General features: G+C 61.0%; 58 protein-coding genes (2 of these 58 cut by a window edge). 22 read left to right on the top strand and 36 right to left on the bottom strand.

The window, feature by feature from the left end; genetic code table 11:
• The 3 genes from BJ917_RS11450 to BJ917_RS11440 form a co-directional block, all read right to left on the bottom strand.
• On the bottom strand, positions 1–440 hold the 5' end (the start) of the coding sequence (locus BJ917_RS11450; RefSeq protein WP_121103394.1) for an ABC transporter substrate-binding protein. 577 nt of this gene lie to the left of the window's left edge; the window shows 440 of its 1,017 coding nt (coding positions 1–440); the start codon lies at positions 438–440; its stop codon lies beyond the left edge, outside the window.
• 118 nt (positions 441–558) lie between these two features.
• A complete protein-coding gene (locus BJ917_RS11445; RefSeq protein ID WP_121103393.1) occupies positions 559–762 on the bottom strand; it encodes a hypothetical protein in 204 nt (67 codons plus the stop codon).
• Positions 762–1,211, bottom strand: a complete 450-nt coding sequence (locus tag BJ917_RS11440; protein ID WP_172901582.1) for a hypothetical protein — start codon at positions 1,209–1,211, stop codon at positions 762–764. Before BJ917_RS11440 ends, BJ917_RS11445 begins: the two co-directional genes overlap by 1 nt.
• Before the next feature lie 431 nt (positions 1,212–1,642).
• Here BJ917_RS11440 and BJ917_RS11435 point away from each other — a divergent pair, with 431 nt between their 5' ends.
• The 3 genes from BJ917_RS11435 to BJ917_RS11425 all read left to right on the top strand — a co-directional run bounded on the left by BJ917_RS11435 (position 1,643) and on the right by BJ917_RS11425 (position 2,644).
• Positions 1,643–1,879, top strand: a complete 237-nt coding sequence (locus tag BJ917_RS11435; protein ID WP_096515305.1) for a hypothetical protein — start codon at positions 1,643–1,645, stop codon at positions 1,877–1,879.
• 160 nt (positions 1,880–2,039) lie between these two features.
• Positions 2,040–2,270: a hypothetical protein gene (locus BJ917_RS11430; RefSeq protein ID WP_096510260.1), complete on the top strand. Its 231-nt coding sequence runs from the start codon at positions 2,040–2,042 to the stop codon at positions 2,268–2,270.
• A gap of 134 nt (positions 2,271–2,404) precedes the next feature.
• A complete protein-coding gene (locus BJ917_RS11425; protein ID WP_096510259.1) occupies positions 2,405–2,644 on the top strand; it encodes a DUF2789 domain-containing protein in 240 nt (79 codons plus the stop codon).
• Positions 2,645–2,652: 8 nt separating this feature from the next.
• On the opposite strand, the gene BJ917_RS11420 is transcribed toward BJ917_RS11425, so the two are convergent.
• The 3 genes from BJ917_RS11420 to BJ917_RS11400 form a co-directional block, all read right to left on the bottom strand.
• The gene (locus BJ917_RS11420) at positions 2,653–2,856 is read right to left on the bottom strand and encodes a hypothetical protein (RefSeq protein ID WP_096510258.1); all 204 of its coding nucleotides are present in this window, start codon (positions 2,854–2,856) and stop codon (positions 2,653–2,655) included.
• A gap of 808 nt (positions 2,857–3,664) precedes the next feature.
• Entirely contained in the window at positions 3,665–4,888 is a 1,224-nt protein-coding gene (locus tag BJ917_RS11405) for a methyl-accepting chemotaxis protein (RefSeq protein ID WP_372237717.1), read from the bottom strand.
• Between the two features lie 588 nt (positions 4,889–5,476).
• Positions 5,477–5,881 carry a TraR/DksA C4-type zinc finger protein gene (locus BJ917_RS11400; RefSeq protein WP_007935965.1) on the bottom strand — a complete coding sequence of 135 codons (405 nt, stop codon included), beginning with the start codon at positions 5,879–5,881 and terminating at the stop codon, positions 5,477–5,479.
• A 364-nt stretch (positions 5,882–6,245) separates the two neighbouring features.
• Between BJ917_RS11400 and BJ917_RS11395 the strand changes: the two genes are divergently transcribed.
• Complete coding sequence (locus BJ917_RS11395; RefSeq protein WP_121103390.1) at positions 6,246–6,857, top strand: glutathione S-transferase; 612 nt, start codon at positions 6,246–6,248, stop codon at positions 6,855–6,857.
• A 257-nt stretch (positions 6,858–7,114) separates the two neighbouring features.
• On the opposite strand, the gene BJ917_RS11390 is transcribed toward BJ917_RS11395, so the two are convergent.
• On the bottom strand, positions 7,115–8,047 hold the full coding sequence (locus tag BJ917_RS11390) for a hypothetical protein (RefSeq protein ID WP_121103389.1): 933 nt from the start codon (positions 8,045–8,047) through the stop codon (positions 7,115–7,117).
• A gap of 350 nt (positions 8,048–8,397) precedes the next feature.
• On the opposite strand from BJ917_RS11390, the gene BJ917_RS11385 reads away from it, so the two are divergent.
• The gene (locus BJ917_RS11385) at positions 8,398–9,081 is read left to right on the top strand and encodes a response regulator transcription factor (RefSeq protein ID WP_096510255.1); all 684 of its coding nucleotides are present in this window, start codon (positions 8,398–8,400) and stop codon (positions 9,079–9,081) included.
• Positions 9,059–10,453, top strand: coding sequence for a HAMP domain-containing sensor histidine kinase (locus BJ917_RS11380; protein ID WP_096510254.1), 1,395 nt, complete (start codon positions 9,059–9,061; stop codon positions 10,451–10,453). Before BJ917_RS11385 ends, BJ917_RS11380 begins: the two co-directional genes overlap by 23 nt.
• Before the next feature lie 117 nt (positions 10,454–10,570).
• On the opposite strand, the gene BJ917_RS11375 is transcribed toward BJ917_RS11380, so the two are convergent.
• Genes BJ917_RS11375 through BJ917_RS11365 form a run of 3 tightly spaced genes read right to left on the bottom strand, consistent with a single transcriptional unit; the run spans position 10,571 to position 12,825 of the window.
• Positions 10,571–10,981: an SRPBCC family protein gene (locus tag BJ917_RS11375; protein WP_121103388.1), complete on the bottom strand. Its 411-nt coding sequence runs from the start codon at positions 10,979–10,981 to the stop codon at positions 10,571–10,573.
• Between the two features lie 27 nt (positions 10,982–11,008).
• Positions 11,009–11,806: an SDR family NAD(P)-dependent oxidoreductase gene (locus BJ917_RS11370; RefSeq protein WP_096510252.1), complete on the bottom strand. Its 798-nt coding sequence runs from the start codon at positions 11,804–11,806 to the stop codon at positions 11,009–11,011.
• Positions 11,807–11,808: 2 nt separating this feature from the next.
• On the bottom strand, positions 11,809–12,825 hold the full coding sequence (locus BJ917_RS11365; protein ID WP_096510251.1) for an aldo/keto reductase: 1,017 nt from the start codon (positions 12,823–12,825) through the stop codon (positions 11,809–11,811).
• A gap of 157 nt (positions 12,826–12,982) precedes the next feature.
• On the opposite strand from BJ917_RS11365, the gene BJ917_RS11360 reads away from it, so the two are divergent.
• Positions 12,983–13,888: a LysR substrate-binding domain-containing protein gene (locus BJ917_RS11360; protein WP_121103387.1), complete on the top strand. Its 906-nt coding sequence runs from the start codon at positions 12,983–12,985 to the stop codon at positions 13,886–13,888.
• A 249-nt stretch (positions 13,889–14,137) separates the two neighbouring features.
• Complete coding sequence (locus BJ917_RS11355; RefSeq protein ID WP_096510249.1) at positions 14,138–15,067, top strand: LysR substrate-binding domain-containing protein; 930 nt, start codon at positions 14,138–14,140, stop codon at positions 15,065–15,067.
• Here BJ917_RS11355 and BJ917_RS11350 read toward each other — a convergent pair.
• The 3 genes from BJ917_RS11350 to BJ917_RS11335 form a co-directional block, all read right to left on the bottom strand.
• Complete coding sequence (locus BJ917_RS11350; protein WP_096510248.1) at positions 14,979–15,572, bottom strand: DinB family protein; 594 nt, start codon at positions 15,570–15,572, stop codon at positions 14,979–14,981. The two genes, BJ917_RS11355 and BJ917_RS11350, sit on opposite strands and share 89 nt — an antisense overlap.
• Positions 15,573–15,769: 197 nt before the next feature.
• Positions 15,770–16,873 carry an NAD(P)/FAD-dependent oxidoreductase gene (locus tag BJ917_RS11340; RefSeq protein WP_121103386.1) on the bottom strand — a complete coding sequence of 368 codons (1,104 nt, stop codon included), beginning with the start codon at positions 16,871–16,873 and terminating at the stop codon, positions 15,770–15,772.
• A gap of 90 nt (positions 16,874–16,963) precedes the next feature.
• Positions 16,964–17,752: an SDR family oxidoreductase gene (locus tag BJ917_RS11335; protein ID WP_121103385.1), complete on the bottom strand. Its 789-nt coding sequence runs from the start codon at positions 17,750–17,752 to the stop codon at positions 16,964–16,966.
• Positions 17,753–17,961: 209 nt separating this feature from the next.
• On the opposite strand from BJ917_RS11335, the gene BJ917_RS11330 reads away from it, so the two are divergent.
• A complete protein-coding gene (locus tag BJ917_RS11330; protein ID WP_096510245.1) occupies positions 17,962–18,276 on the top strand; it encodes an NIPSNAP family protein in 315 nt (104 codons plus the stop codon).
• Positions 18,277–18,409: 133 nt separating this feature from the next.
• Here the strand turns inward: BJ917_RS11330 and BJ917_RS11325 are convergent, their stop codons facing one another.
• Positions 18,410–19,339 (bottom strand): LysR family transcriptional regulator, encoded by a 930-nt coding sequence (locus tag BJ917_RS11325; protein WP_121103384.1) that lies wholly within the window; start codon positions 19,337–19,339, stop codon positions 18,410–18,412.
• A gap of 172 nt (positions 19,340–19,511) precedes the next feature.
• A complete protein-coding gene (locus BJ917_RS11320; protein ID WP_096510243.1) occupies positions 19,512–20,714 on the bottom strand; it encodes an NAD(P)/FAD-dependent oxidoreductase in 1,203 nt (400 codons plus the stop codon).
• Between the two features lie 189 nt (positions 20,715–20,903).
• Between BJ917_RS11320 and BJ917_RS11315 the strand changes: the two genes are divergently transcribed.
• The gene (locus BJ917_RS11315) at positions 20,904–21,935 is read left to right on the top strand and encodes a GlxA family transcriptional regulator (protein ID WP_121103383.1); all 1,032 of its coding nucleotides are present in this window, start codon (positions 20,904–20,906) and stop codon (positions 21,933–21,935) included.
• 132 nt (positions 21,936–22,067) lie between these two features.
• On the opposite strand, the gene BJ917_RS11310 is transcribed toward BJ917_RS11315, so the two are convergent.
• The 5 genes from BJ917_RS11310 to BJ917_RS11290 all read right to left on the bottom strand — a co-directional run bounded on the left by BJ917_RS11310 (position 22,068) and on the right by BJ917_RS11290 (position 26,707).
• Positions 22,068–22,715 (bottom strand): amino acid ABC transporter permease, encoded by a 648-nt coding sequence (locus tag BJ917_RS11310; RefSeq protein WP_121103382.1) that lies wholly within the window; start codon positions 22,713–22,715, stop codon positions 22,068–22,070.
• 1 nt (position 22,716) lies between these two features.
• A complete protein-coding gene (locus BJ917_RS11305) occupies positions 22,717–23,397 on the bottom strand; it encodes an amino acid ABC transporter permease (RefSeq protein WP_096510240.1) in 681 nt (226 codons plus the stop codon).
• 3 nt (positions 23,398–23,400) lie between these two features.
• Entirely contained in the window at positions 23,401–24,177 is a 777-nt protein-coding gene (locus tag BJ917_RS11300; RefSeq protein WP_121103381.1) for an amino acid ABC transporter ATP-binding protein, read from the bottom strand.
• A gap of 16 nt (positions 24,178–24,193) precedes the next feature.
• Positions 24,194–25,159, bottom strand: a complete 966-nt coding sequence (locus BJ917_RS11295; protein WP_096510238.1) for a transporter substrate-binding domain-containing protein — start codon at positions 25,157–25,159, stop codon at positions 24,194–24,196.
• A 102-nt stretch (positions 25,160–25,261) separates the two neighbouring features.
• Positions 25,262–26,707: an amino acid permease gene (locus tag BJ917_RS11290; protein WP_121103380.1), complete on the bottom strand. Its 1,446-nt coding sequence runs from the start codon at positions 26,705–26,707 to the stop codon at positions 25,262–25,264.
• A 348-nt stretch (positions 26,708–27,055) separates the two neighbouring features.
• Between BJ917_RS11290 and BJ917_RS11285 the strand changes: the two genes are divergently transcribed.
• From BJ917_RS11285 to BJ917_RS11270, 4 genes are all read left to right on the top strand, one after another.
• Positions 27,056–28,474 (top strand): PLP-dependent aminotransferase family protein, encoded by a 1,419-nt coding sequence (locus BJ917_RS11285; RefSeq protein ID WP_121103379.1) that lies wholly within the window; start codon positions 27,056–27,058, stop codon positions 28,472–28,474.
• Between the two features lie 5 nt (positions 28,475–28,479).
• Positions 28,480–29,724 carry an FAD-binding oxidoreductase gene (locus BJ917_RS11280; RefSeq protein WP_121103378.1) on the top strand — a complete coding sequence of 415 codons (1,245 nt, stop codon included), beginning with the start codon at positions 28,480–28,482 and terminating at the stop codon, positions 29,722–29,724.
• A gap of 28 nt (positions 29,725–29,752) precedes the next feature.
• On the top strand, positions 29,753–30,103 hold the full coding sequence (locus BJ917_RS11275; RefSeq protein ID WP_096510234.1) for a RidA family protein: 351 nt from the start codon (positions 29,753–29,755) through the stop codon (positions 30,101–30,103).
• Positions 30,104–30,207: 104 nt separating this feature from the next.
• Positions 30,208–30,528 carry a DUF2388 domain-containing protein gene (locus BJ917_RS11270; RefSeq protein ID WP_096515301.1) on the top strand — a complete coding sequence of 107 codons (321 nt, stop codon included), beginning with the start codon at positions 30,208–30,210 and terminating at the stop codon, positions 30,526–30,528.
• Between the two features lie 83 nt (positions 30,529–30,611).
• On the opposite strand, the gene BJ917_RS11265 is transcribed toward BJ917_RS11270, so the two are convergent.
• Complete coding sequence (locus BJ917_RS11265) at positions 30,612–31,520, bottom strand: pyridoxal-phosphate dependent enzyme (protein ID WP_096510233.1); 909 nt, start codon at positions 31,518–31,520, stop codon at positions 30,612–30,614.
• 191 nt (positions 31,521–31,711) lie between these two features.
• Positions 31,712–32,503, bottom strand: a complete 792-nt coding sequence (locus BJ917_RS11260) for an SDR family oxidoreductase (protein ID WP_121103377.1) — start codon at positions 32,501–32,503, stop codon at positions 31,712–31,714.
• 124 nt (positions 32,504–32,627) lie between these two features.
• Between BJ917_RS11260 and BJ917_RS11255 the strand changes: the two genes are divergently transcribed.
• Both BJ917_RS11255 and BJ917_RS11250 read left to right on the top strand, forming a co-directional pair.
• Entirely contained in the window at positions 32,628–33,578 is a 951-nt protein-coding gene (locus tag BJ917_RS11255) for a GlxA family transcriptional regulator (RefSeq protein WP_096510231.1), read from the top strand.
• A 137-nt stretch (positions 33,579–33,715) separates the two neighbouring features.
• On the top strand, positions 33,716–34,375 hold the full coding sequence (locus BJ917_RS11250; protein ID WP_096510230.1) for an isoprenylcysteine carboxylmethyltransferase family protein: 660 nt from the start codon (positions 33,716–33,718) through the stop codon (positions 34,373–34,375).
• Between the two features lie 109 nt (positions 34,376–34,484).
• On the opposite strand, the gene BJ917_RS11245 is transcribed toward BJ917_RS11250, so the two are convergent.
• Both BJ917_RS11245 and BJ917_RS11240 read right to left on the bottom strand, forming a co-directional pair.
• Entirely contained in the window at positions 34,485–35,153 is a 669-nt protein-coding gene (locus BJ917_RS11245; protein ID WP_096510229.1) for an HAD-IA family hydrolase, read from the bottom strand.
• Positions 35,154–35,303: 150 nt separating this feature from the next.
• Complete coding sequence (locus BJ917_RS11240) at positions 35,304–35,711, bottom strand: response regulator (protein WP_096510228.1); 408 nt, start codon at positions 35,709–35,711, stop codon at positions 35,304–35,306.
• A 329-nt stretch (positions 35,712–36,040) separates the two neighbouring features.
• Here BJ917_RS11240 and BJ917_RS11235 point away from each other — a divergent pair, with 329 nt between their 5' ends.
• The gene (locus BJ917_RS11235) at positions 36,041–36,916 is read left to right on the top strand and encodes a LysR substrate-binding domain-containing protein (protein ID WP_096510227.1); all 876 of its coding nucleotides are present in this window, start codon (positions 36,041–36,043) and stop codon (positions 36,914–36,916) included.
• 123 nt (positions 36,917–37,039) lie between these two features.
• Here the strand turns inward: BJ917_RS11235 and BJ917_RS11230 are convergent, their stop codons facing one another.
• From BJ917_RS11230 to BJ917_RS11200, 7 genes are all read right to left on the bottom strand, one after another.
• The gene (locus BJ917_RS11230; protein ID WP_096510226.1) at positions 37,040–38,404 is read right to left on the bottom strand and encodes an MFS transporter; all 1,365 of its coding nucleotides are present in this window, start codon (positions 38,402–38,404) and stop codon (positions 37,040–37,042) included.
• Between the two features lie 169 nt (positions 38,405–38,573).
• Positions 38,574–40,022: an NAD-dependent succinate-semialdehyde dehydrogenase gene (locus BJ917_RS11225; protein ID WP_121103376.1), complete on the bottom strand. Its 1,449-nt coding sequence runs from the start codon at positions 40,020–40,022 to the stop codon at positions 38,574–38,576.
• Positions 40,019–41,053: an aldo/keto reductase gene (locus BJ917_RS11220; protein WP_121103375.1), complete on the bottom strand. Its 1,035-nt coding sequence runs from the start codon at positions 41,051–41,053 to the stop codon at positions 40,019–40,021. Before BJ917_RS11220 ends, BJ917_RS11225 begins: the two co-directional genes overlap by 4 nt.
• A gap of 10 nt (positions 41,054–41,063) precedes the next feature.
• On the bottom strand, positions 41,064–41,576 hold the full coding sequence (fae, locus tag BJ917_RS11215; RefSeq protein ID WP_075948975.1) for a formaldehyde-activating enzyme: 513 nt from the start codon (positions 41,574–41,576) through the stop codon (positions 41,064–41,066).
• Positions 41,577–41,949: 373 nt separating this feature from the next.
• Positions 41,950–42,219 (bottom strand): pentapeptide MXKDX repeat protein, encoded by a 270-nt coding sequence (locus tag BJ917_RS11210; protein WP_121103374.1) that lies wholly within the window; start codon positions 42,217–42,219, stop codon positions 41,950–41,952.
• A 46-nt stretch (positions 42,220–42,265) separates the two neighbouring features.
• Complete coding sequence (locus tag BJ917_RS11205) at positions 42,266–43,039, bottom strand: molybdopterin-dependent oxidoreductase (protein WP_096510222.1); 774 nt, start codon at positions 43,037–43,039, stop codon at positions 42,266–42,268.
• The gene (locus BJ917_RS11200; RefSeq protein WP_121103373.1) at positions 43,036–43,653 is read right to left on the bottom strand and encodes a cytochrome b/b6 domain-containing protein; all 618 of its coding nucleotides are present in this window, start codon (positions 43,651–43,653) and stop codon (positions 43,036–43,038) included. The genes BJ917_RS11205 and BJ917_RS11200 overlap by 4 nt, the downstream gene beginning before the upstream one ends.
• A 285-nt stretch (positions 43,654–43,938) precedes the next feature.
• Between BJ917_RS11200 and BJ917_RS11195 the strand changes: the two genes are divergently transcribed.
• Positions 43,939–44,874 (top strand): class I SAM-dependent methyltransferase, encoded by a 936-nt coding sequence (locus BJ917_RS11195; RefSeq protein ID WP_121103372.1) that lies wholly within the window; start codon positions 43,939–43,941, stop codon positions 44,872–44,874.
• A 111-nt stretch (positions 44,875–44,985) separates the two neighbouring features.
• On the opposite strand, the gene BJ917_RS11190 is transcribed toward BJ917_RS11195, so the two are convergent.
• Positions 44,986–45,756: a LuxR C-terminal-related transcriptional regulator gene (locus tag BJ917_RS11190; protein WP_096510219.1), complete on the bottom strand. Its 771-nt coding sequence runs from the start codon at positions 45,754–45,756 to the stop codon at positions 44,986–44,988.
• Positions 45,757–45,866: 110 nt separating this feature from the next.
• Here BJ917_RS11190 and BJ917_RS11185 point away from each other — a divergent pair, with 110 nt between their 5' ends.
• Positions 45,867–46,970 (top strand): extracellular solute-binding protein, encoded by a 1,104-nt coding sequence (locus BJ917_RS11185; protein ID WP_096510218.1) that lies wholly within the window; start codon positions 45,867–45,869, stop codon positions 46,968–46,970.
• 165 nt (positions 46,971–47,135) lie between these two features.
• On the top strand, positions 47,136–48,266 hold the full coding sequence (locus BJ917_RS11180) for a P1 family peptidase (RefSeq protein WP_121103371.1): 1,131 nt from the start codon (positions 47,136–47,138) through the stop codon (positions 48,264–48,266).
• A gap of 332 nt (positions 48,267–48,598) precedes the next feature.
• On the opposite strand, the gene BJ917_RS11175 is transcribed toward BJ917_RS11180, so the two are convergent.
• Positions 48,599–49,225: a TetR/AcrR family transcriptional regulator gene (locus tag BJ917_RS11175; protein WP_096510216.1), complete on the bottom strand. Its 627-nt coding sequence runs from the start codon at positions 49,223–49,225 to the stop codon at positions 48,599–48,601.
• Positions 49,226–49,389: 164 nt separating this feature from the next.
• Between BJ917_RS11175 and BJ917_RS11170 the strand changes: the two genes are divergently transcribed.
• The gene (locus BJ917_RS11170) at positions 49,390–49,830 is read left to right on the top strand and encodes a hotdog fold domain-containing protein (RefSeq protein WP_096510215.1); all 441 of its coding nucleotides are present in this window, start codon (positions 49,390–49,392) and stop codon (positions 49,828–49,830) included.
• Positions 49,831–49,968: 138 nt separating this feature from the next.
• On the opposite strand, the gene BJ917_RS11165 is transcribed toward BJ917_RS11170, so the two are convergent.
• Complete coding sequence (locus BJ917_RS11165) at positions 49,969–50,691, bottom strand: GNAT family N-acetyltransferase (protein WP_096510214.1); 723 nt, start codon at positions 50,689–50,691, stop codon at positions 49,969–49,971.
• Between the two features lie 411 nt (positions 50,692–51,102).
• Here BJ917_RS11165 and BJ917_RS11160 point away from each other — a divergent pair, with 411 nt between their 5' ends.
• Complete coding sequence (locus tag BJ917_RS11160; protein ID WP_121103370.1) at positions 51,103–54,519, top strand: Ig-like domain-containing protein; 3,417 nt, start codon at positions 51,103–51,105, stop codon at positions 54,517–54,519.
• Positions 54,520–54,614: 95 nt separating this feature from the next.
• On the opposite strand, the gene BJ917_RS11155 is transcribed toward BJ917_RS11160, so the two are convergent.
• Positions 54,615–55,184 carry a YceI family protein gene (locus BJ917_RS11155; protein WP_096510212.1) on the bottom strand — a complete coding sequence of 190 codons (570 nt, stop codon included), beginning with the start codon at positions 55,182–55,184 and terminating at the stop codon, positions 54,615–54,617.
• A 120-nt stretch (positions 55,185–55,304) separates the two neighbouring features.
• Positions 55,305–55,350, bottom strand: partial view of a phosphoribosyltransferase gene (locus BJ917_RS11150; protein WP_096510211.1) — the 3' portion only. 635 nt of this gene lie beyond the right edge of the window; the window shows 46 of its 681 coding nt (coding positions 636–681); its start codon lies beyond the right edge, outside the window; it ends in the stop codon at positions 55,305–55,307.

The raw sequence follows: 55,350 nt of genomic DNA, 5'->3' as shown, positions 1-55,350 counted from the left end.
TATTTGGGCAGATCGCTGACACTGCGCAGATCCGGCGCCATGGGCTTGATTCCCTTGGCCGAGTCGCCCTTGATCACGTACTCCGGCACCCACCAGCCTTCGGTGGCGCCCTTGACCGTGTCGCCGAGACTGGCGACCTTGCCTTCGGCCTCGGCCTTGACCCACACCGGACTGCGCCCGGCCCACTCTTCGCCTATGACCTGAATGTCATTGTTGGCCAGAGCGGTTTCCAGGGTGATGGTGGTGCCCGGCAGCGTGTCGGTCGGCAGGCCATAGCCCTTTTCGACAATGATCCGCAGGATATCGGTGATCAGGCTGCCGCTTTCCCAGTTCAGGTCGGCGAAATGGATCGGCGCCTGGGCGGCCAGCGCCGGAACGGGTGACGCCAACAATCCGCAAGTGGCCAGGACAGCGGCCAGCAACCCTCGAAAACCTTTCATGCTTTTGCACCTCGTGCTGTTCACAGCAATCGCAGGATGGCCTGGCAGAAGACCGCAAAGCCTCTGAACATTCAGTCATCTGACTGTAGTAGAGGTTCCTGCTTTCGAGGAGATCGGACTAATTTTCGGAAACGTCCTGCAAACGCATCAGCTCTCGCCTGACCATGCCGGCGTATTCCGCCGGGCGCAACTCGTAAAGCTGTGACGCCACCCAGTTCAGCCAGGCTCCGCGCAGAACCGTTTTCTGCTCGAACAAACGCCGGGCTTCGACCTGGGCGCTGGCCTGGTTCTGTTGGTGGAAATCGGCGCGGGTGAGGCTCATTACTCGCTCGCCTTGAACGTCACCAGTTCGCCCTTGCGCCACTTGGCGGCCTTGGCGGTGACGGCTTTGAGCGTCTTGGTCAGGCCTTCCTGCAACTGCTGGTGGGCCGCAAATACCGTCACCGCGCTGTGGCCTTCCTTGAACACGATGGCCTCGCCGTCGGCGGTGGTCACAAAGGCGTAGTCACCCAGGCCGTAGACCGTCAGTTTGATTTCGCGGAATTTGATTTCCAGCTTGCCGCCTTCGCGACTGGGCAGGACCGAGGCGCTGAAATGGTCACCGACCTTGAGTTTGAGCCCCGGCTTGTCATCCACCACCAGCGCCGATTCGGTGTCGATCTCGGCGACGTAGATGCCTTCGGCGTTCTGTTCGGTGATGTAAACGAAACGTGACTGAAACTGTTTAACCAGCTTTGCGCGCAAATCACCCAGCACGAACAAAGCATGCATATCGAGATTACTTACTGCCAAGGAACCATCCCCACATCTGAAAATGATGCTGCACGCATAAAAAACGTACAGCCGAAAAAAGCGGCAATGCCGACGGTGTAAACAGATAAACCCGGGTCGAGATCCTGATGGGCAGAGCGCTCATCTATCCCGAGGCTTGAGCAGACTACTGGACGCCGCTCGCCTCGTCCTGACTGGCATTCGTCAAAGGTTGAAGGAAAACGCCCTTTGTACGGCCAGAGAAATACGGACTATCGACTTCAGGGAAAAAACTCTTAAAAAAAAGCACTTTTCTGACATATCGCCAGCCGAAAATTGCTTTAGATAAACATCGATCACCTACCAGTGAGGGTGATTCTAGAGCAGCCATGCTCACCGAGACTACCCATACCGACGTGCATACGTCGGTAAAACAACGAAAAGGACTTCCCATGTGCACGCTGACACACTTCGCCCATACCCTGACACCTCCACCCATTCCACGTCCGGAGGTGTTGCAACACGCCGAACTTCAGTTCCAGGTCCCCGTTCTTCCGAGGTTTCAGGTGATCCTGGCCGGCAATGCGTTCTTCCATATCAAGGAAACGTCCACTGGGCATGTAAGAGGTTTCCGCACCGATCATAACGAAGCCTGCGCCCTCGCCCGCTCGCTCGAGTCACGTATTTGACACAAGGTGCCTCTTCATTCTTAGAGACGTTTCGTCATGCCGACGACTTAACTCAGCCGCCGGCCCGCAACTGCTGCCATACTGCCCGACCAATCAATCGCGTCCCGCCACGGTGGGCGTCGTTGAACACAACAATATATTTTCAGGGGAAGGCAGCAACGTGACGGAATTTGATATCGGCGAGTTTTTTATCCGGGGCGAAGCCAGAGAGGTCGATGGCGAGTTCCAGGCCGTGATTGTCATGCGCGCCAAGCCACCGCTGAAAACCGTAACTTACCACCAGGTCGAGAAAGACCGCTGGTTCAAGTCCACGGAGACCGCCGCCCTCGCCGCCCTGGAGTCTGCGAAGGAACTCAAGGCGGCCGTCGATGCCGGTGCCTTGAAAGCCTGAGGGACGGGTTTGCGGTCTATGCTCACTTCTGCGTTTGAATATTGATTTCGAACTCCTGAAGCACGGCCCCCCTCAGAAGTACGGGAGCCGTCATTCAGGCTTCAAACTCGATTCACCCCTGCCAGGAGATGAACATGGAATCCCCGACCCACGACTTGAAAGGTTTGTTCGATCAGCTCGGCCTGGACTCCACTCAGAACGCTATCGACGATTTCATCGCCAGCCATTCACCGCTGCCTGACGACAAAAAACTCATCGATGCCGAGTTCTGGACCCCGCAACAGTCAGGTTTCCTGAAAGAACAGTTGCGTGAAGACGCCGACTGGGCGCGGGTTGTCGATGACCTGAACCTGCGCATGCACCAGGTACACTGACCAGAGGCTCAATGCAGGCTGTCCGGGATGTCGGCGTTCAATTGCGCCAACCAGGCAGCCTTGCACTCCTGCGCTTCTTCGCGACTGGAAAATGCCGTACCCCGGCGTTCGCCGTTCAACAGCACCACCCAGCACACGTTCTGGCCCAAGGCTCGCAAACTGGCGGGCACACCGGTGCCGATCATCACCGCGACATCTACTTTGGTTTGCATGTTGGCCCCTCAACTCCGTTAGCTACCTAACAATGTAGGTATGGTAATGAGTCGAGCGGTGCGCAAACAATAACGACTTTGTAGAGCTTCGTTGCCGAAGTTGTAACAATCAGCGGTTTCTGGATTGGAAAGATTGGGTGTGCATATCCGTTTCTGCGGTAACGGCGACTGACGGTTTCGCTTTTACAGCGAGTCACTTGGAAAACGGAACGCCGCCCGGCCCTAAGTAACCAAGGGCTCTTGCCCCTGTCGTTCGGTGCCTCGCTAGTGCTCGGCATGCTCTCGCTCCGGTCCTGCTCCGTGGGGGCGTGCACCGCAACAGCCCACGCGAGGTGGCCTGACAGCCGACCTGTCTTTTGCAGATGTACCAAATTCCTGTGGGAGCGAGCCTGCTCGCGAAGGCGGCATGACATCCGAAATCAATGTTGACTGACACACCGCTTTCGCGAGCAAGCTTGCTCCCACAGGTCCGCCTATTTCCACAGTTTTGTGTAAGTGCCGAACTGCTTTGGCTTTCGATCTTGATCTTGATCTGCCCCATCGGGAGGCCGAGCGCAGGTTCTGCGCAGTGGGCACCTCGGCATGGATGCCGAGGTAGCCGCGCCCGGCCATGGATGGCCGATCGCGGCGGGCCCACGGAGCAGGACCGGAGCGAGGGCATGCCGAGCCTGGGCGAGGCACCGAACGAAAGGGGCGAAAGCGCTTGGTTACTTGGCGCTTTTCCAAGTGACTCGCCGTAAGGGCGAAACCCTAAGCAGCCGTTACCAAAGTAACGGATATGTACACCACCCCAAATCCAAACCCACTACTAGCGAGGCTTCTGCGGCTTATACCCCAACCGCAACCCACCCCAATGCCGCCCCCTGACCACAATTGGCACCGACAGGTCATGCATCAGCTCCCCGGTGTCACGCGTGTAGGTCTGCAACAACACCGCCTGCTGATGACTGCCACAGCGAATCCCGGTGCGGTCGGCAAACTTGCGTTTAGTGCGGTTGTGCAAGGTATCGACCTGAACGTCACCGGTCAGCGGCTGGCTAAAGACTGTGTTGTGAGTCGGCACATAACCCTGCTGGGTACAGGCAATCGCGAACACCAGGCCTTCATGGCGCGGCAACAGCGGTTCCTGGATCGCCGGCAAGACCTGATCGGTGTAGCGATCGAAGCGCGTCTGGTACTTGGCCGGGCTGGTGCCGGCAATCGCCTGGTAATTGCGGTCGAACAGGTCATCGAGGCTGACGCGACCGGCCTCGATGTCCGCTTCGAAACGCGCCGCGATCTGACTCGCGCCTTCCCGGGCCAAGTCATAGATTCGCTGGTGATACTCGTCCAACCCAACCTCGGCCAGGCGTTCGCTGATGGTTTCGGCCTGGCCTTCCATCTGTACCGCGGCCTCGGCCAGGCGCCGGGTCTGTTGATCGCTGATGGCCAGGTCACTGCGCATCTGTTCGATGGCGTGAAACAGGCTATCGAGTTGTTCGCGATTGGTTTCGGCGCCGCGGGCGATTTCCCCGACCTGGCCTTCGACGCTGGCTGCCAGGCGGGCGATGTTTTCCAGGTGCTGCCCGGTGTGCTCGACCTGCTCGACACCGATGTCGAGGTCACTGGACAGCTGGCGGATCTGCTCCACCACTTGTGCCGTGCGTTGCTGGATATCGGCCACCATCTCGCCGACTTCGCCGGTCGCGGTCGCCGTGCGCGCGGCGAGGCCGCGCACCTCGTCGGCCACCACCGCAAAGCCACGACCGTGTTCTCCGGCCCGCGCCGCTTCGATTGCAGCGTTCAAGGCCAACAGGTTGGTCTGGCTGGCGATGGACTGGATGACCAGGGTTACGCGCTGGATGTCGTCACTGCGCAGGCTCAGGGCTTCGATCAATTCACGGCTGCTATTGGCCCGCTCGCTGAGTCGGTGCATCCGCGCAATCGACTCGATCAACTCGCTTCGCCCGGCCGCGCCACTCTGGTGCGCCTCACTCGCGGCGCCAAGCGCCTCGCGACTCAGGGTCGAAGTGGCCCGTTCGGTGGCGATCATCACTTCGGCATTGCTGACGATTTGTGCTGCGGCGTCGAGTTGCGATTGCAGTTTGTCCGCCAGTTGCTTGACCGAAAAGGCCACGCCGGCGGCGGACAGTGCGTTATGACTGGTGGTGAAGGAAAGATCGCGGGTCAACGCGCCGATGGCGTCGGCCGTATCGGCAGGCGCGGCTTCAGGGGCTGCGCGTGAACGCAGGCGCGGCAGCCAGACAATCAGCACAGCCAGTGGCAGGCCAACATACAGCGGCCAGCCCCCGAGCGTCATGCCACATAGCAACAGCATCAGGGCGATGCTCTGCAACGTCGGTGTCAGCCAGCGGTTTTTCGGCAAACGTATTGGCGCAGGCACCGCTGCAACCGCAGAGCCGTCTCTCGTCATCGTAATCACCCCAAACATCTTCTAATTGTTGTTTTCGCATTGAACGCCACCAAAAGGCCATTATCCATAAGCCTTTAGTCGCGGGTGTTGCGGCAAATCAACAGAAGATTTCGCGGACGACAAAAAGCATCGCGGGCAAGCCCGCTCCCACAGGGTTCACGATGATCCTGTGGGAGTGGGCTTGCCCGCGATGGGGGCGACGCCGAATCAGGCCTGACGCTGGTGCTTGTCGATCTGTTCGTGACGTTCCTGAGCTTCGATGCAGTACTTGGTGGTCGGGCTGATCAGCAGGCGCTTGAGGCCGATAGGCTCGCCACTGTCGTCGCACCAGCCGAAGCTGTCTTCTTTAATACGCTCCAAAGCTTGTTCCAACTGAGGCAGCATGCGCTGATCGCGATCGATCGCGTTCACCAGCCAGGTGCGCTCTTCTTCCACGGACGCCGCGTCAGCCGGATCGGCCGGGGTGTCCAGGCTCTCGATGGCGATGCGGTTCTGTTCGATGCGCTCATGGGTTTCGACTTTCATGTTCTGCAACAGCTCGGAGAAAAAAGCATGTTGCTCGGCATTCATGTAGTCATCCGCCGGCATGGCCAGCAACTTGTCCTTTGTCATTGATATCTCTATAAAAAAACGTGCATTAAGGCGAATAAGGGAGCGTTCCGGCGGACCTGGGCAGGCCATCGGAAAGGCGCCATTTGTTCCAAGCGCCACCCGGCACTCAATTTACGAGGGGCGGCAGTCTAAGGCCGACTTGAGGCCTCAGCAACTGAAAAGACAGCGAATTTGTCCGACAAGGCCTCGAAAATGCTCTATGACAGGCATCCAGGCGGATATCGGAGTGCGTTTATAGCAAGAAATTCCATTCAGGGGAGGTATATAGAAGACAAACGGCTGCGCGGCAGGGCCCCCGCTTGCAGGTCGCACAGGCTCGGCTAAGGTTGTTCCTCCCGAAATGGCCATATCAAGGAGCGGTTAAATGAAGCTGATCGGCATGCTGGATTCTCCCTTTGTGCGGCGCGTGGCCATCTCTGCCAAGCGACTGGGCATCGATCTTGCGCACGAATCGGTCTCGGTGTTCAGGACCTTCGAGCAGTTCCAGCAAATCAACCCGGTGGTCAAGGCACCGACCCTGGTGCTGAATGATGGTGAAGTATTGATGGACTCCACCCTGATCATCGACTACCTGGAAACCCTGGCCAGCCCTGACCGCAGCTTGATGCCCACGGGCATCAATCAGCGCCTGCGCTCGTTGCGCCTGATCGGACTGGCACTGGCGGCGAGCGAAAAGTCGGTGCAGCTATATTACGAGCGCAACCTGCGGCCAGCGGAAATTCAATATGAGCCGTGGGTCGAGCGAGTCGAGGGGCAACTCGCGGCAGCCTATAACGCGCTGGAGCGGGAACTGGAAAAGCAACCGTTGAAAACGGATGGCTCGATTGACCAGGCTGGCATCACCCTCGCGGTGGCGTGGAGCTTTACCCATTATGTGTTGCCGGATCAGGTGCCGATTGAGCAATTCCCGAGGATCGCTGCGTTCACTGACTATGCCGAGGGGCTTGAGGTGTTTATCGATACGCCGATTGACTGACAGATTTGCTTCGTCAGATCTCACCTCTTCGCGAGCAGGCTCGCTCCCACAGTTGATCGCATTCTCCTGTGGGAGCGAGCCTGCTCGCGAATGGATCAACAGGCACTATCAGTCCCAGAGGTTAAAAGGCCGCTTCTACCAAAAGGCGGAAGCGGCGCAACTATCTATCAGTGCATGAACAACGCAATCAAAATAATGATCGGGATCGGCACGCCGAGAAAGAACAGCAGTAATGAACGCATGATAATTCTCCTGGTTTAGCGAACAGGCGCAGTGGTCACATAAGTGTCGGTTTCCAGATACACCACGGCATCCCGACGACGACCGCCGAACGTTGCGGCGAGGCTGGCGAAAAACGCGCCGAACAACAGCGCGACAAACATCCACAAGGTGGTCCAGGCAGCGACTTTGGCGGCGGTGTCGGCAGCTTGTTGTGCCGCCAGTTTGGTGTCGGCCACGGCTTTTTGCGTGCGGGCGTAGACCTCATCGACGCGACGCTCGGCATCCGCCTGGGTCAGGTTGGTCCGCTGCGCGACAAGTTGTGCAAGGTAGGTACGGTCCTCGGCGGCCAGTTGGCCATTGTTGTTCAAGGAACGAATGAAGATACGCGTCACGGTGCCTCGGGCAGCATCATCGCTGACGGCGGTCGGACGATCATCGCGAAACAGGCTGTCGATGTAATAGCCGTATTGATCGCTGTCGGTATTGGCAGCTGCCGTGCCCGCGACCTGGGTCATGGCACTGGCGGCACCACCGGCAACGTGCGCCCCGGCCTGTACACCCCCGCTGACAATACTGCTGACTGAACCGGCCACCAGCGTGGCCGTCACCAGTGTCGCCACGCACCAGGCGAGAAAACCGTGTGCGGTGTCACGGAAATAGACTTCGTCGCCATGCATATAAGCCCACTTCACCCGCAGCCGGCCGGCAATGTAGCCACCGAGCCCGGAGGCAACGATTTGCGTGAAAGCCAGCCAGACAATCGTCGAGATGCCCAACCCTTTGGCGCTAACGCCTTCATTGGCCCACGGCGATACCGCGGAAAACCCCAGGCCAAAACCCAGCAGCACCAGTATCAGCGACAGCGCCGCTGCTGCCGCCGCCCCGGCGAAGATCGCGCCCCACGACACGCCAGAGAGCGTGGTCGAGTCATCTATGGCGGTATAGAAACCATCAGAGGATCTATTCATCGTTGTATCGCTCCAGGCAGAAAGATGGTGTTACAACTCTCGAATGAGCCGTTGCAGTCACCGTGCCAGTCACGTCTTTTGAATAAATCGTCTTGCGTCAGCAACTTATAAAGATTGAACTTCCCGCGCCCATGCAAGATGCAACGAACGGGTAGGCTTAGCGGGTTTTATGCATTGAAGAGCAAAAGATCGCAGCCTTCGGCAGCTCCTGCATTTAGAACGCGATCCCCTGTAGGAGCTGCCGAAGGCTGCGATCTTTTCAGCATCCATGAACTTTAATTTAGAAAGCCTGCGTACATTTCTTGGCAAAATGTCGCCTATCGTTGTGAACATCTAATCAGGCCAGCCCCATGACCCGCATCTTGACCATCGAAGACGACGCAGTGACCGCCCGGGAAATCGTCGCCGAACTGAGCAGCCACGGCCTCGACGTCGACTGGGTCGACAACGGGCGCGAGGGGCTGGAACGTGCGGTCAGCGGAAACTATGACCTGATCACCCTCGACCGTATGTTGCCTGGGCTCGATGGCCTGGCGATCGTCACCACCCTGCGGACCATGGGCGTGGCGACGCCTATTCTGATGATCAGCGCCCTGTCCGATGTCGACGAGCGGGTGCGCGGGTTGCGCGCCGGGGGCGACGATTACCTGACCAAACCCTTCGCCACCGATGAAATGGCCGCCCGGGTCGAGGTCCTGCTGCGCCGGCAAAACACCGTGACCGCCCAGGCCACCATGCTGCGGGTGGCGGACCTGGAGTTGAACCTGATCAGCCACGAAGCCAGCCGCGATGGCCAGATGCTCACGCTGCTGCCCACTGAATACAAGCTGCTGGAATTCCTGATGCGCAACACCGGGCAAATCCTGTCGCGGATGATGATTTTCGAGGAGGTCTGGGGCTATCACTTCGACCCCGGTACCAACCTGATCGACGTGCACATCGGACGCCTGCGCAAGAAAATCGACCCACCTGGCAATGTCCCGTTGATTCGTACCGTACGAGGCTCGGGTTATGTCATTGCCGAACCCGTCTAAAGGCTGGCGTTCTTCCAGCAGTCGCCTGCTGGCGCTCTACAGTGCGTTGTTCGTGACCTGGAGCGGCATTCTCATGGGGGTCATGTACTACGAGGTGTCCGCTTACCTGGACAACCTGGCCAAGCACTCGCTGATGCAACGCCAGCATCTGTTTTCGCGTTTCCAGGGCGAACAATTGGTGGACGCCCTCGCCGTCAGCATGACCTTCGACATTCGCGGCATCGACGCCTATGGCCTGTTCGATGCCGAGCATCGTTACCTCAACGGAGCCCTGCGTCACATACCCAAGGGCCTGCCGCTGGACGGCATGATTCATATGCTCGACGATTGCACAGAGTCCGACGATCCGACCCTGCCCGCCGACAGTTGCGACGCGGTGGCGACCCAGACGAAGGACGGCCGCTGGCTGATCCTGGTGCGGGACAACGGCTCGTTATTTGCCGTGACCCGGATCATCCTCCACGCCTTGTTCTGGGGCGTGACCTTGACCATCCTGCCGGGCATCGTCGGCTGGCACCTGCTGCGCCGCCGGCCGCTGCGGCGCATTCGCGGGATTCAGGCCAGCGCCGAAGCCATCGTTGCCGGCGACCTGACCCGGCGCCTGCCACTGTCCAACCGCCGCGATGAACTGGACATGCTTGCCGCCATCGTCAACGCCATGCTCGAACGCATCGAGCGCCTGATGCACGAGGTCAAGGGCGTGTGCGACAACATCGCCCATGACCTGCGCACCCCACTGACCCGCTTGCGGGCGCAGCTTTACCGCATGCAACAACAGGCCGGCGAAGGCTCGGCGCAAGCGACGCAGCTTGACCTGGTGCTGGCCGAGGCCGACACGCTGATGGCACGTTTTCGCGGATTGCTGCGGATTTCCGAACTGGAGGATCGCCAACGCCGTTCCGGCTTTGTGCAGCTCGATCCGGTGTCGTTGCTGCAGGAACTGCATGAGTTTTATTTGCCCCTGGCGGAGGACGACGGCCTGGCGTTTGAACTGCAACTGCCGGCGTCACTGCCATCGCTCAATGGCGATCGCGCCTTGCTGTTCGAGGCGGTGGCGAACCTGTTGAGCAATTCGATCAAATTCACTCCGCCCGGTGGCCGGGTGATTTTGCGTGGGGTCGATGAGCACGGGTATACCCGCATCGAAGTGCTCGACTCCGGTCCGGGTATTCCAGAGTCTGAACGGGTGGCGGTGTTCCAGCGTTTCTATCGCGCCGAAGCGGGTAACCTGAAAAGCGGTTTCGGGTTGGGCCTGTCGATTGTCGCGGCGATTGTCAGCCTGCATGGATTTACGCTGGAGGTCGGGACCAGTGAATTGGGTGGGGCGCGGTTGGTGCTCGATTGTCGGGAGAGTTTGATTACCCCGGCTTGATACAAAAACCTGTGGGAGCGAGCCTGCTCGCGAAAGCGGAGTGTCAGTCAACAGTAATGTTGAATGTCAGACTGCATTCGCGAGCAGGCTCGCTCCCACAGGGGGACGGCGGTGATATCAGGTTGGGTAGTTGGCCCGCAATGCCTCAAGTCCACCCTGATAAATCCCGGTAAACAACGCCACCACTTCCTCGTCGCTCACACCCACCGGTTCAAACCGGCCGGACCAGGTCACCCGGGCACCCTGCCCCTGCGCTTCAACCTTGATCGTCGCCAGATAATCAGTCGCCGGAAACGGCGCCTGCACAATCGAGTAGCTGTAGGTTTTCCCGGCATGGTCGAACGCTTGCAACCGCTCGATCACCACCGCGCCGTCCGCTGTTTGCAGGCTGCGCACGCGTCCGCCTTCACTGAGTTCGCTTTTGGGAATGAACGGCAGCCAGTCAGGCAGCGAGTTGAAGCCGCCGATCAATTGCCAGACCTGATCAGCCGAGGCCGGGATGTCGATAAATGCTGAAGTTGTTGCCATGTAATGTTCTCGCTTAATCAAAAAGGTTCAGATGGCCAGGCTGTCGACGACACCGCCGTCAACCCGCAAGGCGGCGCCGGTGGTGGCCGAGGATAACGGCGAAGCGATGTACGCCACCAGGTTCGCCACTTCCTCGACATCCGCCACACGCTGGATGATCGAGCTCGGCCGGGCCTTGCGCACGAAGGCATCGGCTTCTTCGCGAACGCTGCGTCCAGAGGCGGCGACAGCATCCTTGAGCATTTCCTCCACACCATCGGTGAGGGTCGGCCCGGGCAGGATCGAGTTGACTGTCACTCCGGTGCCCGCCAGACGTTTGGCCAGGCCATGGGACACCGCCAGGTTGGCGCTTTTGGTCACGCCATAATTGAGCATGTCGGCCGGGATCGCGATGCCGGATTCCGAGGACAGGAAAATCACCCGGCCCCAGCCCTGCTTGACCATATCCGGCACGTAATGCCGGGACAGGCGCACACCGGAGATTACGTTGATCTCATAGAACCGCGTCCACTCGCTGTCGGGGGTGTCAAAAAAATCAACCGCGTTGTAGATCCCCAGGTTGTTCACCAGGATGTCGGCTCGTGGCTCGGCGGCGAACAGTTTTTCCGCACCTTCGGCCGTTCCGAGATCGGCAGTCAGCCCGCGCAGTTGAGCGCCCGGCACTTGCTGGCGAATGCTCGCCAGCGCCTGCTCGACCTTGGCCGAATCGCGACCGATCACTACCACCGTAGCGCCGGATTCGGCCAGCGCCTTGCTGATGCCCAGACCAATGCCGGCGGTGCTGCCGCTGACAATCGCCAGCTTTCCACTCAGATCGATTTTCATGCTCAAGCTCCAATGATGGGTAATGGGGCGCGTTCGGACACCAGCTTCGCGTCACGCAGTGCCTGCCAGAAGGCAGCGGGAATCACCGCCGACAACGCGGCGACGTCTTCGGCAATCCGCTCGGGACGGCTGGCACCTGGAATCACTGCCGCCACTGCCGGATTGGCCAAGGAGAATTGCAAGGCAGCGGCTTTGATATCGACACCATGGGCAGCTGCAATGCGTTTGATGTGCTCGACTTTGGCGATGATCGCCGGGCTGGCCTTCTGGTATTCGAAGTGCGCGCCACCGGCGAGGATGCCCGAGCTGTACGGACCGCCGACCACGATCTCGACGTTCTGCGCCAGCGCTGCGTCCATCAGGCGCTGCAAGGCGCGATCATGGTCCAGCAGCGTGTAGCGACCGGCCAGCAGGAAACCGTCCGGCTGCGCTTCGCTCAGGTCCAGGGTCAGTTCGCACGGCTCAACCTTGTTCACGCCCAGGCCCCAGCCCTTGATCACGCCTTCTTCACGCAGGCGGGTCAGCACTTTGAAGGCACCGGTACGGGCCTGATTGAAATACTCCAGCCATTGATCACCGTAGAAATCCTGGGCGATGTCATGCACCCAGACAATGTCCAGGCGATCGGTTTGCAGGCGCTTGAGGCTGTCTTCGATCGAACGCATCGTCGCGTCGGCACTGTAGTCGTTGACGATCTTGTTCGGGCGACCGTGCTCGAACACCCCGCTCTTCTCACCGAGATCGCGGGCGGCGGCGTCTTCGACTTCGTCGAGAATCACCCGGCCAACTTTGCTGCTCAGTACATAGTCGTCACGGTTGTAACGGGACAGTGCTTCGCCGAGGCGAATTTCCGACAGCCCCGAACCGTAGAACGGCGCGGTATCGAAGTAACGCACACCGGCATTCCAGGCGGCATGGACGGTGGCTTGCGCTTCTTCCTCGGGGATGGCGCGGAACATGTTGCCCAGAGGGGCGGTGCCAAAACCCAGCGCGCCGGGCAGTTTGTCTTTCAAGCTCATGAATGATTCCTCTCAAATGTCTGGTAACCCTGTAGGAGCCGACTTGCCGGCTCCTACAGGGAACGGTTATTTGTCTTACCGATGGGCAGATCCTAGATTGCGATGGTCGGACCGTCCAAGACATAATGTGCAGCACTTGAGTCCCCAGAGGTCTGACATGATCGACATCCGCCAATTGCGCTACTTCGTCGCCGTCGCCGAGGAAGAACACGTCGGTCGCGCTGCCGAACGCCTGCACATTTCCCAGTCGCCCCTGAGCCGGCAGATCGCCCAGCTCGAAGAACGCCTGGGCCTGACCCTGTTCGAGCGCAGCCAGCAACGCATTCGCCTGACCCGCGACGGCCAGACCTTCCTCGCCGAAACCCGCGCCCTGCTGACCCACGCCAATCGCCTGGAATCCCTGGGCAAGCGCCTGGGTCGCGGTGAAGAAGGCGGCCTGTGCATCGGCTACATCGAAAACGCCATGCACGCCGGCGTCCTGCCCAATGCGTTGCGCGTGCTGCGCGGCGACCGACCGAATGTGCACGTCGCGCTGTACAACCAGAGCTCCGCCGAACAACTCGAAGGTCTGCGACAGCGTAGTCTGGATATTGCGCTGGTCAGTGAGCCGCCGACCGGTGACGACCCCGACTTGCTGGGGTTCCAGGTACTGGACGACCCGATGCTGCTGGCATTGCCCGCGGATCATTCACTGGCCAGCCAGGCCATATTGACCCCGGCCGACCTCGCCGCTCAGGAGTGGATCGGCGTGCAGCACCACCAGAACCTCACCAACCGCGAAGACTTCGTCAGCGCCTGCATCCGCGCCGGCTTCACCCCGGACATCCGCATGGAAGCCACCGGCCCCTTCACTGCCATGGCGCTGGTGGCCTCGGGACTGGGCATCGCCATGATTCAGAAAGGCTTGAGCCGCAACGCACCGCCGGGCGTGGTGCTGCGGGAAGTGCCGTGGATTTGCTTGAGCAGACCCCTGTGGGCGGCGTGGCACCGGGTCAATTTGCGGCCACTGGTGGAGACCTTCCGGAAGATGCTGACCGAACCCGAGTTGGTTCACAGCCTGTAAAATCTGCGCTGGAAGGACTGGCCTCATCGCGAGCAGGCTCGCTCCCACAGTGGACCTGCGCTGTACCCGATTCTGGTAAACGCCATAGATCTCCTGTGGGAGCGAGCCTGCTCGCGAAGGTCGTGAACGATAACGCGTAAAGCCAGACACCCCGCGGCGTACTCAGGCTTGTCGCGAGCGAGCTGGCTCCTACAAAAAAACGGTTCGGTGCTTTACTGAAGAGATTCTGCAACCCGCGAGAATTCCCCCATGAACCGCAACGACCTGCGCCGCGTGGACATGAACCTGTTGGTGATTTTCGAAACCCTGATGTTCGAGAAAAACCTGACCCGTGCCGGGGAAAAGCTGTTTCTCGGCCAGCCGGCCGTCAGTGCGGCGCTGGCGCGGTTGCGGGATTTGTTCGACGACCCGTTGCTGGTGCGCAACGGTCGGGTGCTGGAGCCAACCCAGCGGGCACTGGTGATTCTCAAGGAGTTGCAGCCGGCGATGGACACCATTTCCGGCGCGGTCAGCCGGGCCAAGGATTTCGACCCGTCCACCAGCCGCGATGTGTTTCGCATCGGTCTGTCCGACGACGCCGAGTTCGGCCTGTTTCCGCCCTTGCTCAAACAAATCCGCGAAGAGGCGCAGAACGTCGTGGTGGTGGTGCGGCGGGTGAATTACCTGTTGATGTCCTCGATGCTCGCCAGCGGGGAGATTTCCGTCGGCATCAGCTACACCACGGAATTGCCGGCCAATGCAAAGCGCAAGAAACTGCGGGACTTGAGTGTGAAGATCCTGCGAGGCGACAACCGTCCCGGCACGCTGACCCTCGATGAATACTGCGAACGACCCCACGCGCTGGTGTCATTTTCCGGGGATCTGACCGGGGCGATCGACACCGACCTGGCCCGCATCGGCCGTTCACGGCGGGTGGTGCTGGCGGTGCCGCAATTTGCCGGTTTGCGTGATTTGCTCGCCGGCACTGACCTGCTCGCCACCGTGCCGGATTACGCGGCCTGCGCGCTGGTCAGGGGCAGCGACCAGCTGCGCGCCGACGATGCGCCGTTCGAGATCAACCTGTCCGAACTGTCCATGGTCTGGAACGGCGTCAACGATAACGATCCGGCAGAACGTTGGTTGCGCTCGCGAATTGTGGAGCACATGTCGGCTCCACTGCCGGCGCATTCAGCGAATTGAAATGCGGGTCGGTCTCGCGCAGGTAGATCGGCAGGTCGGTCATGGGCGGCATGGCCGGGATTTCGAAGTACATCTGGATGATCCAGCCACGGTGATAACTGGCGTGGTTGACCACATGCAGCAGCATCGCGCCGGCACTCATGGTGCCGCTTTCCCCGGAAATGAAGGTGAACCGCACGGGCCTGTCCAGCGAGGCATCGGTTTGCCGGGCCGTCCAGTCGCAGTACCAATGATCGACGTCCTGTTGCGCCAGGCGCAGGCCCGTCAGTGTGGGATGGATCACGTCATGGGAAGTGGTGAAGCCGTGCCCTCGGCCTTCGAGGTGGGCTTGCCAGAGACAGTCAACGACGTAGATATGGTTAAGGGTGCCGATCATGTTCTTGAAGATCCCGGCGCGTTCTTTTTCGACTTCTCCCGGTGGCAGTTGCGCCAGGTTGTCGAAGAGGCGCTGGTTGGCCCATTGTTTGTAATCGGCAAGCATGCGGGCAGTGCGTACGTTGATCATCAGATGTCTCCGATGGCGATAAGCGCATCTTCCAAGGATAGCGCTATCTGCGTGCAGCGGCGCGGATGCTGATTATCGGTCGTCCCCCAAACTGTAGGAGCGAGCCTGCTCGCGATGGTCGTCAACGATGACGTTGGGAATCTGACACCCCGCGCCGTTCTCAGGCTCATCGCGAGCAGGCTCGCTCCCACAGGGGGTTATGCAAGCTGCTTCATTACGTGTTCGGCCAACGCCAGGCAACTGGTCAGGCCCGGCGACTCAATGCCGAACAGATTGACCAGCCCTGGCAGCCCATGTTCGGCCGGACCGCTGAGGCGAAAGTCGGCGGCCGATTCGTTCGGGCCGCTGATTTTCGGGCGAATGCCGCTGTAGGCCGGTTGCAGGCTGTGATCCGGCAGACCCGGCCAGTAACGGCGGATCGCCTCATAAAAGCCGTCGGCCCGGGCGGGGTCCACGTGGTAATCGACGGTGTCGACCCACTCCACGTCCGGCCCGAACCGTGCCTGGCCGCCGAGGTCGAGGGTCATGTGCACGCCCAGCCCGGCGCTTTCCGGCGCCGGATAGACCAGATGGCGAAATGGCGCCCGGCCGCTGAAGCTGAAATAGCTGCCCTTGCACAATCGCGCCGTGGGGACGTACTGCGCTGGCAGACCCGCGATGCGACTTGCCACTTCGGGTGCGGACAATCCCGCACAATTGATCAGCTCACGACAACTCAAGGTCAGGGGCTCGGCGCCGCCCATCTGCAACTCGAAACCCTGTTCGGTGCAGCGAGCCGACAACAGTGGCGTATGAAACACCAGCGAGGCCCCATGGGTTTGGGCATCGCCCTGCAACGCCAGCATCAGCCCATGGGAATCGATGATCCCGGTGGACGGTGACCACAGCGCGGCGACGCAGGACAACGCCGGCTCCAGCGCCCGCGCCTGAGCAGCGTCCAGCCATTGCAGGTCATCGACGCCATTGCGCCGGCCCTGCTCCAGCAACCGTTGCAGTGCTGTGTGTTGAAGTTCATCGGTGGCCACGATCAGCTTTCCGAGACGCTGATAACTGACTCGGCGCTCATCGCAGTAGGCGTACAGGCGTTGCCTGCCCTCCACGCACAACTGCGCCTTGAGACTGCCGCCAGGGTAGTAAATGCCGGCGTGGATCACTTCGGAATTGCGCGAGCTGATGCCCGTGCCGATGCCCTCAAAGGCCTCGACCACAATCACTTCGCGCCCGCTCATGGCCAGGGCCCTGGCCACCGCCAGCCCCACCACCCCGGCGCCCACCACCACGCTGTCGATATCGACGCTCATGTCAAACCAGTCCTCACTCCCGGTAATCGAAAAGATCGCAGCCTCGTTGCACTCGACAGCTCCTGCGGGGAATCTGCGGCGCTGGATAAATCAGAACGTGCCCGGATAGCTGCCACCGTCGAGTAACAGGTTCTGCCCGGTGAGGAACCCTGACTGGGCGCCGCAGATGAACGCGCAGTAGGCACCGAATTCATCGGGCTGGCCGAAGCGCTGGGCCGGGACGTGTTTGCGCCGTTGTTCGGCGATGCTTTCGACGCTGGCGCCATTGGCTTCGGCGGCGGCGCTGAGGGTTTTGTGCAGACGCTCGGTCTCGAACGGCCCGGGCAACAGGTTGTTGACCGTGACGTTGTTCCCCGCCAATCGCGCCTGACGCGCCAACCCGGCGATGAAACCGGTCAGGCCACTGCGGGCACCGTTGGACAGGCCGAGCACATCGATCGGCGCTTTCACCGCGCCGGAAGTGATGTTGACGATGCGCCCGAAACCGCGCTCGGCCATGCCATCGACACAGGCCTTGATCAGCTCGATGGGCGTGAGCATGTTGGCGTCCAGCGCCTTGAGCCAGTCTTCTCGCTGCCAGTCACGAAAGTCACCGGGTGGCGGTCCGCCGGCGTTGTTGACCAGAATATCCACCTGCGGGCATGCCGCCAGCACCTGCGCTCTCACATCAGATGTGCTGATGTCCCCGGCCACGGTACGCACCTCGATGGCCGGCGCCAACCGGCGCAACTCCAAGGCGGCAGCCTGCAACGTCTCGTCACCACGGGCGTTGATCACCAGGTTCACGCCCTCCTTCGCCAAGGCTCGCGCACAGGCCAGGCCCAAGCCTTTACTGGCGGCGCAGACAATTGCCCAGCGTCCCGAAATACCCAAATCCATGACGATGCTCCTGACTGTTCGAAGGGGTCACGTTATCACTGCACAGCCTCAGACCGGGGATGACAAAGGGTGATCACCGGATCAGACCTTTTCATTATCAACCGCCCGCGACGCTGATTACTGTTCACGGACGAACAAGCATCCGCCGACATCGAACGACTCACCGGCAACGCCTCACAAGGCATTCATTCCTGAAGAGACGCCCCCCCATGTTCTACGAAATGCGCACCTACACAATCCAGATCGGCAAGATGCAGACCTACCTCAAGCACTTCGAGGAAAACGGCCTGCCGGTGATCTCCCGCTACACCACGCTGGTGGGCTGGTGGTACACCGAAATCGGCGAACTGAACCAGGTGATCCACCTCTGGGCCTACGAGAGCCTGGACGAACGCATCAAGAAACGCGCCGCCCTTTACCAGGACCCGGACTGGCTCGAAGGCTTCGTACCGATCGCGTTCCCGATGCTGGAAAAAATGGAATCGAAACTGCTGATGCCGGCGGCGTTTTCGCCGATCAAATAAGCCCGGACAAACACCGCAAAAAAACTGTGGGAGCGAGCCTGCTCGCGAAAGCGGTGTGTCTGGCTCATCAATGGTGACTGACACTCCCTCTTCGCGAGCAGGCTCGCTCCCACAGGGGCCGCGTGGACGGTTATCACGCAGTGATCAACGGCTGCAATTCGTCGATCAGCAGGCTCGCCGCCGCAGGCAAATCGGCGCCGACCCGGCTGATCAGGCCATAGGGCTCGACCAGCGCGCGCATCGACAAGGGCAGCGTCACCAATAAGTCGAACTGCGCACAGAATCCGGCAACTTCTGCCGGGACCACCGCCAGCAAAGCCGGGTCCTGCTGCACCAACAGAATGGTGGCAAAAACCGACGAGGTCTCCAGCGGATAACGCGGGATATCCAGTCCGGCGTCCTCCAGCTCGCGCTCCAGGGCCTGGCGCATCGGCATGTCCTTGGGGTACACCACCCAGGGGTAATTGCTCAACTGCGTCAGTTGCAACGACGTGGCACCGGCCAGAGGATGGTCCTTGCTGGCCACCACCGCCAAAGGCTCTTCGCTCAACTCGATACAGGCATAGGCGTCCGAGCGCTGGCCGACACTGGTGCGACAAATGGCCAGGTCCAACCGCCCCTGATCCAGCAGCCCCAACAGGTTCGCACTGGTGTTCTCCACCACTTCGATGGCCAGTTGCGGTTGCTTGAGGCGCAGTGCAGTCAGGGCCCGGGTCAGCAACGGCACCGCGCCCATGATCACCCCCACCGACAGCCGCCCGCCCTGCCCGCGCAAGATGCTCAGCATGTCCTCGCGCAGGTGCTCGATATCGCTGTAGATCAGCCGCGCGTAACGGATCATGCAGCGACCCATTTCGTTGGCCACCAGGCCTTGGGGCTGACGCTCGAACAATGGCATGCCGAGCAGCGACTCGACTTCATGCAACGCCTTGGTGGCGCCGGACTGGGAAATGGAAATCTGCTCGGCCGCCTTGTGCAACGAGCCGCGTTCATCCAGCGCAATCAGCAGGCGCAGTTGTTTGAGGCGCAGGCGTGCGGCGATGCTGGCGAGGGAGGGAATCATAGGGTTGTATGCTCGAGCATGAGGGGGGCCTTGCCTGGTTTCGGTGGATCAAGGTACGCAGCCCTTTTTTGCGGAAACAGACAGGGATCGACAATTCAATTGTTCTAAAAACTCACGAGTACCCAATCCTAACTGCAGGAGCGAGCTTGCTCGCTCCTGCAATGGGCTGCGCCTAAAAGGATGCCAGAGGGTCGCCCGCCGCCAGCGCATCGGCACGGTTCGCGGCTGGCGGGTATATCCATTGGGTGTTGATCATGCGCTTGCGCTCCTTGCCTTCATCGTGGGTCAGCACGATCTGGCGATCCCAGCCTTCGGTGTACACCGCGCCCCACTCGCCCAGGTCCAGGCAGGTGGCATAGAAGGGTTGACGGTAAGGAAGTGTCGGCACACCCAGCAGGTCGGCAGCCACGTTGTGCCCGCCAAAGCGCCCCATGATGATCGCGTGCTGGCAGGACATCAGCGAGTAATGACCCTGGTCGTCAGTCAATGCCCTGGCCACATCACCGGCGGCAAACACGTGATCGGTGCCGATCACGCGCAAGTCGTCGGTCACTTCGGCCCGCCCCAGGCGGTCGAGTTGCGACGACACTTGCGAGGTCAGGCCGCTGGCCACCAGCCCGCCGGTCCAGATCACGGTCTGGGCGTCGATCCGCTGACCGTTGGCGGTCTGCACGCCATCGGCATCGATGGCGACCACCCCGGAGCCGACCTGGAACTCGATGCCCATCTGCTTCAATGCCTCAATGATCAATGGCCGTGGGCTTGGGCCCAGATCCGGGCCGATGTCATCCGCGCGCTCGACCACGACAACGCGGAACGCAGCATCCGTACCAAGGATTCTGCGCAGTTTTTCCGGCAGTTCAGTGGCCACTTCCAGGCCGGTGAAGCCTCCGCCCACCACCACGACCGTGTTGCGTTCCGGCGTGTCCGGCAATGTGCGTAGCCCGACCAGGTGTTCTTCCAGTTCCACTGCATCGGGCAACTGATCCGAGGCAAAGGCGTATTCGGCCAACCCGGGCACCGGCGGACGATTGAGTATGCTGCCGCTGGTCAGCAACAGGCGGTCATAGACCAGGTTAATGTTTCGCCCGGCGACGGTCCGGGCGATGACTTGACGGGCGGTAGTGTCGATGCGTTCGACTTCGGCGCCGAGAAACTTGACGCCCACGGCGTCCAGCATCGGCATCAAGGGTGCGGTCATTTCGTGGGGTGAGGGTTCATACAGACGCGGCCTGATAACCAGTTCCGGTCGCGGGGAAACCAGCGTCACCTCGACATCGGCGCTCTTGCCATTGACGTCGAGCACACGGGCCGCACCCAAGGCGCTCCAGACGCCGGCGAAGCCGGCGCCCACAATCACTATGCTCTTGGACATGATCTCTACCTTCGTTCAAGTTATCGAGGCAGACAGCGAGCGAATATCCTACAACCAAGCGCCAGCAGCAGGACTAGACTTTGTCGGGCCACTGACATAAAACCCTGAATTCCTGACAGCCGATCAGCAGCCATCACGTTTATACCGTTTGCGAATTATGATTATTCCAACTCGCTAAAACAGAAGCTCATGAACGACATCGCCAGCTCCGCCGTCTGCCCCGATCCACCACCCGACATTCAACCTGACCCACCGCGGTTGATCGTATTCCTCGCCTACCCCGAAATGGGCCTGCTGGACCTGACCGGCGCGCAAACCGTGTTCTGGGCCGCGTCCAGGTACAGGCACGCGCTCAATCTGCCGGGGTATACGTTGCACACCGCCAGCCTGGCCGGCGGCTTGATGCACACCGCCGAGGGCCTGGCCGTTCATACCTTGCCGTTAAGCGATTTTGACGTTGACTCGATCGATACGTTGATCGCTCCGGGCGCACCGAACATTCTCCAGGCCATGAGCTTTTCCCTGGATCTGGTCGCCTGGCTGGCAGAGGCATCGGGCAAAGTCAAACGCACCGCTTCGGTGTGCAGCGGCACCTTTCTGCTGGCCGAGGCCGGCTTGCTGGAAGGCCGACGCGCCGCCACCCACTGGAAGATGTGCGACATGCTCAAGGAGCACTACCCGAAGATTGACGTCGATAGCGATGCGATCTTCGTCAAGCACGGTTCGGTCTGGACGTCCGCCGGTGTCAGCGCCGGCATCGACCTCGCCCTGGCGCTGGTCGAAGAGGATTGCGGGCGTGAAGTGGCGCTGCAGGTGGCACGGGAAATGGTGGTGTTCCTCAAGCGCCCCGGCGGGCAAGCCCAGTACAGTCAATTGCTGCAATCGCAAACCAGCGAAGGCGCGGTATTCGATGACCTGCACCTGTGGATCTCGCACAACCTGGCTGGGGAAAACCTCACGGTCGAAACCCTCGCCCAACAGGTGCAAATGAGCCCACGCAATTTTGCCCGGGTCTACAAACTCAAGACCGGCCGCACCCCGGCCAAGGCTGTAGAGGTTCTACGGATGGAAGCCGCCCGGCGCCTGCTGGAAGATTCCGAGCGCAACATCGATCAAATCTCCCGATTGTGCGGTTTTGGCGATGAAGAGCGGATGCGTCTGACGTTCCAGCGCAACCTCGGGGTTTCACCGCGGGATTACCGGAGTCGGTTTTCGCGGTGAGTTTTGCAGTTGCCCCCGATTCCCTGTGGGAGCGAGCCTGCTCGCGAAGGGGCCGGGTCAGCCAACATTCATGCTGAATGACACACCGCTTTCGCGAGCAGGCTCGCTCCCACAAGAGGATTGAACCTCACCTCAGTGTCGAGTCCTGCGCTCCAACAACCGCACCCCCAACGACAACGGATAACACAACGCAAAATAAATCCCGCCCACCAGGATGTAGATCTCCAGCGGCATGAAATACACCGAACTCAAATCCTGCGCCCGCAGCATCAAATCCGGCGCCGCGATCAGCGATGCCACCGAGGTGTCTTTGAGCAGCGAGATCGCGACATTGCCGATCGGCGCCAGCACGATGCGAATGGCCTGGGGTAACACGACCCAGCGCAGCACCTTGAGATGGGGCATGCCAATCGCCTTGGCCGCTTCCACCTGCCCTTTGGGCACGGCTTCCAGCCCCGCACGGTAAATCTCCGCCAGGTACGCGGCGGCGTTGAGTCCCAGGCCGATCATCGCCGCCTGGAACGAGCTGAACTGAACGCCGATTTCGGTCAGGCTGAAATAGACGATGAACAACTGCACCAATGCCGGGGTGCCACGAAACAGCTCGATGTAGGCCAATGCCACCCGCCGCACTGGCCGGCTGCGCGACAGGCGTGCGAGCGCCACCAACAAGCCGACGATCAAACCAATGACCAACGCGCCGAATGCCAGTTGCAACGTGGCCCATGCCGCCGCCAGGAACTCGACATGGGTGGCTTCCCACAGTTCGCCATAGCCCATATCAGTTCTCCTTGACGACTTTGAGACGGCGCTCGGTGCGCGCCGCCCAGTGGGAAAGCACCAGGCTCAACGCCAGGTAGATCATGGCCAGCAAGAAGTAGATCAGGTTGGTCTGGTAGGTTTCGCTGACCAGCATTTTCGCCTTGAAGGTCAGTTCGGGCACTGCCGCCGCCGACGCCAGGGACGTGTCCTTGAGCAGGCCGATGGCAAAGTTGGCCATCCCCGGAATGGCCACTTTGAACGCCTGCGGCAGTACGATGAGGCGCATCGCCAGGGAGCGGGTCATGCCAATGGAAAATGCCGCCTCGCTTTGCCCGCGGTCGATGGTGCGGATACTCGAGCGGAACACCTCCGACAGAATCGCCGCGCCATTGAGGCCGAAACCGATGATCGCGGCGCCGATGGCCGGCAGGGTGATGCCGATGTAGGTCAGGCCGAAGTATAGGATGAACAGTTGGGTCAGGATCGGGATGTTGCGAAAGATCTCCAGGTACACACTGGCGATCAGGCTCAGGATACGACTGCGGGACAGACGCATCAGCGCCAGGCAAAACCCCAATAGCGCCGCCACGATGAATGCCGCGAAGGTCAGCCCCAACGTGGTCAGGGCACCGAGCCCCAGTACGTTCAGGAAGTACGGCAGCATGTCGATGGCTTTGTGCAGCGCGGTGGTATCGAACATTGATCAGTGCTCCTGCACGGCGCGGATGAAGGAGCGGGTGCGTTCGATCTGGCTCTCGCGGAAAATCTGCCGGGGCGGGCCCTGTTCGACGATGTTGCCATCGGCCATGAAGATCACCTGATCGGAGACGCTTTCGGCGAAGCGCATTTCGTGGGTCATGATAATCATCGTCATGCCCTCCTCCGCCAGCTTGCGCATGACGCCCAGCACCTCGCCCACCAGCTCCGGGTCGAGCGCCGAGGTGGCTTCGTCGAACAGCATCAGCTTGGGTTTCATCGCCAGCGCCCGGGCGATGGCAATGCGCTGCTGCTGCCCGCCGGAGAGTTGTTCCGGAAACGCGTCGCGCTTGGCGAACATACCGACCTTGTTCAGCAGGTCCTCGGCCTGTTCCACCGCTTCGGCACGGTTGCGCTGTTGCACCTTGAGCGGGCCGAGAATGATGTTGTCCAGTACCGAGAGGTGCGGGAACAGGTTGAAGCGCTGGAACACCATGCCGATTCCGGTGCGCATCCGAGCCAGTTCCTTGTCACTCATGGGCACCTTGCGGGTGCCCACAAGGCGCTGGCCGATGAGTTCGTTATCGATGTAAATGTCGCCTCTGGTCGGTTCTTCCAGGTAATTGACGCAGCGCAGCAAGGTGGTCTTGCCCGAGCCGCTGGGACCGATGAGCGAGATCTTCTGACCCTGCTGCACATTGAGGTCGATGCCTTTGAGCACATCCAGGCTGCCGAAGGATTTGTGCAGCCCTTCGATGCGCACCAGTGGTGTTGATTCAGCCATGAGCCAGGTCCTCTACTCAGGCAAAAGCCTGACTGAAATCACGCGGTGGATGCTCGAACGGACCGATCAGATTGCCCTTCTCGTCGCGGTCCACGCCGATGCGCGGGTTCTTGGCCGGTGGTACGAGGTAGTCAGGGTTTTTGATGCCGTACTTGGCCAGGACCGGTTTGATCTGGTCGGTCGCCTTCAGCCAGCGCAGCCCCTGGTTAACGCCGTCGAACAGGTCCTGGTTCTGCGGATGAACGCCCCAGATAGCCTCGAACTTGGCGGTCAGGCTGGGGAATTTTTCATCGTAGGCCATGGGGATTTGCTTGAGCTTGAGACTCGGGTCCTGAAGGATCATGTAGTCGATGGTCGGGGCATCGAGCACGGCGAAATCCAGGCGCCCGGCGCGTACATCGCGCAGGCAGGAATCGGTGTTGTCGTAGAGCTTGACCTCTTTCACACCCTCGATTTTCTTCATGTCGGGGATGGTGAAATAGCCGGTGATGGCGCCGATGGTGCGGCCCTTCACGTCGTTGACGGTGATGGAGGTGTCGAACGGTTCGCTGTCGCGCATGATCACGTAGGCCCCGGTGTAGAACACCGGGTCGGTGAGCAGCAGGATCTTCGAGCGCATCGGGTTCCAGGCAAAGTTGCCGCCGAACCAGTCGGCACGCCCGGACCTGACCGCTTCGACCACCGCCGGGAAGCCCATGGTCAGCACGTCGAGCTTGAGTTCGAGACGGTCGGCAATGAGCTTGAGCAGTTCCAGATCGGTGCCGACGGGCGTGCCCTCACGCATGGCACCCAGGGGCATGTCGCCCAGGCACGCGGCGGTGAGGTAGCCGGGGCGCACGGTCTTGATGGGCTTGTCGGCGGCGAACGCGAAGGACATCGGTCCCGTCGCACTGGCGGCCAATACCGCCAATGAGCCATAGCCGGCGGCTTTGAGCAGCCCGCGGCGGGAGAAACCCTGGGTATCGAACTTGAAGTCGGACATAGATCACCTATTGGCAAATTTATTGTTTTTGACCGGTACAAGCCTTGTTGCTCAACCGCCGTCCGTGGCTCGATGCTCCCTGTTAATGAAGTGCTGTGTGATTTATGGCCGTGTCGGCAACCCCGCGAGGATGTCGATCGCATTGGTATGGGGTTGGGCGTCGTCTTGCCGCTGGCGCCTGAGGATCAGGTACGCGGCAGATACCACGCCGAGACTGACGAGGCTGGCCAGGAACTGTGTCCGCAACGATTCCTGGAACGCCATGGCGATCAAAACACCCGCGATCACTGCCACCACAGCATAGGACAGCCAAGGAAACAGCCACATCCTGAGGGTCAGCCGCTCCGGCGCCGTGGCTTCGACCTGACGGCGCACCTTGATCTGCGCCAGCGCCACCGCCAGGTACACAAACAGCATCACCGCACCGGAGGCGTTGACCAGGAACAGGAACACACCTTGGGGAGAAATGATCGCTGCCATGATTGCGATGTAGCCGATCACGCTGCTGAGCAGCACGGCGGCCCGTGGCACTTTGCGCCCGGTGAGCACCGCCAGTTTTGCCGGTGCATCACCGCGCTGGCTGAGGCCGAACAGAATCCGCGAAGACACATAAAGGCCGGAGTTCAGCGCCGACAGCACGGCCACCAGCACTACCGCCTGCATGATCATCGCCGCGCCGGGAATGTGCAGCACCTCCAGCGCCGCCACGAACGGCGAATGCCCGGCGACGATCTGCCCCCAGGGCACCACGCAGACGATCAGGAAAATCGAACCGACGTAAAAGGTGATGACACGGAAAATCACCGAACGGGTCATGTTCGCCACGTTCTTCGAAGGGTCGTCGGATTCGGCGGCGGCAATCGTCGCGATCTCGGCACCGCCCACGGCAAAGATCACTGTCGGCACCCCGGCCAGAATCGCGCTCACGCCGTACGGCATGAAGCCGCGGTCATTCACCAGGTTGCCCAGCAAGTCGCTGGTGCTCGGTGCAAATCCGAACAGGTAGGCGCCCACCACGAAGATGAAGACGATGATCGCGAAGACCTTCAACGAGGCGAACCAGTACTCGAATTCGCCATAGGACTTCACCGACAGGCAGTTGATGGCGGTCATGATCGCCAGCAGGCTCAGGCCGATCATCCATGCCGGCAGCGGTATCCACTGCTCGAGGATATTGGCGCCGACCACCGCTTCCACGGCCACCACGATCACCCAGAAGTACCAGTACAACCAGCCGCTGGTGAATCCCACCCAATTGCCCAGGCCGATGCGTGCGTATTCGGTAAAGGAGCCGACACCCGGCAGCGCCACCGCCATTTCGCCGAGCATGCGCATCACCAGCATGACCACGATACCGGCAGCGAGATAACTCAGGAAAGCCGCCGGCCCAATCGCCTGAATCGTTGCGCTGCTGCCGACAAACAGGCCGGCACCGATGATGCCGCCGAGGGAAATCATGGTGATGTGGCGCTGGCGCAATGCACCGCTGAGGCGTTGTTGCCCGGTTCTTGTCCGGGTTGAGGTCTGGGTTGGCTGGGCGTTGCTCATCGGATGGCCTCCGCTGCACGGGATAGGGTCGATCGACCGGATAATGTCGGAGAAGACTTTGCATGAGGGGGACAACACACCGGATACTCTGTGCCGCCTGCTGCCAGGCGGATGAGTCGGTGGTGTCGGCAAGCCTGGGGCGAGCCTGGCTGGAATGTCTTGATAGTCATGTGCGTACCCGTTGGACTGCGCATGGCAGCCATTTTCTTATTGTGTTGCATGACAAGCATTACAACTCACACACTAATCACGGTTTTTTAGCTTGTCAATGGGCTTTGTATCGGATAAAAAGCAATACAAATTTGCTTATTGTCTTGCTACAAGCATGACAAGCAGGGATAAAGCACCATGAGTCAATTCGAACAACTGCTGGATGAACTGAAGGCCAGTGCGGCGTTGCAGCGCGACAAGGCAGAAACCCTGTACGCGCAATTGGCCGACTCACTGGCCGAAGCGATCGGCAATGGCAAGCTCAAGCCGGGCGAGCGCCTGCCGCCGCACCGCGACTTCGCCAGCGCACTGGGGGTGAACATCACCACCGTGACCAAAGCCATGGCGCTGCTGCAGCAAAAAGGCCTGGTGGAAAGTCGCCCCGGACGCGGCACTCAAGTTGCACAGCCAAGGCATCCGGCGGCGCAGTTTCAGTCGGCACCGAGCAATGATCCGGGCACCGTCGACCTGAGCGTCAATCGGCCGGCCACCGACGGTTTCAATCGAGTGTTGGCGCAGTTGCTGCCGCGCCTCTCCAGCGACCCGCGCTTTGGCGACATGAAGGACTATCACCCGTCGGAAGGCCCGCTTTGGGCCCGCGAGGCTGCCGCGCAATGGTTGCGCCACACTGGCGTCGAGGCCCAGGCCTCGCAGATGTTGATCGTCGAAGGCGCCCAGCATGGCATCGCCAGTACCTTGCGCAGCCTGACCAACAGCGGCGATACCGTGCTGGCCGACAGCGTGACCTATCAGGGCATTAATGCCTTGTGCCGCTCCCTGGGCCTGATTCTGATCGGCGTCGATGCCGACGAGCGCGGCATGTCCCCCGAAGCCCTGCGCCAGGCCTGCGTCGAGCATCAGCCGCGACTGTTGTTTCTGGTGCCATCGATCCATAACCCGACCGCCATCACCCTGGACGCCGAACGCCGTGAAGAACTGGCGGCTGTCATTCGCCAAACCCATCTGCTGGTGATCGAGGACGACGTGTATCGCCCGCTGCTGGATCAATCGCCACCGGCCTTCGCGGCGTTGATGCCGGAACGCACGATCTACATTTCCGCCCTGTCCAAATGCATCGCACCGGGGTTGCGCATGGGCTTTGTCATGGCCCCGCCACCGCTGGTGCAGGACATTGCCGCCATGCAGCGCATCGACTGCTGGAGCACATCGCCGCTGACCGCGCTGATCGCCACCCGGTTGATCGAGGATGGACATGCCGACCAGCTGGTCTCGGAGCAGCGCGAAGAATTGCGCATTCGCCAGTCGCTGCTTGCCACCCATCTCGAAGGCCTGGAATTCCAGCACAGCGCCACGGGCACCCATGCCTGGCTGGTGCTGCCACATCCCTGGACCGGCTCGCGCTTTGCCCGGCTGTGTCAGGACCGTGGCGTGGTGCTGCTCGCCGGCGGCGCTTTCACCCTGCATCCGGAACTTTCGCCGCAAGCGGTGCGCATCAATATCTCGGCGGCCCTGTCACGGGAGCAGCTGATCAAAGCCCTGGGGATCATCAGCCAGTTGGCGCGCCAGGGTCACCTCTACATGCACAACCGGATCTGAGGAACATGACACAGCCAGTTCATTGCGAAATCGCCGTTATCGGTGCCGGGGTGGTCGGGGTTGCCACCGCACTCTGGCTGCGGCGCCAGGGTTACCAGGTGGTGTTGCTGGAACGCGAGGGCATTGCCAGCGGCGCGTCCTATGGCAATGCCGGCACGCTTGCGCCTTATGGCGTGATGCCGATTGCCCAGCCGTCTCTGTTGAAGGCGATTCCGTCGCTGCTGTTTTCGAAGGAATCGCCCTTCGTCATCAACTGGGCACGCTTACCCACATTGATGCCTTGGTTGCTGCGGTTTCTCAATGAATGTCGCGCCTCACGCTGCGAGGCCAACACCCAGGCCCTGAGCCAGATCCTCCAGCACACCTACAGCGGCTATGCGCCGTTGCTGGCTGACTGTCCGCAGGCTGACGGGCACTTGCGTCACAACGGCTGCCTCTATGCCTACGGCACCGAGCAGGGGCTCGCCGGGGCGCAATCGGCCATTGAGTTGCGCCGTTCGCTGGGCATTGCCCAACAGGTGCTGAAAGCGGCAGAGGTCGAACAGCTGGAACCGGCGCTGGCGGGAAAAGCGGTCGGTGGCATCCTGTTCCCCGAGTCGTCGCACATGGATGACCCACGCGCATTCATCGAAGCGCTGGCGGCACCGCTGATCGACGAGGGGGCCCTGCATCAGGCAACGATCACCACCCTGCAACGCAAGAGTGACGGCTTGTACCTTAACAGCGCCGAAGGGAAAGCCTGGCGTGCCGACCGCGTCGTGCTGTGCGGCGGCGCGTGGTCGGCAGCGCTGGCGCGCCAGGTGGGCGATCACATCCCGCTGGATACCGAACGCGGCTACCACATTGAATTCGACTTGCAAGACACCCTGCTCAACCGGCCGTGCTGTCCGGTGGAAAGCGCGTTCTACATGACCCCCATGGCCGGCCGCCTGCGCGTGGCGGGCACCGTGGAGCTCGGCTCGATCAATGACCCGGCCAACCCCAAGCGTTTCGATTATCTGGAACGTCACGTGCGTCGCGTGATGGGCCTGACCCAACCGGTCGCGCGCAAATGGCTGGGCTTTCGCCCTTCCCTGCCCGACTCGCTGCCGGTCATTGGCCCGTCGCCGAACGAGCCGCGCCTGATCTACGCCTTCGGCCATCAGCACCTGGGCCTGACCCTGGCCGGGGCCACTGGTCAACTGGTCGCCGACTGCATCGCCGGCAATGCCCCCCGCTGGCTGGACAGTTTTTCCGCGCAACGCTTCTGAGCAACGCCTTTCCACAGGAGAACCATTGATGCAAACCATCGAGCGCCAACAGACCAATCAACGCATGAGCCAGATCGTTGTCCATGGCAACACCCTGTACCTGGCCGGACAAGTGGGAGACCCGCAGCACAACATTGCCGATCAGACCCGCGATGCCCTGGCGCGAGTCGATGCCTTGCTTGAGCAGGCCGGCTCGTCCCGGGAACGACTGCTGCAAACCACCATCTGGCTCGCCGACATGGCGGATTTCGCAGCGATGAATGCGGTATGGGATGCCTGGGTCCCGGCAGGGCATGCGCCGGCCCGGGCCTGTGGCGAGGCGAAACTGGCCGATCCGGCATTGCGGGTCGAGGTGATTGTCTGCGCGGCAAGGGGCTGAACTCTACCGCTTTTAACCGGGCGCACAACGACAGGGAACTCTCGACGACCGCCGTGCATCCTAAAATATGAGGCACTTCCTTTTTGCTGCACGAGGACACCGTCATGCGCCGTCTGATTATCGTTTCTTCCCTGCTGTTGTGTTTACCCTTCGGCTCTGCAATGGCCAAAGTGGATGCGGAAGACGTCGCCACCTCGGCCGGCGTTTCCGCTTCGCTGTATTCGACCTTCAAGGATAAAAAAATGATGATTCCCGCACGGGATGACGCCTCCAGTTTCGTGGCCAGTGGTGGTGCGATTCGCGGGGTTTATCTTGAACAGGTTCTACAGCGGATTCGTCAGGCACATCCCGACCTCAACAGCGCAAGCGACGAGGACCTGGCCCGCGCCATTCTCGTCCAGGACGGCGTTGCCGAAGGTCAATAAACGCCAACCTCAGCGGTGGGGCTTGTGAAACCCGGATAGCGTTTCCAGCCCTGCCTTGCTTGAGGCTCAACAGGGTTTTTCGATCAACGAGCCCAGCCGGCCACCAGTTGCGCGCTGATGCTGACGCCGCCACACACCACAACCACCACGTCGTGAGCTTCGGCGATCGCCGGGTGGTCGAGGTAGGCGATGGCCAGCGACACTCCGCAGGCGGGCTCGACCAACTGACGCAAATCGCTGGCGTAACGCACCACCCCCATGATCGCTTCCTCATCGCTGAGCGTGACCAGTTCGTGGGGGAAATCCAGGATGTGCTGGACCGGCCACGCAGCCACCAGGGATGCGCCGAGCGACCGCGCGACCGTATCGATCCGGGGGAACTTGACCGGATGCCCGGCGCTGACGGCGGCAGCGAAAGAGGCTGAACCTTGCGTTTCACAGGCGATGATCCTGCAGTCCATGCGATGGTGGCGGATCAGTCCGGTGAGAATGCCTGCGAGCAAACCACCACCGCCCACCGAGGTCACCAGCGCATCGACCTGCGGACAATCCTCGAGAATTTCATCGATCATCGTGCTATGCCCTTCCCACAGCACCGGATGATCGAAGGCCGGCACGTACTCGGTGTCTGCGCCTTGGGCCAATTCCTTCGCCCGCAGATTGGCTTCGTCCCAGACCTTGCCATGGACGATCACCTCGGCACCGGTTTTCTTGATCCTGGCGCGGGTGGATTCAGGGGTCGTGTGCGGGACCACAATGCAGGCTTTCAAGCCCAGGCGGGAGGCGGCCACGGCGGTGGCAAACCCGGCATTGCCGCCGGAAGGACAGATGACCTTGCGCTTACCCCGCTCTGCCGCCTGACTGCACAAAAGCCCTATGCCGCGCAGTTTGAAGGAGCCACTGGGTTGCAGGTTTTCCAGTTTGAGCCAGATGCGGCGCGATGGCGTCGACAGGTCGGGATGCAGGATCAAGGGCGTTCTGATATGAAGCATTTCGGGCTCCTTTTGCACGCCGTTGGCCCGTCGAATTTTCCACGGGCCCGCGGTGAACGGTCCTTGTTCAAGCTTAGTTCATGAGCCGTTGCTGATGACGCCATCGCGAGCAGGCTCGCTCCCACAGGGTATGCACTGATCCTTGTGGGAGCGAGCCTGCTCGCGATAGCGTGCGCAAGAACACAATCAAATTAACGGTAACGCGGCGCCGCCGTGGAGTTGTGGAGCAACCCGGTAAGCGCCTGGCGCCGGGCTTCGTAATCGTCCCACTGCGCGCCGTCGTGCAGGCCCGGGATGGTCACCGTTTCGCCATTGGCCAAGCCCGTCAGCGCGGCATCGACCATTTCCTCGACGGACATGACGATTTCCTGCGGCAGGTTTTCCACCGGATGGCCGGCCTCGTTCCAGAAGTCCGTGGCGGTGGCACCCGGCAGCACGGCCTGGACGCGCACGCCCTTGTCCGCCAATTCGTGAAGCATCGACTGGCTCAAAGCCAGGACGAACGCCTTGGTCCCGCCGTACACGCCATTGAGGATTTCCGGGGCGATGGCGACGATCGAGGCAATGTTGATCACGGTCCCGGTACCACGGGCGACGAAGCCGGGCGCGGCGGCATAGGCCAGGCGCGTCAGGGCGGTGATGTTGAGGGTGATCATGTCTTCCATGTCATCCACCGGGCTGCCCAGCAGCGGCAGGACCGCACCGACCCCGGCGTTGTTGACCAGCAAAGTGATGCTGGCATCGCTGCGCAGAATCTGTTCAACCCGCAGTAGATCGGTTTTATCTTTCAAATCAGCGGCGACCACTTCCACGTTGCGCCCGGTTTCATTGCTCAAGCGGCTGGCCAGGGCGTTGAGTTTCGCTTGGCTGCGCGCCACCAGAATCAGGTTGTAACCCTGGCGGGCGAGACGGTCGGCGTAGACCGCGCCGATGCCCGACGAGGCGCCCGTGATCAGGGCAGTACCTTTGGATGAAAGAGCCATGTTCAATTTCCTTTGCAGTGCGGCGAGATATTCGCCGGGTGTGAGCTGTTATAAATTGACTGACACGCGTCGCAAATGACGTTTAAAGTACGTTTTTCGGACATGACCGTTTGAGGGCATCGCGATGATCAGCGTGGCGTTTGTGGTTTTCGAGGGGTTCCAGTCCATGGCGCTGGCGGCGATGCCGGTGTTCGAGTACGCCAACTTCAGCGCCGGGGAAGCGTTGTATGACGTGCGCGTGCTGTCCGAAGATGGCCGCACCTTGCGCGCCTCCGGTGGGTTGACCGTCGGTACCGAAGCATTCGATGAACGGCTGATCGACACGGTGATCGTGGTCGGCGGCGATGGCATCCTCGAACAGGCTCCCGAAGCGGTACTCGATTACATGCGTGCCAGTGCACGGACTGCGCGGCGCACGGCATCGATCTGCTCCGGCGCCTTTGTCATGGCCCAGGCCGGTTTGCTCGAAGGACGACGGGCCACCACCCATTGGGCCTACGCGCGGCAACTGCAGGAGCGCTTTCCATCGATCAAGGTCGAGGCCGACCGCATCTATGTGATCGACGGTTCGATCTGGACATCCGCCGGGATGACCGCCGGCATCGACCTGGCGCTGGCCATGGTGGAGAAAGACCACGGAGCAGAACTCGCCCGGTCGGTGGCACAGAAACTGGTGATGTACCACCGCCGTGCCGGTGGCCAGTCGCAACACTCGGCGCTGCTGGCGCTGGAGCCGAAGTCTGACCGCATCCAGACCGTGCTCGGCTATGCCCGGGAACACCTGGCCCAGACACTGTCGGTGGATCAACTGGCGGACGTGGCGCGCCTCAGTCCGCGCCAGTTCAGCCGTGCCTTCCGCGCTGAAACCGGCCAGTCGCCAGCCAAGGCCATCGAAAACCTGCGCCTGGAAGCGGCCCGGCAAATGCTCGAGCGCGGACGCCTGACCCTCGACCAGATTGCCCTGGAGACTGGTTTCACCGATCGTCGTCGTATGCGCGAAGCCTTCCTGCGGGCGTTCGGGCAACCGCCGCAGGTGATTCGGCGTAGCGCCAGATCGGAGACGATCCCCCTGTAGGAGCGAGCTCGCTCGCGATGATCGTCAACGATAGCGCGAGCATTCAGGGAATACGCGTTTTCGTTAACGACCTTCGCTGGCAAGTCGAACCGTCGCACCGCAGCTCCTACAATGAAAGGAGTGTGCGTGGAGGTCGTATGAAAATCTCGGCAAAACTGGCGTTTTTCGCCGTCGTGTCCACCCTCGCCTACCTCGCCCTGGCCATTTGGGGGCTGGGCGGCATTGGCGCTTTCTTCTCCCACGGCGCGCTGGTGGTGGTGGCGCTGGCGACAGTCGTCATGGCCATCGCTTCGCTGTTCACCGAGGTCAATCTCAGCTCCGGGGAGCGAGAAGACCGGGCCAATCGCTGGGTGCTGCCAGCGTTCGGGGTGATCGGATTATTGAGCGGGTATCTGCCGGCCTACACCGACCGCATCGATTTCTGGACCTTTGGTGGTGAAGGCATGCGTTGGCTCGGGGCGATCCTGTTCATTATCGGCGGCGCACTGCGGTTATGGCCGGTGTTCGTGCTGGGCAAGCGTTTCAGCGGGCTGGTGGCGATTCAACCGGGGCATCGCCTGGTCACCGACGGCATCTACCGCAACCTGCGCAACCCCAGTTATCTGGGAATGATGGTCATCGGCGTGGGTTGGGCGCTGGCATTTCGCTCGGGCGTGGGGCTGTTGCTGGCGGCGTTGACGTTGATTCCGCTGATTGCGCGGATTCATTCAGAAGAGGCGCTGCTGAGGGCGCAGTTCGGGGGTGAATATGAGGCTTATTGCGCGCGGAGCTGGCGGTTGATACCCAAGATTTATTGAACCCAACACACATCCAATGTGGGAGCGAGCCTGCTCGCGAATGCGGTATGTCAGCCACATCAATGTTGACTGATACTCCGCATTCGCGAGCAGGCTCGCTCCGACAGTATTAGATTGTGTGCAGGCGGATAAGGCCAACCGAATCCACATTCGCGGCAACCACGTCATATCCCGTCAACGTCGCATGCCCCGTCTCAATCGGCTGTTCATGGGTCGCCGTGACAATCACCAAATCCGCCCCCGCCGCCTGCGCCGCCAATATCCCCACCGTGGCGTCTTCAAAAACCAGGCAATCCGCTATCTCGACCCCCAGTCGTCGGGCAGCCAACCGATACCCCGCCGGATCAGGCTTGCCCACGCTGACATCCTCGGCAGTGACCATCACATCCGGCTCGGGAATCCCGGCCGCGGCCATGCGACGCAACGCCAGCGTCCTCGGTGCCGAGGTGACGATGGCCCATTGATGGGCCGGCAGTGACTTCAGGAACCGCGCCGCACCCGCCACTTCTGCAACCCCTTCGACATCCTCGATTTCCGCTGCGGTGATCCACGCCGCTTCAGCCTCGGCATCGACACCGGGCAACGCCAGGCGCTGGATGGTATCGATGGCGCGGGCACCGTGGATGGTGGGCAGGAAGCTCTCGACATCGACACCGTGGCGCACGGCCCAATGGGCCCAGACGCGCTCGGCGGCGGCAATCGACGTGAGGATGGTGCCGTCCATGTCGAACAGGAAGGCACGGTATGGGTTGTTGAAGACGGATTCGGGAGTTGGCAAAGGGTCCTTCCTATCTCAGGGAACTAGCGGATATCCCAAAGACTCTACACGATCCCTGTAGGAGCTGGCTTGCCAGCGAAGGCGTCCGCGAAATCAATGCATGACTTTCTGGCCTCTTCGCTGGCAAGTCGAATCGTCGCACCGCAGCGCCTACAAGGTACGACGTGAATTGAACGCGCCATCCACGCAATCGAGCAACTGCCCCAGCGCCCAGGGTTTCTTGATGAACGAGACTTCATGCCGCACGCCGGAGCTTTCAGGGGTCTCGTAGCCGGACATGATCATGATCGGTTTGTCCGGCCAGCGATCGCCGAACAGGTTGGCGAGGTCGGCGCCGTTGAGCGTGCCGGGCATGGTGATATCCGTCAGCAACAACCCGACGCCCTGCGCATGACGCTGCAAGTACACCGAGGCGGCGTCCGCACTGGTCTGCGGCTCCACCCTATAGCCTTCTTCCTGCAGAATTTCACAGAGAAACTCCAGAATCAGCGGGTCGTCCTCAACCACCAGAATCAACCCGCCTTGAAGGTCTCCACTCGCCGTCGATATTCGACTCATGACCTTGCCGCTCCCTGTATGCCTCAACGATTTCACGGGCTCTACTCCTCGCCCTACAGGTATGAGCAGCGGCGGCGAAGGAAATTCATTTTTGATACACGAAGACGACGAAATCAGGCGTCCTGCCATCTGATCCGGCATTGATTGCGCTCTTGATGACGCCATCGCTGCGATGCGGCGACCCGACAAGCCAGCTCCCACAGTGATCACCTAACCTGTGGGAGCTGGCTTGCCAGCGAAATCGTCAGCCCAAACAACGCTTGCATCAGCTCATTGCCAATAGTCAGATAGGCACCACAAAGCACACTCAAACAAATGAGCCCCCCGCCATGCGTCAACTGCCCTCGCTCAACATGCTGCGCGTCTTCGAAGAGGTCGCGCGGCATCGCAGTTTCAGCCAGGCCGCCCTGGGCATGAACGTCACCCAGGGCGCGGTGAGCCGGCAGATCAAGCAGCTCGAAGACTACCTCGGCGTGACACTGTTCATTCGTACGCCCCAAGGGCTGTCGTTGACCGAAGCCGGCACCGCCCTCTCCCCGCACCTGAGCGATGCCTTCGATCATATCGAACGCGCCCTGCAAGCCGTGCGCGTGCCCAACCTGCGTCAGCGCCTGCGGATCGTGGCGCCGCCGACCTGGGCGACACGCTGGCTGTCGGCGCACCTGCGCGCGTTCTGCCAGCGCTACCCGGACATCAGCCTGAGCGTGACCCACCAGGCCAGCCACGACAACCTTGCCGAGATCGACTGCCACATCCGCTTCGGCCTCGAAGCGGACAGCCATTGCCACAGCCAGCTACTGGTCATGGAACGGCACATCGCAGTCGCCAGCCCGGAGTTGTTCACCGACGGACAGCCACCCGACCTGCAGCGATTGCCGTTGCTGCACATCCTGCACAACGGCAAGCGCTTGAAGGTCTGGGAAAACTGGCTGGCGGCAATGGGCCGCGACGATGTAGATGCCGCGCAAGGGCTGGAGTTCAGCACCCTGGACCAAGTGATCCATACCGCCCTGGCCGGTGGTGGCCTGGCGGTGATCGACCGGCAGATGATCGAAAAGGAACTGGCCAATGGCAGCCTGTTGCCGATCACCCCGGTGGAGGTGATAGGGCCGTATGGCTATTGGCTGGATGTGGCGAATGACAAGTGGGGCTTGTCGAAGGTTCGGTTGTTTACCGAGTGGCTGGAGAGGGTCAGCAACCCTTGACACACCGCTACCCCCTGTAGGAGCAAAGCTTGCTCGCGATGGCGGCGTGTCATTCAACGGATATGTTGGATGGTCCGGCGCTATCGCGAGCAAGCTTTGCTCCTACAGGGGGCGTGCCAGTAGTTAGACCGGTGTTGCAGCCTTTCCGGCTACATGCATACCACCCTCCACCGGACTCTGCGCCTTGCACGCCTGGCTCAACGTCAGCGACTTGGTCTCCGGTGCCCAGGCCCAGGACAACAACGCGCCAATCCCCAGGATCGCCGCCAGGATGCCCATGGTCGGGCTCAGGCCGATCCCCGCCACACTCACCGGCAGCAGGAAGGTGCTGATCGCCGAGCCCAGGCGGCTGACCGCCGTCGCCAGGCCAATACCGCTGGCACGCACTTCCGTCGGGAAGCTTTCGGCCGGGAACACGCCCACGAGGTTACTGACCGCCGACAACACCAGGGTGAACAACCCGAACACCAGCACCATCAGGAACGCCGCGCTGCCCGGCAGTACCGCCAGCAGGAACAGGGCGATGGCGAGAATGATGAATGAGTTGATCAGGAACCCGCGACGGGTGAATTTGATCGTGCACCAGATACCGATCAGTGCGCCGAGGATCAGCAGCATGTTCAGCATCAGTTCGGTGCCGAAGCCTTCAGCCAGGCCCATCTTCTGCAGGATCGACGGCAGGAAGGTATAGATGGCGAAGTACGGCATGACGATGCAGACGAAGAACAGGCAGTTGAACGCGGTGCGCTTGCGGTACTCGCGGCTGAACAGTACAGCATAACCGGAGCGGGTTTCGGTGGAACGGGTTTCGTCGAGTTCGACGTTATCGCCCAGGTGTTTCTTGACGATTGCCCGCGCTTCGGCAATACGCCCCTGATTGACCAGCCAGCGTGGCGACTCCGGGGTGCCGATGCGTGCGATCAGGATCAGTGCCGCCGGGATCGCCGACGAAGCCAGCATCCAGCGCCAGGCATCGTCGCCGAGGCTGAGCATCGCGGTGCCGACAAAGGTCGCCGCCACATAACCGAAGGTCCAGATCACGCTGAACGAACCGAGCAACACCCCGCGATGTTTCTTTGGCGCGAACTCGGCGAGCATGGCGTGACCGACGCTGAAGTCACCGCCCAGGCCGATGCCGATCAGTACCCGGCAGAGGAACAGGCTCATCGCCGTTTCCACGTAGAACTGCATCACTGAAGCGAGGGTGATCAGCACGAAGCTGACCAGGAAGATTTTCTGCCGGCCGACCTTGTCGGAAATCCAGCCGAAAAACAGACTGCCCATGAACAGACCGATCAATGCCGAAGCGCCGATCAGGCCCTGCCAGAAAGCATCCAGTTGCATCTGTGGGCTCAGCAGGGTGAAGGCAATGCCGATCAGGCCGAGGATGTAGCCGTCGGTGAAATGCGCACCGAAGGTCAGGCCGGCGATCTTGATGTGAAAGCGCCCGATGGGCAGGTCGTCGATTTTTACCGGTTGTACAGACATGTAAGTCTCCAATTGTTGTTATTGACGGAGAAATGAAACCGATATTTCTGGTTTTTTTTGCTTCTGTGGGAGCAAGGCTTGCCCGCGATGACGGAGTGTCAGGCACCACAGGCTTCGACTGACACTCCGTCATCGCGAGCAAGCTTTGCTCCTACAGGGGGGGTGCCCCTTACAGGCCACCCATCAACAGGTATTTGATTTCCAGGTAGTCATCCAGACCGTACTTCGAACCCTCGCGACCCAGGCCCGATTCCTTGATGCCACCGAACGGTGCCACCTCCGTGGAGATGATCCCTTCGTTGATCCCGACCATGCCCGCTTCCAGGCCTTCGGCCATGCGCCACACGCGGCCGATGTCGCGGCTGTAGAAGTAGGCCGACAAACCGTAGGGCGTGTCGTTGGCCCGTTGCAGCACCTCGACCTCGTCCTTGAAGCGGAAGCACGCGGCCACCGGGCCGAAGGTTTCGTCCTGGGCGATCAGCATGTCGCTGCTGGCTTCGGCGAGAATCGTCGGTTCGTAGAAAGTGCCGCCCAACGCATGGCGACGGCCACCGCACAGGACCTTGGCGCCCTTCTCCACCGCGTCGCTGACATGCAACTCGACCTTGGCCAGCGCCGCCGTGTTGATCAGCGGTCCCTGTTCGGTTTCCCCTTCCAGGGCATTGCCCACGCGCATTGCCGCCACCGCTTCGGCGAGTTTGCCGGTAAAGGCTTCGTACACGCCGTCCTGAATGAAGAAGCGGTTCACACAGACACAGGTCTGCCCGGTGTTGCGGAACTTCGAGGCCATCGCGCCCTTCACCGCCGCGTCGATATCCGCGTCGTCGAAGACAATGAACGGCGCGTTGCCACCCAGTTCCAGCGAGACCTTTTTCAAGGTGTCGGCCGCCTGGCGCATCAACAACTTGCCGGTGCGGGTGGAGCCGGTGAACGACAGTTTGCGCACGATGCCGGAGGCTTGCAGCGCGCCGCCGATGGCCACGGCATCGCCGGAGACCACGTTGAACACACCCGCTGGAATGCCGGCCTGCTCGGCCAGCACCGCCAGGGCGAAGGCCGATAGCGGCGTTTCTTCCGACGGCTTGAGGATCATCGTGCAACCGGCCGCCAGCGCCGGGCCGACCTTGCGGGTGACCATGGCCAGCGGGAAGTTCCATGGGGTGATCGCCGCGACTACGCCGATGGCTTCCTTGACCACAATGATCCGCGCATCGGCCTTGTGGCTCGGAATCACATCGCCGTAGGCGCGCTTGGCTTCTTCGGCAAACCACTCCAGAAAGCTGGCGGCGTAGACCACTTCGCCCATGGCTTCGGCCAGCGGCTTGCCCTGCTCACGGCTGAGCAAGGTCGCCAGGTCCTTCTGGTTGCTCAGCATCAACTCGCCCCAGCGCTTGATGCGCTGGCTGCGTTCCTTGGCGGTCAGCTTGCGCCACGCCGGCAAGGCGCGATTGGCCGCTTCAATGGCCAGCTTGGTTTCTTCGGCGCCAGCCTTCTGCACATCGGCGATCAGCTCACCGGTCGCCGGGTTCAGCACCGGGTACGTCGCCCCGGCGCTTACCCCCGAGCCGGTAAACCAGTGCCCATCGATGAAATTGCCGTGCCGCATCAGAGCGCTCATGCCACGGCCTCGGTCAGGGTGAAGCGTTCCGAACCCGGACGGGCCGAACGCAGGATACGTTTGCCGGCGGTGTAATCGTTGATCACGTCGCACGGGGTGTAGTTGCGTTCCAGCTCATGCAGTTCTTCGGCATCGAGTTTGGTGTCCAGTGCTGCAAGGGCGCTGTCGAACTGCTCGGTGGTGTCGGCGCCGACCAGCATGCAATCCACGCCCGGATGATTGGCCACCCAGGCCTGGGCGATCTGCGCGTTGGACACGCCACGGGCTCGGGCCACGCGCTGTACCGAATGAGCGATCTCGAACGAGGCTTCGTCGCTGTACATCTGCTGGGTGAAGAAGTCGGTCTGGTTGCGGGTCGATTGCACGTCACCGGTCAACAAGCCACGGGCCAGCGGGCTGAACACCGACACACCGATGCCCTGATCGCGGCAGAACGGGATCATCTCGCGCTCTTCTTCGCGGTAGGCGCAGTTCAGTTGCAGCTGCATGTTGATCGGCTTGACCCAGCCATTGCGCTCGCAGGCCATGAGGATTTTCGCCAGTTGCCCGGTGAGCATGGTCGACACGCCGATGTAGCGCGCCTTGCCCGAGCGCACGATGTCGTTCATGGCGCTCATGGTTTCTTCGACCGGGGTGTTCACGTCGAAGTAGTGCAGCATGAACACGTCGACGTAATCCATGTCCAGGCGTTTGAGCGAGGCGTCGATGCCGTCCATGATGTGCTTGCGCGAATGGCCACTGGCGTTGATCCCGGCGCGGGTGCCGTAGCCGACCTTGGTGGTGATCACCAGGTCTTCGCGACGGGCCAGGCGCTTGACGATGCGCCCCACCACTTCTTCGCCGACGCCTGCGGAATAGAAGTCCGCCAGGTCGATGAAGTTCACACCGTTGTCCAGCGCGTGCTTGACGATAGGCTCGCTTTTCTTTTCATCGAAGATCCACGGTTTCCAGTCCGGAGTACCCATGTTCATGGTGCCCAGGCACAGGCGGGAAACTTGCAGGCCGGAGTTGCCCAAACGGATGTATTGCATGGCGCGGACCTCAGGCTTTTGGCGTGTAGAAAGGGTTGCTGATGTGGTTGACCACATCCTTGAGCTGCGCGGTTTCCGGCTTGCCGGTCAGGGCGGCGCGGATCGCGGTGCGGCAGGCGTTGTAGTTGTTCAGGTACACCGCATCCAGGTCGTCGCAGGCCGGGTTGACCCAGTTGGCGGTGACAATGGCCCATTCGTCTTCGGCTTCCGGCGGCAAGGTGCCGTCCAGCAGCGCTTCGAGAACGGCCTTGGCGATACCGGCCTGGGATGCACCCCAGGTGGCGTTGCCGTGCAGGTCGCTGCCGATCGCGGCTTTGTTGACATACAGGGTCATCGGCTTGACCGGGATGTTCGGCTGGGCGATGACCATGAACGGGCAATGGCCCTGGCTTGGCGAAGCCAGGCTATTGGCGAACGCTTGCCCTGCCGGGCCGTTGCGCGGGCCGATCAGGATGTTGATGTGCGCGGCGTTCACGCCAGGGCCTTCGAAACCTTCACCGATGTACAGGTCGAGTTCTTTCATGAGCTTTTACTCTTCAGGGAGTTGGGTTGATCAGAGGTGCACGCAAACCGTAGGGATTGCGCGGTAAATGTCGGGGTTCGAAGAGCGCAGCAGGTCGCTGGCGAAGACGCGGCAGTGATGAAGGATCATGGTTGCAAACGCTCTTTTTTGTTGTTGATGAGCTGGTTTGCGATTTTTTAACACTGGCGGTTGGCGGGGCTGTAACCATATAAAATCATGGGGGTATGACTTCAGGTCATACCCTCTCAAGACATGCAAAAAACCTGTGGGAGCGAGCCTGCTCGCGAAAGCGGTGGGTCAGCTGAAACCATGTTGACTGACACTACGCATTCGCGAGCAGGCTCGCTCCCACAATGGATTGTGGTGTAAGGGGTTATTGCGACATAGCGTCCTTCTTCATCGCATCCTTGGACATGGCATCTTTTTTCATACCGTCCTTGCTCATGGAATCCTTGGACATGCTGTCTTTCTTCATCGTGTCCTTGGCCATGGAATCCTTCTTCATGGTCGTGTCTTTTTTCATGGTGTCCTTGGACATGGTGTCTTTGGACATTGCGTCGTTACTCATGGTGTCGGCAGCGAATACGCTGGCGGCGCCGATTGCGAGGCACATGGACAGTGCAACAGTGGTCAGCTTTTTCATGATGAAACTCCTTGCTCGTTTTTGAGGGTGAAATGTCCAGGCTTCGTCAGCTGCCACCGAACCAGTTGTAGCCCTGGTCTTCCCAGTAGCCACCGCTGTAGGTGTTGCTGACGAAAATCGCCTGGATGTGTTTGGGGTTCTTGTAGCCAAGCTTGGTGGGCATGCGCAGCTTCATCGGGAAGCCGTACTCGCGCGGCAGTACCGCACCGTCATAGGTCAGCGTCAGCAAGGTTTGCGCATGCAACGCAGTGGCCATGTCGATGCTGGTGTAGTAATCGTCGGCACACTTGAAGCCGACGTATTTGGCGTCTGTGTCGGCGCCGATGCGCTTGAGGAAATCACTGAAGCGCACGCCGCCCCAGCGCCCGATCGCACTCCAGCCTTCGACGCAGATGTGCCGGGTGATCTGCTCGGTCTGCGCCATGGCGCGCAACTCTTCGAGACGCCAGCTGCGCTTGTCCGCGACCAGGCCGGTGACTTCCAGGCGATAGCCCTCCTCCTCCACCGTCGGTGCTTCGTCGATGCCGTAGAAGGCATTGAACGGAAACGGCCGGGTGATCATCGACGCCGGATAGGTCGGTGCCATGGCATTGGGGTTGAACAGCCAGCCCTGCACCCGATCGTTGAAGCGCGACATCGACGACAACGCGGTTTCGACGCTTTCGTTGTCGGTGAGGTTGCAGCCGGACAACATGGCCACGCCGCCGAGGGTCAGGCCACGCAGCAGGAATGAGCGGCGGGAGCGGTCTTCGATCTGCGGCGCGAGGATTTTGCGAGCGTCGGTCAGGATCGACGACTCATCAAGGTTGGACTTTTTCATACGGACTCCTTGCGACCGACGATCATGGCCACCAGCGTTTTTGGAACCAGCGCAACCATCACCAGATGCACCGCCACAAACGCCACCAACAGCGACATGGCGATGAAGTGCACATACCGCGCCGCCTCGTAGCCGCCCAGCAGCTCACGCAACAGCGGGAACTGCACCGACTTCCACAGCACCAGCCCGGAGATCACCAGCAACGTGATGTCGACCATTACGAACAGGTACGCCACCCGTTGCACCTGGTTGTAATGGCTCAGGTCAGCGTGACCGAGTTTTCCACGCAACGCTGACCACAGGTCATGCAGGACGCCTTTGGGCGAGACCGGAAAAAAACGTCGTTTGAGTCGGCCACTGAGCAGGTTGATGAGCAGATAGACGAAGCCGTTGATCGCCAAGAACCACATCGCCGCGAAGTGCCATTGCAAGGCACCGCCGAGCCAGCCACCGAGGGTGATCGATTTCGGGAAGCTGAAGTCGAAAAGCGGCGAGGCGTTGTAGATGCGCCAACCGCTGGTGACCATCACCAGCACCGCCAGGGCGTTCAGCCAATGGGTGAGCCGCAGCCAGCGGGGGTGGCTGGCCTTGGGTGAAGCAGTTGACTGCGACATGTCCGGGCTCCTTGTTGTTGTTCGTTGGAGCCGAGTATGGGAGCGACAAGATCGCCAAATCCTCACGCAGAGTTAAATTATTCGTGATAACTCGCAGCCTTCAAAAACTCTGTGGCAAACCCTGTGGGAGCGAGCCTGCTCGCGAAGACGGCATACCATTCGGCACTAATGTTGACTGACACACCGCCTTCGCGAGCAGGCTCGCTCCCACAGGGGGTTATGTGATCCGCTGATGGTGCAACTATGGTTAAATGCCGCCCCCTCAAAATTGCCGACCCTTGACCGATGAACCCAGACGCCCTCGCCACTCTCCAAGCGCATTTGCTGACCGCCCTGGCAGCCGCCCCCGCCGAAACCCGCCGCCTGTTCCACGGCCGTGGCCGTTGCTGGCCGGGGCTGGAGCAGTTGACCGTGGACTGGTTGCAGGGTGTGGTGCTGGTGGCGCTGTTCAAGGAGCCAGAAACTTCGCAACTGGAGGACTTGAAGCAGTTGCTGATGGCGATCACCCAGTCAGCGCAGTGGGCAGAATCGGGTGCGCATACGCTGTTGCTGCAACATCGCTACCTGCTGCAAAGCACCACTGAATGGCTGCTGGGGGATGTCATCGAGGAAATGACCATCACCGAAGGCGGACTGAAATATCGGGTGGATCTTGGCCGCAAACAAAACACCGGTCTGTTCCTCGACATGCGTTATGGCCGCGACTGGGTGCGGGCCAATGCCGAGGGCAAACGGGTACTGAACCTGTTCGCCTACACCTGCGGTTTCTCGGTGGCGGCTATCGAAGGGGGGGCCACCCACGTAGTCAACCTGGACATGTCCAGCCCGGCCTTGAGCCGTGGCCGCGACAACCACCGGCTCAATGGACATGACCTTGGCAACGTCACCTTTCTCGGTCACGACCTGTTCAAGTCCTGGGGCAAGGTGATCGGCAAGGGCCCGTACGACCTGGTGATCATCGACCCGCCGTCTTTTCAGAAAGGCAGTTTCCTGCTGACCAAGGATTACCAGCGCGTATTGCGTCGCCTCCCGGAATTGCTGACTCCGCAAGGCACGGTGCTGGCCTGCATGAACGACCCGGCATTCGGCGCTGACTTCCTCATCGACGGCGTGACCCGCGAAGCGCCGAGCCTGCGCTTCGAGCAACGGCTGGGCAATCCGCCGGAGTTTCCCGATGCCGATCTTGAGTGTGGGTTGAAGGCTTTGGTGTTCCGGCAGTAAGACCGAGTCGCCGCCATCGCGAGCAGGCTCGCTCCCACAGGGGAATGCATTTCAACTGTGGGAGCGAGCCTGCTCGTGAAGGGGCCGGCATGGGCCACCAAAAAATCCGGCTTATCGCGGCTGCAACACCAACGCAAACAACTCCCCATGCCCGTTCACATTGAGCTTGTGATACAGGTTGCGCCGATGCACTTTCACCGTTTCCGGGGAGATGCCCATTTGCTGGGCGATGGCCTTGCTGGAGAAGCCCTGGAGGATAAGTCGGGCGGTTTCGATTTCGCGCACCGACAGGCGCGCGTCGAAGCGATCGAGCAGGGTCGCCAGATCGCCGGCCACCGATTCGGCCACCGGGCCTTGCGGGGGCAGCAATTGCAGGTGCCGGCGCATGGCGGCCAATACCCAGTCACGCACGCACAGCAGGCGGCCCTGCTCTTCCAGCGTGAAGCGCGCCGAGCGTCCCAGGGACAGGCCGAGCACGGCGCCGTCGACGTTGATCATGAATTGCAGTTCGTCACCGCCGACCACCGAGCGGAAGTAACTGAGGTAGTACTCGCTCTGCTGGAACTGATCGGGGGCCACCGAATCGAGGCTGTGCAGACCGTCGGCGATGCCGGCACAGACCGCCAGGTAAAACGGATCGAGCAGGTACATGCCGGCGCAATAATCCGCCAGATCTTCATGCTCGCCACTGCCCTTGGAGTCGAAGTCGATCAGCAGGCGCGGCACCCTTCCCGGCTGAATCACTGCCACCAATGCGTTGTCCATCGGCACCAGCAGTCGCAAGGTATCGATGAGCGCACGCCAGAATCCGTCCTCGCCGATCGCGCCGAACACCCGCGCCAGCCCCTGGTGCAGCGGCAACTCTTTCAACAACGCGTCCACTCACTACCCCTTTCGAGTAACCCATGATGGGAATGGGTAACGGCCACCCTGGTCGATACTCTGCAAGCTCCTGAATATTACCGGCCGTAGCAGGCCAGGAGTGCCGCATCATGAGTGGTCACCGCTCGTATTTCAATCTGGGGTTGGGCGCCTGCCTGGCGGTTTCGCTGTCGGCGGTTGCCACCGAAGGCCCGACCGTTCACGTCTACAACTGGTATGACTACATCGGCCCCGACACCCTGCATGACTTCAAGCGCGACACCGGAATCCAGCCGGTCTACGACACCTTCGACAGCGCCGAAGTGCTGGAAGGCAAACTGCTGACCAGCCGCAGTGGCTACGACGTGGTGGTGGCCAGCAACTTCAGCCTACCGACCCTGATCAAGGCCGGCGCGCTGGCCCCGCTACCCCGTGCCGAGATGCCGGATTTCAAGAACATGGACACCGACCTGCTGGCGAAACTGGCCAACAACGATCCGGGCAACCAGTACGCCGTACCGTACCTGTGGGGCACCAACGGCATCGGCTACAACATCGACAAAGTGCGCGCGGTGCTCGGTGACAAGGCGCCGGTGGATTCCTGGGATCTGGTGTTCAAGGAAGAGAACCTGGCCAAACTCGGTGAATGCGGCGTGGCGATGCTCGACTCGCCCTCGGAAATGCTGCCGGTCGCCCTGCACTACCTCGGCCTGCCGCCCAATAGCACCAACCCCGAGGACTACAAGAAAGCCGAAGCGCTGTTGCTCAAGTTGCGCCCGCATATCGCCTACTTCAACTCCTCGAAATTCATCAGCGACCTGTCCAACGGAAACATCTGCGTGGCAGTGGGCTGGTCCGGGGCGATGCTGGAAGCCAAGGCCACCGCCGAGCAGGCCGGCAATGGCGTGAAGATCGCCTACAGCCTGCCCAAGGAAGGCGCGCCGGTGTGGTTTGACACGCTGGTGTTACTCAAGGATGCGCCACATCCACAACAGGGGCTGGCCTTCATCGACTACCTGATGCGTGCCGAGGTCATCGCCCCGGTCAGCAATCACCTCAATTACCCCAACGGCAACCGCAATGCGACGGCGTTGGTGGCCGAAGCGACGCGCACCAATCCTGCCGTGTATCCATCTGCCGAGGCACTGGCGACCTTGTTCACCTTGCAGCCGTTGCCACCGGCCACTGAACGCGTACGCACGCGGATCTGGAGCAAGGTCAAAAACGGACAGTAGTCCAGACACCGCAATCCCCTGTGGGAGCGAGCCTGCTCGCGATAGGGCCGTCAAATTCAACATTGATGTTGCCTGACCTACCGCTATCGCGAGCAGGCTCGCTCCCACAGGTTCAGTGCTCCATCCCCTTCACCTTTGCGCCACTCATTTGAAGAAGAGAACCTCATGAAACCACGTGCCCGCGACCTGAACATTCAATTTGGCCAACTGCAACCCGGCCCCCTCAATGCCATCACCGATGTGCCCGGCGTACGGGTCGGCCACAGCAACGTGCGAGGCCGTACCGCCAATGGCCGCGACATTCTGACCGGTGTCACCGTGATCGAACCCCGTGCAGGGTCCGCCAGCCGGCAGCCGTGCTTCGCCGGTGTCCATGTGCTCAACGGCAACGGCGACGCCACAGGGCTTGAGTGGATTCGCGAGGCCGGCCTGCTGACCAGCCCGGTCGCCTTCACCAACACCCATAGCCTGGGCGTGGTGCGGGACGCATTGATCGTGGTGGACCGTGAGCAGCAACCGGATGACGGGCGGCTCTACTGGAACATGCCGGTGGTGCTGGAAACCTTCGACGGCTTGCTCAACGACATCAACGGCTTTCACGTAAAGCTCGAACACGTGGCCCAGGCCGTGCACTCGGCGGTGGGCGGGCCGGTGGCCGAAGGCAATGTCGGCGGCGGCAGCGGCATGATCTGCCACGAATTCAAGGGCGGCATCGGCACCGCATCGCGGCGTTTGAACAGTGCCCAGGGCGGCTGGACCGTCGGTGCCATCGTCCAGGCCAACCATGGCATCCGCAATGAGCTGCGAGTCGATGGCTACCCGGTCGGGCGCTACATGGAGCAGGTCGACTCACCATTTCTCAAGGCCTCATTGCCGCACCCGGGCATGGGTTCGATCGTGGTGTGCCTGGCTACCGACGCACCGTTACTGCCGCATCAATGCACGCGCCTGGCGCAGCGTGCCAGCCTTGGCCTGGCACGCACTGGCGGCGGCAACGAGGACCACAGCGGCGACATTTTCATTGCCTTCGCCACCGGCAACGCTCACGTGCCACCCGCCGCCTACGAGAGCAAACGCGCGCCGACCACCGACCACCTGAGCATGGTCAATAACGATCACATCAGCGAATTGTTCCTGGCGGCGACCGAAGCGGTGGAGGAAGCCATCATCAATGCCCTGCTTGCCGCCGAAACGACCGAAGGTAATGGACATGCCGTGCCGGGGCTGGATGCCGAAACGCTGCTCAAGGCCCTGAATCAGGCCGGTTGGCCGGGTGAAGGTCTTCGCAGAAGCTGACACTTGTGGGGGGATTCGACTAGCGGTACTTGAGGGCGAACCCCCATCTTTCTACGATGAAGTTGCGCAACCGCTTGCTTGCCCAAGCCGTTGCGTAGGTGGTGAGTGTACTGAACCCCTATCAAGCTCACCGCCTGCTTCATGCGCATCTTGAGCCTCAATGGCTCCACTTCTCCCCATCAAAGAGCTTTGAGGCTCTTTTTTAACCTTCTGAAAACCAACACCCCCCCTTGTGGGAGCGAGCCTGCTCGCGATAGCGGTGTGTCAGTCAACGTTGATGTTCCTGATACACCGCTATCGCGAGCAGGCTCGCTCCCACAGGGGGGGATGATTCATTGGGTTTCGGTAGCGGCGACCGAGCGCCAGGCGGCCTCGGCCAGCATCTCCCGGTACGCCTTCGGGCTGCCCTTGACCCGGCCCGACAACCAGGCGCGGCAGTAACTGTCGGCCTGCCCGATGATCAGCGACAGTATCAGCTCAGCCGGAATGTCCCCCATTTCAGCTCGGCGCGCCGAGTCAAACAGCCACTCCATCAGTTGCTTGTTGCGCGCCTTGTTGCGGGTGGCGAGTTCGTCCTTGAACGGCCCCTTGGTCACGGCAAATCGCGCGTGGTATTGAAAGCGCGCCCACTCTGGCTGGCTATCGACCCAATCCACGTAGCTGTACACCAGGGCGTGCACCCCCGCCCGGGTGGTGGCGGCGTCGGCCATGTAGCTGTCGCGCAGCCTGGCCTGGTCGTCCAGCGCAGTGAAGTACAGCGCGGCCACCAGGCCTTCCTTGTTGCCGAAGTGGTGATAGATCGCGCCAACGCTGGTGTCGCATTCAGCGCGGATCATGTCGATGGTCGTGGCCTCGATTCCCTGCTCGTTGAACAGTTTCAAGGCCTTGCGAAAGATGTCGCGCTTGAGTTCGGCGCGGCGGCCGGGGTAGCAGCGCTCGAGTAAATCTGAAGTTTCCATACTCAACACAGACCGGAAAATGCATGGGTGAAGGCTGGCGATTGCCAACGGGAAAGTGGCGCTAGGTTGACAGATTTCTCTTCGACAGAATACTGTTCCGTTACAGAACATTGTTCTGTTACAGAATACTATTCTGCCAATACATCTATCAAAGAGGCTTCAACATGAGTCAGTTCCTCAGCATGTTCAACAGCGCAGGCCCGGAATCATTCAGCAAAATGGCCTGCCAGGTGGCGCCCTATTTCTCCACCATCAACCCCCTGGTCACCGACCTGCGCAAAGGCTCGGCCATCGTTCAGGTGCCGTTTGCCCGGGAGATCACCAACCACCTGGGCACCGTTCACGCGATTGCGATGTGCAACGCTGCCGAACTGGCCGCCGGAATGATGACCGACGTGTCCATCCCCGCAGGCGCGCGCTGGATTCCCAAGGGCATGACGGTGGAATACCTGGCCAAGGCCAAGAGTGATGTGACGGCGGTGGCTGATGGCGAGGCGGTGGACTGGACGACGGAGGGCGACAAGATCGTGCCGGTGGACATTCACGATGTTGAAGGCAAGAAGGTGTTCACGGCGCGGATTACGATGAATGTGAAGTTGTCCTGATCCTGAGGCCGGATGCAGATGACTTGTGGGAGCGAGCCTGCTCGCGAAAGCAGTGTGTCAGGCAATTCCTATGTCGACTGAAACACCGCTTTCGCGAGCAGGCTCGCTCCCACAGTTGACCGAGTTGGCAGAGGGTAATCAGACCAACCGCAACCGCGGCCCACTCACCGGCACCGCCCCCTCCCCCAACCGCTCGCGCACGAATTCATTGGCCTTGCGCGTCAGCTGGTCCAGATGCCGGTCCCGCTGCTTCTCCGCATCGACCATTGCCCGCTTGCCGTGTTTTTGCAGCAGGTACGTATGAATCTGCCGCACCTCCAGCGAGCTGTAGATCGACGCCACGTCCAGCAGCGCCATCAAGCCGTCGCTGCCGTGGTCGCGGGTGTTCATCAATACCTGGGTCGCGCGCACGCCCACCACTTCAAAACCCATCGCCTCGAAATACGGCACCTTGGCCACCGCGCACGTCAGTTCGGCATGGGGATATCGACCGACCATTTCTCGCAGCATCCTGCGCGCAACGCCCTGGCGCCGATGGCTGGCATGCACCGCCATGTAAGCCACGCCGCACGCCTCGGGATCGTCCTTGACGGGCAGGTACAACAGGAATCCGACGACCTGCTCCGGGTCATCCAGGTCGGTGGCGACAATCAACTCCACATCGATCCCTTTCGCCCCGTTCAACGCCTCCAGATACAGGTGAACCTCGTAGCCGATCGCGTATTGGTAAACGTTGTACAACAGATTGCTCGGAGGGATCGCGACCATGCTGATGTCGGTCAGGTTGTCCACCACCATCTGCAGGATCTGGCTGTTGATGTGCTCGGGGCACGGGGTTTTGAAATGAGTGATCTGGGGCATTGCGGGGGCTGACTCCGGGGATGGGTGCAAAGCGTTCGTCGCGGGGTTGCCTATCATACCGCGCCGAACGGCATTACTCCGACCGGCCTGCGAAGGCGTCTGATGCCCGGGCAAATCATTTGATAATGCCTCTCGTTTTCTTATGTGAACCACTCATTTTGCCCAACCCACCCGCGAGTGGTGAAAGTAACCCAATGAAATAAGGGAATTTTCCCCGTAACTGAGGAATATTCCCCACCACTGACCGCCACACCGGAGCAACACTCTGAAACAACTTGCTAATTAATCGGGACTTTTGTCCTAGTGCTCGATGATGGCCCAACAGTTGCACCGGCCCTTGCACCGCAAGTGCAGTCGTCCCCCACGTCGGGATGGCGGATTCGCCAATTTGGCAAATCTCAGGGGAATCATATGAAAAGAACAACACCCGTATTCAGTTCGATCAGCTTCTGGCGGAGGTCCAGCGTGGCCTCTGTCATGCTGATCACCGCCAGCCTGACCTCAGTCAGCGCAGCCCCCATCGACGATGTCAGCCAGCCGCCACCGACAGACCCCTCGGCCTACTCCAATCCAGCCACCGATCCGGTTGAAGCAGCGGCTGAACTGGAAGCCTTGAAATCCATGCCCGAAGCCAACCAGGGCTCGATCGCCCTGCCCAACGGCGTGTACGGCGACAAGAACACACCCCGTGCCGACAACGTGCTGCCGCCGTCCGCGCAGACCTCGTTCAACTACCCCACCAACGGCAAACCCAGCCCGTTGTTCGGGGCGCAACCCTTCACCCAGCAATTGCTGCTGTTCGAAGAATTCGGCCCGGAAAAACTCGACCCGACGACTCCGCCACCGACCTTGACCTTCCCGGTCCCCACCGCCGGCCCGGCGCCGCAACAGGACCCGAACAGCATCGCCCGCAGTGGTCCATCCAGCGCCGCGCTGGAGGCTTTCATGCGCCAACCGGGATTGTTCCCGTATCCGTCGCAGTACTCCAACGTGCTGGACCGCAACCCCTGGCAGGCGCAGATCGAAGCCTTCCTCAACCGCCACCCGGTAGGTTCGCCGGCCGAAGGCCGTCCACCAGGAAAAGGCTGGTCGCACCAGCGCTGGAACGAGTTCTATCCGCAGACCGCCTACAAAACCGTGCAAGCCGGCGCCCGGACCAACATGGGCTTGCGCGACCGCAAGCAATTGCACAACTACGCCGTCGGTGAATTCGGCCCTGGCGGGCTTTACTACCAGACCTCCGACATCCCCACCACGATAGGCACCACCAAGGGCATCGACGTGCGTTTCCATTCGAACATGCCGGTGCAGAATCACAATGCGCTGTGGACCTTCGACGGCACCGTGCCGCCCAAACTGCTCATGGTGCGTTATGGCCAACCCCTGATGATGCGTCATTACAACGCCCTGCCGATCGACCCCGCCGCCAACATGGGGTTCGGCCTGCACACCATCAGCACCCACGAACACAACGGCCACTCCCCTGCCGAGAGTGATGGCTACGCCAACGCGTTTTTCTTTCCGGGGCAGTACTACGACTATCGCTGGCCGATGCAGCTGGCCGGTTACGACACCATCAACACCACCGCGTCGGACCCACGCGCGGCCTTCCCGTGCGCGCCGGGCGAAACGCTGTACGTCAACGACGCCTCGCCAGGCCTGAAAACCTGCCAGAACGGCACGATCAAGATTCGCGGCGACTGGCGCGAAACCATGAGCACCCACTGGTTCCACGACCACATGCTCGATTTCACCGCGCAGAACGTCTACAAGGGCAACGCGGTGATGATGAACTACTACAGCGCGCTGGATCGCGGTAACGAGGCGATCGAAGACGGCGTCAACCTGCGCCTGCCCAGCGGCTCGGCGCTGCCCTGGGGCAACCGTGACTACGACGTCAACCTGGTGGTGGCCGACAAGGCCTGGGACGCCAACGGCCAACTGTGGTTCAACCCGTTCAACACCGACGGCTTCCTCGGCGATCAGATGCTGGTCAACTGGCAGTACCAGCCGAAACTCAAAGTGCGCGCACGCAGCTACCGCTTCCGCATTCTCAACGGCTCGGTATCGCGCTACGTGAAGATTGCCCTGGTGCGTGAAGTGGCCGGCAACAGCGGTGAGTTCCCGGGGCCTTCCGGCTCCAACGTGTCCTACAATCGCGTACCGTTCCACATGATCGCCAACGACGGCAACCTCATGGCCCATACGGTGCCGTTCGACGGCAGCATGGACCTGGACGGCGACGGTAACCTGCAAAACCACAACGCCATCTTGCCGGTGCAAGGCATCGCCGAACGCTACGACATCATCGTCAACTTCGCGAAAAACGGGATCAACGTCGGCGACAAGCTGTACTTCGTCAACCTCCTGGAGCACAAGACCGGCAAGGGTCCTGAGAAAAACGCGCTGAGCCTGGCCGACGTGCTGTCCGAGAAATACAAGGCGGTGATCAAACAGGGCAGCAAAGGACCGGAGTGGGACAAGGGCGACCCGGTGGTGGGCAAGTTCCTGCAATTGATCGTGCAGCCTTACAGCGGCACGGATGTGAGCATGAACCCGGCCGATTACGAGCCCGCCAAGCCAGGCAAGGCGGCAGGCAAATTCATGATTCCATTGACCATCGATCGTGATAACCCGGCCGACCAGGCCAAGCTCAAAGTGGCGCGGCATCGCGAGTTCACGTTCGGTCGCTCCGATGGCACCGACGAAGCGCCATGGACCGTCAAGACCGACGGTGGCTTTGGCTACACCATGGACCCTCGCCGCCTGAGTGCCGCCCCGCAACTGGCCAACGGCCCGACCGATGCCGGCTTCTCCGGTGACGGCACCCTCGAAGTGTGGAAAATCAAGAATGGCGGCAACGGCTGGAGCCATCCGGTGCACGTGCACTTCGAGGAAGGGATCATCCTCAGCCGCGACGGCAAGGCACCGCCGGAATGGGAAAAATGGGCGCGCAAGGACGTGTACCGCATCGGCGACGGCCTCGACAGTTCGGTGGATGTGGAAATGGCGATTCACTTCCGCGAGTTTGCCGGCACCTACATGGAGCACTGCCACAACACCCAGCACGAAGACAACTCGATGCTGCTGCGCTGGGATGTCGAGCACCCGGGTCAGTTCCAGTTGATGCCAACGCCCCTGCCCGGCTGGGACGGCGTCACCTACGTGAACACCGCGGCGCTGCCGACCTTCCGCAGCGGTGGCACCGGTGACGATAACAACAACGAAGGCGAGAACAAAAAACCCGTGGCCAATCCTGACAGCGCGGCCAGCAGCAACGGGCAAGCGGTGACCATCAACGTGTTGGCCAACGACACCGATCCGGACGGTAACCTGCCGCTCAAAGTGGTGGGCCTGAGTCAACCGGACTCCGGCCAGGGCACGGTCACCACCGACGGCGTGCGTGTGATCTACACACCACCAGCCACTGCCCCCGCGCCGTTCACCGCGACCTTCACCTACCAGGCCAGCGATGCCAAGGATGCGGTCTCGCCACCGGCAACCGTCTCCGTGGCGGTGACGCCTGCACCGGCGGTCAACGAAGACCTGGTGGTGACCAGTGCGACCGTCACCGTGCGCAGCAACAACCGCTACACTTGGGACCTGGCCGGGACCACTTCACGGGGTACGGGCAACACGCTGACGGTCACGGCGACGACGACCGCCGGCCCGCTCAACCTCGGTAACGCGATCCTCACGCCGACCGGCACCGGGGCTCGCTGGAGGGTATCGGCCAGCACCACCGGCGCCGGCCCGACACCGAACCCGACCGTGACCATCACCTCGACCTTCGGCAAGTCGGTGACGGCGCCCATCGCGGCGCACTGATGTAACGTTGACTGGCGCCCGGTCCATGCAATGTGGACCGGGCGTTGATCGTTTACGTCGCGAATGCGCTCACTCGGATTGGGCGTGCCCACCCACTAGCGCTGCGGAGCGACCATCCGAAAGCGGATATTGATCTCGTTGGAAACAACCGTATCGGCCCATTCGCCTTCACCGATCTTGAAATCATTGCGCTCCAGCTTCAGCTCGCCTTCGAAAATGCCGATGGCGTTTTCCTCTTTCAGCAAGACCGGTACCGACACTTCCCGGCTCAGCCCTCTGAGTGTGAGCTTGCCGGTGATCTGGTAGCGGTTGTTGCCAATGGCCTTGAATCGGGCCGACTCAAAGGTCGCTACCGGATATTGGGCGGTGTCGAACCACGCCGGCTTTTGCAATTCAGTATTGGCGTCTTCGCTGCCGGCATCGATGCTTTCGAGGTCGATGGTCAATTTGGCGTGCGCCGCTTCGGGGTGGCGGGTATCGAACTGCAGGGAACCCTGGAACTTGCCGAAGGTGCCATAGACCCTCGAGCCCATCTGGTTGTAGGTGAAACTGATGGTACTGGCCGTGGGGTTGACGTCGGTGTATTCGACCGCACCAGCGTCGGGCAACACACCGAGTGCCACGATAGCGAGCAAAGCAGGGAAACGCGGGAATCGAGAGTTCATGGAACACTCCGGGCCGGGGCGCCCTCATGGGTTGAAGTGCCGTACACACAAGCCGGCATCAGGAGGACTAAAGCAAAGAACAGTTGTTTATTCCACCTTGAACAGCCGACGCCATCACATTCATGACGCGCTGTCGCCAGCCTCTCGCTGCCACGCCCGTTGCAAT

This window comes from Pseudomonas sp. WPR_5_2 (genome assembly GCF_003634475.1).
Lineage (GTDB): Bacteria > Pseudomonadota > Gammaproteobacteria > Pseudomonadales > Pseudomonadaceae > Aquipseudomonas > Aquipseudomonas izuensis.
Note: the sequence above shows the minus strand (reverse complement) of the source record. Positions and strands in the feature narration are given on the sequence as shown.

Excerpts from the sequence above, each read along its gene's own strand:
- BJ917_RS11320 (WP_096510243.1), bottom strand. The coding sequence starts at position 20,714 with ATGTCCAAGAGCATAGTGATTGTGGGCGCCGGCTTCGCCGGCGTCTGG.
- BJ917_RS11350 (WP_096510248.1), bottom strand. The coding sequence starts at position 15,572 with ATGATCAACGTACGCACTGCCCGCATGCTTGCCGATTACAAACAATGG.
- BJ917_RS11330 (WP_096510245.1), top strand. The coding sequence starts at position 17,962 with ATGTTCTACGAAATGCGCACCTACACAATCCAGATCGGCAAGATGCAG.
- BJ917_RS11305 (WP_096510240.1), bottom strand. The coding sequence starts at position 23,397 with ATGTTCGATACCACCGCGCTGCACAAAGCCATCGACATGCTGCCGTAC.
- BJ917_RS11255 (WP_096510231.1), top strand. The coding sequence starts at position 32,628 with ATGATCAGCGTGGCGTTTGTGGTTTTCGAGGGGTTCCAGTCCATGGCG.
- BJ917_RS11365 (WP_096510251.1), bottom strand. The coding sequence starts at position 12,825 with ATGAGCTTGAAAGACAAACTGCCCGGCGCGCTGGGTTTTGGCACCGCC.
- BJ917_RS11205 (WP_096510222.1), bottom strand. The coding sequence starts at position 43,039 with ATGAAAAAGTCCAACCTTGATGAGTCGTCGATCCTGACCGACGCTCGC.
- BJ917_RS11260 (WP_121103377.1), bottom strand. The coding sequence starts at position 32,503 with ATGGCTCTTTCATCCAAAGGTACTGCCCTGATCACGGGCGCCTCGTCG.
- BJ917_RS11185 (WP_096510218.1), top strand. The coding sequence starts at position 45,867 with ATGAGTGGTCACCGCTCGTATTTCAATCTGGGGTTGGGCGCCTGCCTG.
- BJ917_RS11180 (WP_121103371.1), top strand. The coding sequence starts at position 47,136 with ATGAAACCACGTGCCCGCGACCTGAACATTCAATTTGGCCAACTGCAA.
- BJ917_RS11435 (WP_096515305.1), top strand. The coding sequence starts at position 1,643 with ATGTGCACGCTGACACACTTCGCCCATACCCTGACACCTCCACCCATT.
- BJ917_RS11200 (WP_121103373.1), bottom strand. The coding sequence starts at position 43,653 with ATGTCGCAGTCAACTGCTTCACCCAAGGCCAGCCACCCCCGCTGGCTG.
- BJ917_RS11165 (WP_096510214.1), bottom strand. The coding sequence starts at position 50,691 with ATGCCCCAGATCACTCATTTCAAAACCCCGTGCCCCGAGCACATCAAC.
- BJ917_RS11265 (WP_096510233.1), bottom strand. The coding sequence starts at position 31,520 with ATGCTTCATATCAGAACGCCCTTGATCCTGCATCCCGACCTGTCGACG.
- BJ917_RS11170 (WP_096510215.1), top strand. The coding sequence starts at position 49,390 with ATGAGTCAGTTCCTCAGCATGTTCAACAGCGCAGGCCCGGAATCATTC.
- BJ917_RS11445 (WP_121103393.1), bottom strand. The coding sequence starts at position 762 with ATGAGCCTCACCCGCGCCGATTTCCACCAACAGAACCAGGCCAGCGCC.
- BJ917_RS11280 (WP_121103378.1), top strand. The coding sequence starts at position 28,480 with ATGACACAGCCAGTTCATTGCGAAATCGCCGTTATCGGTGCCGGGGTG.
- BJ917_RS11395 (WP_121103390.1), top strand. The coding sequence starts at position 6,246 with ATGAAGCTGATCGGCATGCTGGATTCTCCCTTTGTGCGGCGCGTGGCC.
- BJ917_RS11405 (WP_372237717.1), bottom strand. The coding sequence starts at position 4,888 with ATGATCGCCACCGAACGGGCCACTTCGACCCTGAGTCGCGAGGCGCTT.
- BJ917_RS11220 (WP_121103375.1), bottom strand. The coding sequence starts at position 41,053 with ATGCAATACATCCGTTTGGGCAACTCCGGCCTGCAAGTTTCCCGCCTG.
- BJ917_RS11400 (WP_007935965.1), bottom strand. The coding sequence starts at position 5,881 with ATGACAAAGGACAAGTTGCTGGCCATGCCGGCGGATGACTACATGAAT.
- BJ917_RS11270 (WP_096515301.1), top strand. The coding sequence starts at position 30,208 with ATGCGCCGTCTGATTATCGTTTCTTCCCTGCTGTTGTGTTTACCCTTC.
- BJ917_RS11375 (WP_121103388.1), bottom strand. The coding sequence starts at position 10,981 with ATGGCAACAACTTCAGCATTTATCGACATCCCGGCCTCGGCTGATCAG.
- BJ917_RS11340 (WP_121103386.1), bottom strand. The coding sequence starts at position 16,873 with ATGAGCGTCGATATCGACAGCGTGGTGGTGGGCGCCGGGGTGGTGGGG.
- BJ917_RS11390 (WP_121103389.1), bottom strand. The coding sequence starts at position 8,047 with ATGAATAGATCCTCTGATGGTTTCTATACCGCCATAGATGACTCGACC.
- BJ917_RS11210 (WP_121103374.1), bottom strand. The coding sequence starts at position 42,219 with ATGAAAAAGCTGACCACTGTTGCACTGTCCATGTGCCTCGCAATCGGC.
- BJ917_RS11380 (WP_096510254.1), top strand. The coding sequence starts at position 9,059 with ATGTCATTGCCGAACCCGTCTAAAGGCTGGCGTTCTTCCAGCAGTCGC.
- BJ917_RS11360 (WP_121103387.1), top strand. The coding sequence starts at position 12,983 with ATGATCGACATCCGCCAATTGCGCTACTTCGTCGCCGTCGCCGAGGAA.
- BJ917_RS11440 (WP_172901582.1), bottom strand. The coding sequence starts at position 1,211 with ATGCATGCTTTGTTCGTGCTGGGTGATTTGCGCGCAAAGCTGGTTAAA.
- BJ917_RS11315 (WP_121103383.1), top strand. The coding sequence starts at position 20,904 with ATGAACGACATCGCCAGCTCCGCCGTCTGCCCCGATCCACCACCCGAC.
- BJ917_RS11195 (WP_121103372.1), top strand. The coding sequence starts at position 43,939 with ATGAACCCAGACGCCCTCGCCACTCTCCAAGCGCATTTGCTGACCGCC.
- BJ917_RS11355 (WP_096510249.1), top strand. The coding sequence starts at position 14,138 with ATGAACCGCAACGACCTGCGCCGCGTGGACATGAACCTGTTGGTGATT.
- BJ917_RS11235 (WP_096510227.1), top strand. The coding sequence starts at position 36,041 with ATGCGTCAACTGCCCTCGCTCAACATGCTGCGCGTCTTCGAAGAGGTC.
- BJ917_RS11385 (WP_096510255.1), top strand. The coding sequence starts at position 8,398 with ATGACCCGCATCTTGACCATCGAAGACGACGCAGTGACCGCCCGGGAA.
- BJ917_RS11230 (WP_096510226.1), bottom strand. The coding sequence starts at position 38,404 with ATGTCTGTACAACCGGTAAAAATCGACGACCTGCCCATCGGGCGCTTT.
- BJ917_RS11325 (WP_121103384.1), bottom strand. The coding sequence starts at position 19,339 with ATGATTCCCTCCCTCGCCAGCATCGCCGCACGCCTGCGCCTCAAACAA.
- BJ917_RS11175 (WP_096510216.1), bottom strand. The coding sequence starts at position 49,225 with ATGGAAACTTCAGATTTACTCGAGCGCTGCTACCCCGGCCGCCGCGCC.
- BJ917_RS11335 (WP_121103385.1), bottom strand. The coding sequence starts at position 17,752 with ATGGATTTGGGTATTTCGGGACGCTGGGCAATTGTCTGCGCCGCCAGT.
- BJ917_RS11285 (WP_121103379.1), top strand. The coding sequence starts at position 27,056 with ATGAGTCAATTCGAACAACTGCTGGATGAACTGAAGGCCAGTGCGGCG.
- BJ917_RS11420 (WP_096510258.1), bottom strand. The coding sequence starts at position 2,856 with ATGCAAACCAAAGTAGATGTCGCGGTGATGATCGGCACCGGTGTGCCC.
- BJ917_RS11155 (WP_096510212.1), bottom strand. The coding sequence starts at position 55,184 with ATGAACTCTCGATTCCCGCGTTTCCCTGCTTTGCTCGCTATCGTGGCA.
- BJ917_RS11295 (WP_096510238.1), bottom strand. The coding sequence starts at position 25,159 with ATGTCCGACTTCAAGTTCGATACCCAGGGTTTCTCCCGCCGCGGGCTG.
- BJ917_RS11290 (WP_121103380.1), bottom strand. The coding sequence starts at position 26,707 with ATGAGCAACGCCCAGCCAACCCAGACCTCAACCCGGACAAGAACCGGG.
- BJ917_RS11160 (WP_121103370.1), top strand. The coding sequence starts at position 51,103 with ATGAAAAGAACAACACCCGTATTCAGTTCGATCAGCTTCTGGCGGAGG.
- BJ917_RS11425 (WP_096510259.1), top strand. The coding sequence starts at position 2,405 with ATGGAATCCCCGACCCACGACTTGAAAGGTTTGTTCGATCAGCTCGGC.
- BJ917_RS11300 (WP_121103381.1), bottom strand. The coding sequence starts at position 24,177 with ATGGCTGAATCAACACCACTGGTGCGCATCGAAGGGCTGCACAAATCC.
- BJ917_RS11310 (WP_121103382.1), bottom strand. The coding sequence starts at position 22,715 with ATGGGCTATGGCGAACTGTGGGAAGCCACCCATGTCGAGTTCCTGGCG.
- BJ917_RS11250 (WP_096510230.1), top strand. The coding sequence starts at position 33,716 with ATGAAAATCTCGGCAAAACTGGCGTTTTTCGCCGTCGTGTCCACCCTC.
- BJ917_RS11225 (WP_121103376.1), bottom strand. The coding sequence starts at position 40,022 with ATGAGCGCTCTGATGCGGCACGGCAATTTCATCGATGGGCACTGGTTT.
- BJ917_RS11240 (WP_096510228.1), bottom strand. The coding sequence starts at position 35,711 with ATGAGTCGAATATCGACGGCGAGTGGAGACCTTCAAGGCGGGTTGATT.
- BJ917_RS11275 (WP_096510234.1), top strand. The coding sequence starts at position 29,753 with ATGCAAACCATCGAGCGCCAACAGACCAATCAACGCATGAGCCAGATC.
- BJ917_RS11370 (WP_096510252.1), bottom strand. The coding sequence starts at position 11,806 with ATGAAAATCGATCTGAGTGGAAAGCTGGCGATTGTCAGCGGCAGCACC.
- fae (WP_075948975.1), bottom strand. The coding sequence starts at position 41,576 with ATGAAAGAACTCGACCTGTACATCGGTGAAGGTTTCGAAGGCCCTGGC.